Source organism: Mycobacterium sp. ENV421 (assembly GCF_002887815.1).
GTDB lineage: Bacteria > Actinomycetota > Actinomycetes > Mycobacteriales > Mycobacteriaceae > Mycobacterium.
Window position 1 is genome coordinate 1 of record NZ_PDHO01000007.1, and the last position, 57671, is coordinate 57671.

Annotated in this window: 52 protein-coding genes and 1 pseudogene (1 of these 53 running past the window's edge); 28 read left to right on the forward strand and 25 right to left on the reverse strand. The window is 65.1% G+C overall.

The window, feature by feature from the left end; translation table 11 throughout:
• The first annotated feature begins 238 nt into the window (after positions 1-238).
• From CRM90_RS10820 to CRM90_RS10840, 5 genes are all read left to right on the forward strand, one after another.
• The gene (locus CRM90_RS10820; protein WP_233209271.1) at positions 239-2632 is read left to right on the forward strand and encodes an AAA family ATPase; all 2394 of its coding nucleotides are present in this window, start codon (positions 239-241) and stop codon (positions 2630-2632) included.
• Positions 2629-2970 carry a hypothetical protein gene (locus CRM90_RS10825; RefSeq protein WP_102806994.1) on the forward strand — a complete coding sequence of 114 codons (342 nt, stop codon included), beginning with the start codon at positions 2629-2631 and terminating at the stop codon, positions 2968-2970. The genes CRM90_RS10820 and CRM90_RS10825 overlap by 4 nt, the downstream gene beginning before the upstream one ends.
• 62 nt (positions 2971-3032) lie before the next feature.
• Complete coding sequence (locus tag CRM90_RS10830; protein WP_102806995.1) at positions 3033-4820, forward strand: hypothetical protein; 1788 nt, start codon at positions 3033-3035, stop codon at positions 4818-4820.
• A 6-nt stretch (positions 4821-4826) separates the two neighbouring features.
• Positions 4827-5864 (forward strand): DUF6884 domain-containing protein, encoded by a 1038-nt coding sequence (locus tag CRM90_RS10835; RefSeq protein WP_102806996.1) that lies wholly within the window; start codon positions 4827-4829, stop codon positions 5862-5864.
• A gap of 43 nt (positions 5865-5907) precedes the next feature.
• A complete protein-coding gene (locus CRM90_RS10840; RefSeq protein ID WP_102806997.1) occupies positions 5908-6414 on the forward strand; it encodes a hypothetical protein in 507 nt (168 codons plus the stop codon).
• A gap of 363 nt (positions 6415-6777) precedes the next feature.
• On the opposite strand, the gene CRM90_RS31435 is transcribed toward CRM90_RS10840, so the two are convergent.
• Positions 6778-7743 (reverse strand): O-acetyl-ADP-ribose deacetylase, encoded by a 966-nt coding sequence (locus CRM90_RS31435; protein WP_102806999.1) that lies wholly within the window; start codon positions 7741-7743, stop codon positions 6778-6780.
• 568 nt (positions 7744-8311) lie between these two features.
• Between CRM90_RS31435 and proA the strand changes: the two genes are divergently transcribed.
• Both proA and CRM90_RS10860 read left to right on the forward strand, forming a co-directional pair.
• On the forward strand, positions 8312-14593 hold the full coding sequence (proA, locus tag CRM90_RS10855; RefSeq protein WP_233209272.1) for an anti-phage protein ProA: 6282 nt from the start codon (positions 8312-8314) through the stop codon (positions 14591-14593).
• 88 nt (positions 14594-14681) lie between these two features.
• Entirely contained in the window at positions 14682-14966 is a 285-nt protein-coding gene (locus CRM90_RS10860; protein WP_142391354.1) for an NrtR DNA-binding winged helix domain-containing protein, read from the forward strand.
• Between the two features lie 33 nt (positions 14967-14999).
• On the opposite strand, the gene CRM90_RS10865 is transcribed toward CRM90_RS10860, so the two are convergent.
• Together CRM90_RS10865 and CRM90_RS10870 are read right to left on the reverse strand one after the other, a co-directional pair.
• Positions 15000-16112, reverse strand: coding sequence for a plasmid pRiA4b ORF-3 family protein (locus CRM90_RS10865; RefSeq protein ID WP_102807002.1), 1113 nt, complete (start codon positions 16110-16112; stop codon positions 15000-15002).
• 50 nt (positions 16113-16162) lie between these two features.
• A complete protein-coding gene (locus CRM90_RS10870) occupies positions 16163-16411 on the reverse strand; it encodes a type II toxin-antitoxin system Phd/YefM family antitoxin (protein ID WP_102807003.1) in 249 nt (82 codons plus the stop codon).
• Between the two features lie 96 nt (positions 16412-16507).
• Between CRM90_RS10870 and CRM90_RS10875 the strand changes: the two genes are divergently transcribed.
• From CRM90_RS10875 to CRM90_RS10910, 8 genes and pseudogenes are all read left to right on the forward strand, one after another.
• The gene (locus CRM90_RS10875) at positions 16508-16705 is read left to right on the forward strand and encodes an antitoxin Phd (protein ID WP_102807004.1); all 198 of its coding nucleotides are present in this window, start codon (positions 16508-16510) and stop codon (positions 16703-16705) included.
• Entirely contained in the window at positions 16702-17085 is a 384-nt protein-coding gene (locus tag CRM90_RS10880) for a type II toxin-antitoxin system death-on-curing family toxin (protein WP_102807005.1), read from the forward strand. Before CRM90_RS10875 ends, CRM90_RS10880 begins: the two co-directional genes overlap by 4 nt.
• Positions 17086-17220: 135 nt before the next feature.
• Positions 17221-17447: pseudogene (locus CRM90_RS10885) on the forward strand (cytochrome P450); the annotation flags it as partial.
• A gap of 64 nt (positions 17448-17511) precedes the next feature.
• Positions 17512-17937 carry a cupin domain-containing protein gene (locus CRM90_RS10890; protein WP_102807006.1) on the forward strand — a complete coding sequence of 142 codons (426 nt, stop codon included), beginning with the start codon at positions 17512-17514 and terminating at the stop codon, positions 17935-17937.
• A gap of 59 nt (positions 17938-17996) precedes the next feature.
• On the forward strand, positions 17997-18575 hold the full coding sequence (locus CRM90_RS10895) for a hypothetical protein (RefSeq protein WP_502693258.1): 579 nt from the start codon (positions 17997-17999) through the stop codon (positions 18573-18575).
• Positions 18576-18615: 40 nt separating this feature from the next.
• Positions 18616-19539, forward strand: a complete 924-nt coding sequence (locus CRM90_RS10900; protein ID WP_102807007.1) for a hypothetical protein — start codon at positions 18616-18618, stop codon at positions 19537-19539.
• 50 nt (positions 19540-19589) lie between these two features.
• A complete protein-coding gene (locus CRM90_RS10905; protein WP_102807008.1) occupies positions 19590-19853 on the forward strand; it encodes a type II toxin-antitoxin system VapB family antitoxin in 264 nt (87 codons plus the stop codon).
• Positions 19850-20248, forward strand: coding sequence for a type II toxin-antitoxin system VapC family toxin (locus tag CRM90_RS10910; protein WP_102807009.1), 399 nt, complete (start codon positions 19850-19852; stop codon positions 20246-20248). The genes CRM90_RS10905 and CRM90_RS10910 overlap by 4 nt, the downstream gene beginning before the upstream one ends.
• A 14-nt stretch (positions 20249-20262) precedes the next feature.
• Here CRM90_RS10910 and CRM90_RS10915 read toward each other — a convergent pair whose 3' ends face one another.
• Complete coding sequence (locus CRM90_RS10915) at positions 20263-20745, reverse strand: hypothetical protein (RefSeq protein WP_199189857.1); 483 nt, start codon at positions 20743-20745, stop codon at positions 20263-20265.
• A gap of 100 nt (positions 20746-20845) precedes the next feature.
• On the opposite strand from CRM90_RS10915, the gene CRM90_RS10920 reads away from it, so the two are divergent.
• Positions 20846-21655: a glycoside hydrolase family 16 protein gene (locus tag CRM90_RS10920; RefSeq protein WP_233209273.1), complete on the forward strand. Its 810-nt coding sequence runs from the start codon at positions 20846-20848 to the stop codon at positions 21653-21655.
• A gap of 115 nt (positions 21656-21770) precedes the next feature.
• On the opposite strand, the gene CRM90_RS10925 is transcribed toward CRM90_RS10920, so the two are convergent.
• The 3 genes from CRM90_RS10925 to CRM90_RS10935 form a co-directional block, all read right to left on the reverse strand.
• Complete coding sequence (locus CRM90_RS10925; protein ID WP_102807010.1) at positions 21771-23372, reverse strand: hypothetical protein; 1602 nt, start codon at positions 23370-23372, stop codon at positions 21771-21773.
• Positions 23373-23517: 145 nt separating this feature from the next.
• Positions 23518-24375: a DUF559 domain-containing protein gene (locus CRM90_RS10930; protein WP_102807011.1), complete on the reverse strand. Its 858-nt coding sequence runs from the start codon at positions 24373-24375 to the stop codon at positions 23518-23520.
• A 131-nt stretch (positions 24376-24506) separates the two neighbouring features.
• On the reverse strand, positions 24507-25721 hold the full coding sequence (locus CRM90_RS10935) for a TetR/AcrR family transcriptional regulator (RefSeq protein WP_233209274.1): 1215 nt from the start codon (positions 25719-25721) through the stop codon (positions 24507-24509).
• Positions 25722-25856: 135 nt separating this feature from the next.
• Here CRM90_RS10935 and CRM90_RS10940 point away from each other — a divergent pair, with 135 nt between their 5' ends.
• Positions 25857-26735 (forward strand): oxygenase MpaB family protein, encoded by an 879-nt coding sequence (locus CRM90_RS10940; RefSeq protein ID WP_102807013.1) that lies wholly within the window; start codon positions 25857-25859, stop codon positions 26733-26735.
• A gap of 5 nt (positions 26736-26740) precedes the next feature.
• Here the strand turns inward: CRM90_RS10940 and CRM90_RS10945 are convergent, their stop codons facing one another.
• The 11 genes from CRM90_RS10945 to CRM90_RS10995 all read right to left on the reverse strand — a co-directional run bounded on the left by CRM90_RS10945 (position 26741) and on the right by CRM90_RS10995 (position 38193).
• Positions 26741-27520 carry a mannan-binding lectin gene (locus tag CRM90_RS10945; protein ID WP_102807014.1) on the reverse strand — a complete coding sequence of 260 codons (780 nt, stop codon included), beginning with the start codon at positions 27518-27520 and terminating at the stop codon, positions 26741-26743.
• Positions 27521-27525: 5 nt separating this feature from the next.
• Positions 27526-28101 carry an Rv1363c family protein gene (locus CRM90_RS10950; RefSeq protein ID WP_199189869.1) on the reverse strand — a complete coding sequence of 192 codons (576 nt, stop codon included), beginning with the start codon at positions 28099-28101 and terminating at the stop codon, positions 27526-27528.
• Between the two features lie 4 nt (positions 28102-28105).
• Positions 28106-29356: an MlaD family protein gene (locus CRM90_RS10955; RefSeq protein WP_102807016.1), complete on the reverse strand. Its 1251-nt coding sequence runs from the start codon at positions 29354-29356 to the stop codon at positions 28106-28108.
• Positions 29353-30567, reverse strand: a complete 1215-nt coding sequence (locus tag CRM90_RS10960) for an MlaD family protein (protein ID WP_102807017.1) — start codon at positions 30565-30567, stop codon at positions 29353-29355. The genes CRM90_RS10955 and CRM90_RS10960 overlap by 4 nt, the downstream gene beginning before the upstream one ends.
• A complete protein-coding gene (locus tag CRM90_RS10965; protein WP_233209275.1) occupies positions 30564-31679 on the reverse strand; it encodes an MCE family protein in 1116 nt (371 codons plus the stop codon). The genes CRM90_RS10960 and CRM90_RS10965 overlap by 4 nt, the downstream gene beginning before the upstream one ends.
• Positions 31676-32695 carry an MCE family protein gene (locus CRM90_RS10970; RefSeq protein ID WP_102807018.1) on the reverse strand — a complete coding sequence of 340 codons (1020 nt, stop codon included), beginning with the start codon at positions 32693-32695 and terminating at the stop codon, positions 31676-31678. Before CRM90_RS10970 ends, CRM90_RS10965 begins: the two co-directional genes overlap by 4 nt.
• On the reverse strand, positions 32688-33743 hold the full coding sequence (locus tag CRM90_RS10975) for an MCE family protein (RefSeq protein ID WP_102807019.1): 1056 nt from the start codon (positions 33741-33743) through the stop codon (positions 32688-32690). Before CRM90_RS10975 ends, CRM90_RS10970 begins: the two co-directional genes overlap by 8 nt.
• Positions 33740-35113, reverse strand: coding sequence for an MlaD family protein (locus CRM90_RS10980; RefSeq protein ID WP_102807020.1), 1374 nt, complete (start codon positions 35111-35113; stop codon positions 33740-33742). Before CRM90_RS10980 ends, CRM90_RS10975 begins: the two co-directional genes overlap by 4 nt.
• Positions 35114-35968 (reverse strand): ABC transporter permease, encoded by an 855-nt coding sequence (locus CRM90_RS10985; protein WP_102807021.1) that lies wholly within the window; start codon positions 35966-35968, stop codon positions 35114-35116.
• A 1-nt stretch (position 35969) separates the two neighbouring features.
• Positions 35970-36806: an MlaE family ABC transporter permease gene (locus CRM90_RS10990; protein ID WP_102807022.1), complete on the reverse strand. Its 837-nt coding sequence runs from the start codon at positions 36804-36806 to the stop codon at positions 35970-35972.
• A 313-nt stretch (positions 36807-37119) separates the two neighbouring features.
• Positions 37120-38193: a fatty acid desaturase family protein gene (locus CRM90_RS10995; RefSeq protein WP_102807178.1), complete on the reverse strand. Its 1074-nt coding sequence runs from the start codon at positions 38191-38193 to the stop codon at positions 37120-37122.
• 336 nt (positions 38194-38529) lie between these two features.
• Here CRM90_RS10995 and CRM90_RS11000 point away from each other — a divergent pair, with 336 nt between their 5' ends.
• Both CRM90_RS11000 and CRM90_RS11005 read left to right on the forward strand, forming a co-directional pair.
• Positions 38530-39192 (forward strand): GAF and ANTAR domain-containing protein, encoded by a 663-nt coding sequence (locus CRM90_RS11000; RefSeq protein WP_102807179.1) that lies wholly within the window; start codon positions 38530-38532, stop codon positions 39190-39192.
• Positions 39193-39202: 10 nt separating this feature from the next.
• The gene (locus CRM90_RS11005) at positions 39203-39997 is read left to right on the forward strand and encodes a GAF and ANTAR domain-containing protein (RefSeq protein WP_502693259.1); all 795 of its coding nucleotides are present in this window, start codon (positions 39203-39205) and stop codon (positions 39995-39997) included.
• Positions 39998-40001: 4 nt separating this feature from the next.
• Here the strand turns inward: CRM90_RS11005 and CRM90_RS11010 are convergent, their stop codons facing one another.
• On the reverse strand, positions 40002-40817 hold the full coding sequence (locus CRM90_RS11010; protein ID WP_102807023.1) for a GAF and ANTAR domain-containing protein: 816 nt from the start codon (positions 40815-40817) through the stop codon (positions 40002-40004).
• A gap of 68 nt (positions 40818-40885) precedes the next feature.
• Entirely contained in the window at positions 40886-42520 is a 1635-nt protein-coding gene (locus CRM90_RS11015) for a fatty acyl-AMP ligase (RefSeq protein ID WP_102807024.1), read from the reverse strand.
• A 381-nt stretch (positions 42521-42901) separates the two neighbouring features.
• Here CRM90_RS11015 and stpK7 point away from each other — a divergent pair, with 381 nt between their 5' ends.
• Positions 42902-44701 (forward strand): serine/threonine protein kinase StpK7, encoded by a 1800-nt coding sequence (gene stpK7 / locus CRM90_RS11020; protein ID WP_102807181.1) that lies wholly within the window; start codon positions 42902-42904, stop codon positions 44699-44701.
• A gap of 4 nt (positions 44702-44705) precedes the next feature.
• Here the strand turns inward: stpK7 and CRM90_RS11025 are convergent, their stop codons facing one another.
• On the reverse strand, positions 44706-45902 hold the full coding sequence (locus CRM90_RS11025) for an ROK family transcriptional regulator (RefSeq protein ID WP_233209276.1): 1197 nt from the start codon (positions 45900-45902) through the stop codon (positions 44706-44708).
• Between the two features lie 218 nt (positions 45903-46120).
• On the reverse strand, positions 46121-46513 hold the full coding sequence (locus tag CRM90_RS30935) for a hypothetical protein (RefSeq protein WP_233209277.1): 393 nt from the start codon (positions 46511-46513) through the stop codon (positions 46121-46123).
• On the opposite strand from CRM90_RS30935, the gene CRM90_RS11035 reads away from it, so the two are divergent.
• On the forward strand, positions 46494-48434 hold the full coding sequence (locus CRM90_RS11035) for a cadherin-like domain-containing protein (RefSeq protein WP_233209278.1): 1941 nt from the start codon (positions 46494-46496) through the stop codon (positions 48432-48434). The two genes, CRM90_RS30935 and CRM90_RS11035, sit on opposite strands and share 20 nt — an antisense overlap.
• Here CRM90_RS11035 and CRM90_RS11040 read toward each other — a convergent pair.
• Positions 48431-48871: a DUF5709 domain-containing protein gene (locus CRM90_RS11040; RefSeq protein WP_102807027.1), complete on the reverse strand. Its 441-nt coding sequence runs from the start codon at positions 48869-48871 to the stop codon at positions 48431-48433. The two genes, CRM90_RS11035 and CRM90_RS11040, sit on opposite strands and share 4 nt — an antisense overlap.
• A gap of 136 nt (positions 48872-49007) precedes the next feature.
• On the opposite strand from CRM90_RS11040, the gene CRM90_RS11045 reads away from it, so the two are divergent.
• The 4 genes from CRM90_RS11045 (at position 49008) to CRM90_RS11060 (ending at position 52457) form a co-directional block, all read left to right on the forward strand.
• Positions 49008-49508, forward strand: a complete 501-nt coding sequence (locus tag CRM90_RS11045; protein ID WP_102807028.1) for a hypothetical protein — start codon at positions 49008-49010, stop codon at positions 49506-49508.
• A complete protein-coding gene (locus CRM90_RS11050) occupies positions 49505-50047 on the forward strand; it encodes a ferric reductase-like transmembrane domain-containing protein (protein WP_102807029.1) in 543 nt (180 codons plus the stop codon). Before CRM90_RS11045 ends, CRM90_RS11050 begins: the two co-directional genes overlap by 4 nt.
• The gene (locus CRM90_RS11055) at positions 50040-51251 is read left to right on the forward strand and encodes an NADH-ubiquinone oxidoreductase-F iron-sulfur binding region domain-containing protein (RefSeq protein ID WP_233209279.1); all 1212 of its coding nucleotides are present in this window, start codon (positions 50040-50042) and stop codon (positions 51249-51251) included. The genes CRM90_RS11050 and CRM90_RS11055 overlap by 8 nt, the downstream gene beginning before the upstream one ends.
• 705 nt (positions 51252-51956) lie before the next feature.
• A complete protein-coding gene (locus tag CRM90_RS11060) occupies positions 51957-52457 on the forward strand; it encodes a DUF5994 family protein (RefSeq protein ID WP_233209290.1) in 501 nt (166 codons plus the stop codon).
• Between the two features lie 16 nt (positions 52458-52473).
• On the opposite strand, the gene CRM90_RS11065 is transcribed toward CRM90_RS11060, so the two are convergent.
• Entirely contained in the window at positions 52474-53796 is a 1323-nt protein-coding gene (locus tag CRM90_RS11065; protein WP_502693263.1) for an MFS transporter, read from the reverse strand.
• Positions 53797-53912: 116 nt separating this feature from the next.
• Positions 53913-54368, reverse strand: coding sequence for a DUF5994 family protein (locus CRM90_RS11070; RefSeq protein ID WP_102807033.1), 456 nt, complete (start codon positions 54366-54368; stop codon positions 53913-53915).
• A gap of 422 nt (positions 54369-54790) precedes the next feature.
• Between CRM90_RS11070 and CRM90_RS11075 the strand changes: the two genes are divergently transcribed.
• The 3 genes in view from CRM90_RS11075 to CRM90_RS11085 are tightly spaced (each overlapping or abutting the next) and all read left to right on the forward strand, a layout consistent with a single transcriptional unit that may run on beyond the window.
• Entirely contained in the window at positions 54791-55942 is a 1152-nt protein-coding gene (locus tag CRM90_RS11075; protein WP_233209280.1) for a glycosyltransferase, read from the forward strand.
• Positions 55939-56958 (forward strand): glycosyltransferase, encoded by a 1020-nt coding sequence (locus CRM90_RS11080; protein WP_102807034.1) that lies wholly within the window; start codon positions 55939-55941, stop codon positions 56956-56958. Before CRM90_RS11075 ends, CRM90_RS11080 begins: the two co-directional genes overlap by 4 nt.
• A protein-coding gene (locus CRM90_RS11085) for a glycoside hydrolase family 130 protein (RefSeq protein ID WP_102807035.1) crosses the window boundary here: on the forward strand, positions 56955-57671 show its beginning. 765 nt of this gene lie beyond the right edge of the window; only the first 717 of its 1482 coding nucleotides appear in the window; the start codon lies at positions 56955-56957; its stop codon lies off the right edge, out of view. The genes CRM90_RS11080 and CRM90_RS11085 overlap by 4 nt, the downstream gene beginning before the upstream one ends.

Here is a 57671-nt window from a genome sequence, read left to right on the forward strand (position 1 = left end):
CACCGGCCAGTCAGGCCGCGTGACCGAAACTGTCACCTGATCGTGCAGCAGACCCATGGCGTCCAAAACGCCAGGTTTTCACCGTCGTCCACGTCGATGAAGACTACTTCGAATGATGGCGCCCGGTTGGTGGCTAAATCACAGAGTCCTGCGGTGTTGACGTGGAAATAAGGTGCCCTCATCGTCCGCCTTTGGTTAGAGCACCCGCCGTGTCGGTCCGCCGTAGTTCAATAGGGCGGTGGGGGAAACGAGCGAGGAATCAGTCCAAGATGTCATTCTGCAGCTGCTCGACGACGGCGCAGCGCTGCATTCGGACATCAAGAACGCGGTGCTCAACGCGCTTGCAGAGGTCGCCGACGAAGATACAGCCGCCGACACCCAACCCTCACCAACCTTCCTGACCAGCATCTCGGTGGTAGGTTTCCGCGGCATCGGGGGCCAGGCCCAACTCGATCTTTACCCTGCGCCTGGCCTAACTGTGGTCAGCGGACGCAACGGCTCCGGAAAGTCGAGCTTCGCCGAAGCGCTCGAACTCGCTCTCACCGGCACCAGTTACCGCTGGCTCAAGAAGGAAACGTTATGGGCCGAGTCGTGGCGCAATCTGCATCGCCCGCACCCCTGCGCAATCCGGGTTGGGTTCACCGCTGAAGGGCTGGGGCCGATCACGGTCGGGGTCACCTGGGACAAGGGCGCCGAGCTCGGCGCACGGACGTCGTACACGCAGGTGGGCGGGGGCGACCGCACGGAGGGCACCGACAGTCTGGGGTGGGCGCGTCCACTCGAGCTGACCCGCCCCGTTCTGTCCTACGACGAGTTGGGCCGGTTGTTCGATGGCGGCCCGTCGGCGCTCTACGACGCGTTGGCCAAACTGCTCGGACTCGAAGTGCTCGCCGACGCTGAGAAATGGCTTGCAGCAGAGCTCAAGTCATCGAAGGCCGGGCGTGATCGCGCCGATGACGAGCGAAAGCGGCTGCTCGGTGTCCTTGGCGACAACGCCGACGAACGCGCGGAGTTGGCCACGACGCTGCTGAAGAAGCGGGGCGGCGCACCGCTGGACGACGTGCTGGCCCTAGTCACCGGATCAGATACTCAGGGCCATAAGGAGCTTTTGGCGCTGCGGGCCGCCGCGGCGCTCGAAGCACCCACGATCGACGAGATCGATTCTGCGGCAGCCCGACTACGCGCCGCGACTCAGAACCTGACGACTGTCGCTGCATCATTGGCCGACGGCACCCGCCAGCGAGTCCAACTCCTCCAGTCGGCGCTTCGTCTCCATGACCACGAAGGCGACATCGACTGTCCCGTGTGTGGCCACGGCAGACTCGACGGTGAATGGTCAACCGCTGCAAGGGAGTCGGTTGCCAGCACAGAACAGGTCCTCGGCGAGTATCAGGCCGCGACAGCCGAGCTCGCTAGCGCCAGAACTGCGGCGCTCAGGCTGGTCGGCAGTGTCGAGCAGATCGGCGAGGTGCCCGGAGTGGAGCTCTCCGCACTCAAGGACTACAACGAGGCCGTTGCAGCCACCGCCGACAAACCCGATGGCGACGTGGACCTCGCCAACCACCTCGACTCGACTCTGCTGAGTGTCGCGGGCTATGCCGAAGCGCTATGCGCGCAAGCCCAAGAGGCACTTGCGCTTAAGGAGAACGCATGGGCGCCAGTTGCAGCACAGATCGCAGGCTGGGTCTCGCTGGAGCGAGATGCGCGAGAGAACGATGGCGCCGTCAAGACCATGACCGCCGCGAAGAAGTGGCTGAACGAACGTGCTGGACCTTTCCGCAACAAGCGACTGGGGACCATTGCGGCACAAGCTCGCAAGATCTGGGGTCAGCTCCGCCAAGAGAGCAATGTCGACCTAGGCAACATCACCCTGGAAGGCACTGCCACCAAACGCAAGGCGGTGCTCGAGGGTTCCGTCGACGGCGAACCGACCAAGGCGTTGCCGGTGATGAGTCAAGGCGAGCTGCACGCGTTGGCGTTGGCGTTGTTCCTGCCGCGGGCGACCGCAACCAGCAGCCCGTTCCGGTTCATCGTGCTCGACGACCCGATTCAGGCGATGGACCCCGCGAAGATCGACGGCTTCGTCCAAGTTTTGTCGGAGATCGCGCAGACGCATCAAGTGGTCGTGTTCTCACATGACGACCGGCTGGCGTCGACCATCAGGGACACGGGAACGGACGCAAGGCTCATCGAGGTAGTCCGTGAGGCGGGCTCCAAAGTGACCATGCGCGACAACGTCAATCCCGCGCAGCGTCAGGTCAACGACGTCTTCGCCTTGCTGAAGGACGAGGGTCTGCCGAAGGAGATCCGAATGCGGGTGATGCCCGGGCTCTTCCGGCTCGCGGTGGAAGCCGCGGCGAAGCAGGCGTATTACACGAAGCGGGCGCTTGCGGGCGGCAGCCGTGCCGAGTCCGAGAAGGCCTGGGCGGCGGCGATGAAGACCGGCCAGCGGATGGCGTTAGCGGTACACGGCGACTCGAAAGCTGATCTCACCAAGTGGCTCGACGCGATGCCTGAGCGGCGCTACACCCTTTGGGTATGCAATGCCGTGCACGGCGACGGCGTTGACATCACCAAGCCGGAAGCGGAGGAACTCGAACGCACGGTCCATGCGTTGTTGGCGCTGCGATGAAGGCCGTCGAACTGGTGGCACAGGCACAGTCGATCTTGACGACGCGTGCGTCTGGCGGCCTTTCGGCAAGGATGGCCGCGTTCCTGGCTCGCCGCGCACTGGAAGAGATCATCGATGCGCGCTGTACCGAGGTCGATGCCCGAGCACCGAGCGCCAACACGCGCAGCCAGTTGCTCATCCTGAGGGTTCTCGACGATGCCGAGGTCGCTAGCCGCGCAGCGGTTGCGTGGCATCGCCTGAGCAATGCCTGTCATCTCCATGCCTATGAGCTACAGCCGTCAGTGGCCGAAGTTCAGCAGTTGTGTGGGGTTGTGGCGGGTCTCGTGAGCGAGGCGTAGGCGATTAGCGCTGGTGCGCAACGGCGGGTGTAGGTACACACATCTCGAGACGGAGGGGCAGCATGAGTCCGGAAGCGACTGATCAGGCTTGGCTTGAGGACTACGCGCACAACTACCTTTGGGTCGACGACGAGTGGATGGAAGTTGGCGACCGAACATTCACATACTGGCAAGCGCGTCTTGCACAGACGACGACGATCAAGATCCTGCCTGACGGGCGAGCCAAGTGGTGTGTTCGCACGCGGATCGTCAACGATGTCGCCGGCGTGGACGCGGCGACGCGACTGTGCTTCGCGCTCAACTCATATGCCGCTGGGTGGAGCTTCGCCTACGACCGCGAAAGTCGCAGCATCGATGCGATCATCGCCATGTGCGTACCGCTGGAATTCGACACGTGGCAGCTGCGGCTCTCCGAGACGGCAAAGCTCAGCGGATGGATGTCGGATGTCATCGCGGGTCGCCTCGCCGCCGCCGCATCCGGCGTGCCCGCTTATACGTACCCGGCTCACCAATCCTCCGTTCGCGGGACGTTGGACGGGAGTTACTACTACCTCGAGACACTGCGCGGGCGACCAGAGAATGTGTTTGACACGACGCGACGGCTGTATCCGGGATTGGAGCAGGTGGCCGCCGAGTTCGGCCGGATGATCGGTGTAGCCAACGAGCAGGTGGTGGCCGATGACGCCGGAATCCACATCGCAATCGAGGACACCGGAGCAGATCTGCATGCGTGGTTTGCGGAACATCCCATCTTTGGGAACTGCTGGCACACTGCCGTCCGCTTTTCTACCGTCTTATCCGGAGAGACTGCGGCACAGGTCTCGGCGATGGCCTGGCATCTCTTCGCGGACGATGAGTCAACATTGTTGGGCGCATGGCACGCGGACGATGGTGATCTTGTCTTCGCTCAGTGGAGTACGACTTCGGAGCTGAGACATCAGGAGTCTCTGCCCTCGAACCGCGGTCGTTCATCGGCTGAGGTTCACAGCGTCGGTGACCTGTGGGGACTGACGTCCGCGGTCAACGGTGCGATTCACCTCACGCTTGCGGCGGTCCAGCTCGTCGCCCAGTCAACACAACAGATCGACGAGGCAGCACGAACGGCGGCGACTGTCATCGCATCAATCAGCGACGTCGCGCGGTCGGCGTTGGCGGTGACTCCCGCTGAACGGGGAGAGCCCACCGACCGTCGGTTACTGTGGTTGGAACGAAAGTACGTGCTCGCAATCGCAGCTTGGTTCAACCCAATCGGGCCGTCGGTCTGCACTCTCGAGGTTTGTTCGCTACCCGATCGGGACGAGGAGTACCTGCTGTACTTCTTGCGGCATCCCTACTTGCCGGATTACCGCGTGTTAGGCGTGATAACGCCTGGCGATGACTCCGTCTCAGCGACTAAAGAAGGCATCGAGATGTTCTTCCACACCGGGTCGCTGCCTCACACATTGGTGTTTTTCGATGCACGGCATGCGATTTCGTCGGAACTTCCGCACATGTTCCGTGACCAAATCATCAGGGTGAGCCGGGAGCACGGTATCGATTTGTCGGAGAATGCCAAGAAACTCAAGGACGCCGCGGGCAATCCATGGGCGCTCGCGCCGCACGGTGAGCTCCCAGACGCGACACGTCCTCCTACGGACCAATCGCCTGCGAGCGAAGGAGATCCGGAGGCAGCAGTCGACCAATGGTGGGCAGAGGCATCCAAACCGGACAACTTCTTCGGCATCTTCGCTCAGTTACCCGATGCGTGGGATGGCGCGCTCAACTTTCAGCTTTCGGCTGGTGACATTCGATCGTTTGACGCCGGCCCGCTGTTAATTAGGTACTCATCCATCGGCACGATCGAGAAGTAGGCAGTCGTGGTTGCTGCGGGCGGCGATGCTTCGGTAGAGCATTCGGTGAAGGCGGACATCCTGCTGGTCACTTGTGTGAAGACGAAGCAGGAGAAGCCCTGCGCTGCCAAGGATCTCTATACCTCCACGCTATTCAAGAAGCAGCGAGCGTTCGCCGAGAATCTTGGCGTCGCATGGTTCATTCTGTCGGCGGAGCACGGGCTTGTCGCCCCTGACGAATGGCTGGCGCCGTACGAGCGGTACCTCCCCGACACACCCGCCGTGTACCGGACGGCGTGGGCGGGTTGGGTCGCAGAGAGGCTCGATCTGCTCGCTGGTCCTGTTGCGGGGAAGGTCATCGAGATCCACGCGAGTGCGCCTTACCTCAACGTCGTGCGGCCATTGCTTGAGGCTAAAGGCGCGACGGTGGTTGACCCGCTCAAAGGGCTGGCGCAAGGCGAACGCCTCGCCTGGTATTCAGGTGTTGACGACGAGATCGGCTATTCACCGACTGAAGTCGACGATCGATCGTTCGTTGAGCGGCTGCGCGATGCGAGCCTAGCGGTGTCGCCGAGCGAATTCTTGTCGGCCGGCAAGCAGGCATCCAATAGTCCTGGTCTTTACAGCTGGTGGGTCGACGAAGCCGGCGCCGCTGACATCAGCGATGGGTTGGGGCTACCGGTAAGTCCTGGCCTGATTTACGCGGGTCTCGCCGGTGCAACTCGTTGGCCAAGCGGGAAGCGGTCCACGAACACGCTGTGGTTGCGAATCGCCACGATGCACCTCGGTGGCAATCATGAATTCTCGACCTTTCGGCGCACACTCGGTGCGATCTTGGCGGAGGCTAGGGGGTCGAGGCGCGTCGACGAGGGGCACTTGTCGAAATGGATGCTCGAGCATCTTCAGGTCGTGACGGTCGCATTTGACGACCGAGACGAGCTTGGACGGCTTGAAACAAGAGTTCTGGCCACGCTGGATCCACCGCTCAATCTGAAGAGCGTTGCCGCGTCGTCACTGCGCAAGCGGCTCACCGCATTGCGGAAAATGGTGACGAGCGACCAATGACTACCAATGACCAAGAAGTTTTCGACAAGAGGCTGGGTGAGTGATGAGCACTAATGAGTTGCCAATCGGATACCAGCCGTTGGACTGGTCCGACGAGGACGGGGACTACACGCAGTATGACGACTACACGATCGAAGCGGCTTATGACGACAATAACGCCGTTGCGGGCTATTACGTGTCCTGGAGCGAGGACGGGATGCGCGAGGACCTCGGATCTGAGGATATCGGAGGCATTCCCGCTGAACGCTCCTGGGCTGCGGCAGTGGCCGCAGTCGAAGCGTCGCGTCGCGAACGCTACCGGGAGGTAGGGGAGATGTTCTTCGGCGCGGTCGGGGATTGGACCGATGATGACGATCGGCCGCTGGTTCGTGTCGACCAACAACGCCGGATTTTCTGCCGGGACGGCGATAAAGAGTTCGAATTGACGTTAAGCCTCGACGAGTACGATTCGTTCGATAACGCGACGCCTCGCAAAACGCTCGGCCTCCGCACCTTAAACAGCCTCGCGCACAACGGCTATCCCGATGATCTGCTCTGGTGGCCTACGTAACGACGGCGGCCAGGCCGATTCACAGCTATCAATCTTACGAAATCCGAAGTGGAGCAATCACTCAGAACTTGCTGTGTCGTTACGTACTCACAGTTTGCGTGTGTTACGCCTCGGGGTTCCGCAAGCGCGAGGAGGTCATCGGCGACGAGTTTGGCGTCTGGGTCGGCCACTCCGGTACCCAACGAAACGCCTTTGGCTTCCAGTACCTCCTTTGGGTCGCGGGTGTCGCTCAGGTCAGCCCAGACGTCGACATAGAGCGGTCACCGACACAGGTTGCTGCGTGCGCCGAACAAACTGTATGCGGCTGGATTCGGTGAGACCGGAGCAGCCGCACGTACGGCTCGCGGTCCAGTTTCCACGCCGTCACCGCGTGTCCTTGCGTGTTTTGGGCGGGCGGGGATATCGGATGTTGCTACCCCAGCCAAGCTCCCAACCTTCGGTTGCGTCGAAGTATTCGGCGTAAGCGACGGGGAGCTTGCCAGTCAGTTCCACGAGATGCACGAGACCGGCGTACCACGCGACGTAAGCAGGGTCGTCAGCTGTGGGCATGACCTTCGGCAGCGCGTTGAGAATGATGTCGGCGACTGTCTCGGCACTTGTTGTCACCGTGACCTCGCTACCCGCAAACTCGTTGAGGCCGCCCGATGTATAAGTGACGGCGGCCTCATAATCGCGCACGTATTCCCCGCAACCGGGGTCCATGTTGTCGACGGTCGTAATGGTCACCCGCCAGTACATGCCCGACGGACTCATCCCGGGCAGAATGCGGATCCTGTCGTAGCCGCGCTCGTGAAGTGTCCGCACTCCTTGCAGGATGCGAGTTGGGGTTGATATAGCGAGGTGGTTGCGGACTGCTTCGTGAGTGGTCGAGTCGAAAGCGACGAACCTGACCTCTGTGACGTCGGTGTCGGCATCGGCGACAGATTGAATCGCTGTGGCGATAGCCTCATGGCGTGGCCAACCGTATGCGCCGGTGCTGATCAGGGGGAATGCGACGCTTCGCGCACCGAGTTCGTCGGCAACCTGAAGAGCTCGGCGGTAGCAAGACTTGAGAAGCGATCGATCACGTTGGCCTGCGCCATAATTCGGACCCACGGTGTGGATCACCCACCGGGCCGGCAAGTTCCCCGCTCTCGTCCACCCTGCATCGCCGGTGGGCAGACCGTTCGGAAATCGCTCGATGCAGTCCCGGAGGATTACCGGGCCACCTGCACGATGGATCGCACCGTCGACACCGCCGCCCCCTCGCATCGCGGTGTTCGCAGCATTGACAATCGCATCGACGTCTTGCTTTGTGATATCCCCGAGGACTGAGGTGATGACGCGCACGGCATTAGTGTGCCCCGGAGCGCTGATGCGGTCGTGCGGCAGGACCGTCCTTTTTTGCTCGAGCGGATAGTGAACACACAAGCATCGGACAGAGCTTAGGAGGCCGCTGCCCCGGATGTCCGCCGTCCTGGGCCCCACTATCCACGAGAACGGAAGCTAGGACGGGTAGCACAATCCTCTTGCGGAATGCGGGTCGCGGCCTGTTAGGGGGGCACCCTGCAGCCGCAGTGAGCGCCGGGCTGCAGCTTTAGCTTCTCGTCTCAAACTTCTATGACGTTGCTCCAACTTTTGTCGGTGTCCTATGCGAATCTGTGCGGCTCGCTTGCGGCAGGCGCCGAGCCAGGTGAATGGAGACTTCGATGAGTGAAACCGACACGGCGTCCAGTCGGGACGTTCGCAAATTGGCGTTGCCAAGGCTGCCCGTCGACATCCGGGTCCGTGGTTACATAATCAAGCCCTTGCGACCGACTATGCCGCAAGGGCATTCGTTTGCAGCGTCGCGGTCGCTGGGGGACGTCTCAAAAGCTAAAGGGGAAGAGCAGTGAACGCCGTCGATCATCATGCCCTCGTGGGGCAAACGCTCACCACACTGGCCGGCGGCCTGTCGCCGTTTGTCAGTCAGGTGCTCAACCGGTTGCTCCCCCCGGGCACCGACTGGGCAGAACTGCTGCGAGCAAAGGACGGTGCGAACGGTCGTCGAGGCGGCGAATACCAGAGCCGCGACCTTGCCCTCATGCTGCGCGCGATGACCGAGCGACTTGGTGAACTCGGCTATCCCTTCAACAAAGCCATGCCCAGGCAGGCCGAGATCTACGCCAAGGAGCTGCGCGAGGTCCGCAACAAGTGGGCACACACCGGAGAGTTCAGCGATGCCGACACCTACCGCGCCATCGACTCGGCCGAACTACTGCTGCGCGCTATCGGAGCCACCGACGTCGCGGAACGGGTCCACCAGCTCAAGGGCGCGGTAGCGCCCGCCGCACCGGCGGGCAAGCATTCGCTGGCCCCGGCCATCGTGCCCGTGTCCACGCCGTCGCCGCAGTCCGAGGATGCGCCGCGGATCGACATCGCCACCATCAGCGACCTCAGCTACGCGATGGCCCACTGCCGCATCCCGGTCGTCGACCACATCACCGTCGACAACACCGGCGGTGACCGGCAGGGCGCGGTCATCGAAATCGACGTGGTCAGCGCCGACGGTTCCCACGGCGGACCCGCCGAAATCCACCTCGACCTGTTGGCACACCAACCCACCGTGCTGCGGACTGTCGACCTCAAACTTGATCCCGGATCGATGCTGCGCGTCGACGAGCAGCGGCCCGGCGACATCCGCGTGGTGCTTCGCGATAGCACCGGCGCAGTGCTCGTGGACGCGGCCAAAGAGGTCAACATTCTGGCCGCCAACCAGTGGAAGGCCACCCCGCCGCAGCTCGCGTTGGAGATGCTGGCGGCTTACATCCAGCCCAACGCTGCCGTCATCGCCAGCCTGATGCTCGACGTCTCGGACCGATTGAGGGCCTTGACCGACAACCCCTCGATCGACGGGTACCAGAGTGAGAGCCCCGAACGGGTCGACGCGATTGTGCGAGCAGTCTTCGACGCCATGAAGGCGCGCGACATCCGCTACGCCGAGCCGCCGGCCAGTTGGGGAGATATCGGTCAGAAGGTACGGACGCCCGCAGAGGTGCTCGACGGGCGCCTGGGAACCTGCCTGGACACCACCCTCGTGATGGCCGCCGTGCTCGAGCAGTGCGGCATCAACTCGACGATCTGGCTGCTGCGGGGGCATGCGTTCCTGGGTTACTGGCGCATCGACGGAGCCCTTCCGAACGTGTCCACCACAGAGCCGGTCGAAGTCGTCAACCAAGTCGACTTGACCAATATCGGACTCGTCGAGACCACGATGCTGACGCAGTCCGCCGTCGACGCGACGTTCGAAGACGCCCGGCGCTCGCCGCACAACCGGCATCTTGGTGATGACCTGACAAACATCCTCGGCGTGACCGATGTGCAACAGGCCCGGCGCGCACGTATCTACCCGTTGCCCAGCCGTGGCGTCGATTCCGACGGCAACGTTGTTGTCTCGGAATACAAGCCGGGAGCCGGTCCGGTCATCGCGCCGTACACAGCCACCGAGTCGAAGCCTGCCGCACAAGCCGGCGGGGTGCCGCCCCGTATCCGGCAGTGGAAGAACGCGCTGCTGGACCTCAGCCTCCGCAACAAGCTGATCAACTACACCGACCGCGCCGGCTACCGGCTCGACGTCCCCGGGTCCGCGTTGAGCCGTTTCGAAGATGCCATCAACGCTGGCGCCCAGATCTCGCTGCTCGGCTCCGACGAAGTGCCTAACGTCGACATCGCTCGAGGGATCCGCTTCGGCCGCGACCTGCCCGAGCCTGACCGCGAATTGCTGCTTGCCGACAAGCACGGCGCCTACATCGACATCACCGTGGCGTCTTACAAGAGCAAGCTGCGTTACCTCGCCAACAAGGCGAAGACCATTGTCGAAGAGACGGGCGCCAACAATCTTTACCTGGCTTTCGGGATGCTCAGCTGGGAGCTGGCCGACCGACAGCTGAAATCGCCGCTGGTTCTGGTTCCCGTGACACTCAGTACGACCAACCGTGGTGAACGGTATGTCCTGACCATGGACGAGGCGGGCATGTCGACGCCGAATTACTGCCTCGTCGAGAAGCTACGCACATCACTTGGTCTGGAGATCCCGGCGCTGGCCCAGCCGGACGAAGACGCCTCGGGCATCGACCTGACGGGCACGTTCAACGGGGTCCGCCAAGCCATCGCGGATGCCAAGCTCCCGTTCCGCGTTGAAGACACCGTGCACCTGTCGATCCTGCAGTTCGCGAAGTTCCCGCTGTGGAAGGATCTCGACGAATCGTGGAAAGAGCTGTCCCGCAACAGTTTGGTCCGCCATCTCATCGAGAGTCCGCAAAACCCGTTCGTCGACCCTGTCGCCGACCTCGTCGAACCTAATCTCGATGAACTCAGTACGACCGTGCCGGTACCGGCCGACGCGTCGCAGCTGCGCGCCGTCGCCGACGCCGTCGGCGGCCGCACCTTCGTCCTGGAAGGGCCTCCGGGAACAGGCAAGTCCCAGACGATTACAAACCTGCTCGCACATGCGATGGCAACAGGCCGTCGAGTCTTGTTCGTCGCCGAGAAGCGCGCCGCACTAGACGTGGTGAAGAAGCGTTTGGAAAGTGTTGGACTGGGCGAGCTTTCGCTGGACATCCACGATAAGTCCGCCCGTCCGGCGGCAGTGCGGGCACAGATCAAGCATGCGCTCGAGTTGCGGCTCACCCATGATGCCGACTTGTTGAAGACCAAGCTGCAAGTCGCCGAATCGAGCCGGCACAGCCTGGCCCGCTACGCGGACCGGCTGCATGAGCAGAACGCGGTGGGGCAATCGCTGTACACCGCAAGGTCTTCGGAGTTGGCGGCAGATCAGGACGTGACACCGCTTGCGGTGCCGAGAAGCCTTGTGACCAATAGTGATCCCTCTGTCTTCGACAGCGTCGCGCAGGCACTGCGCACCCTGCCCGAAAAGGTTGATGACGCCCGTCCGCGGCCCGACCACCCCTGGGCGTTCGTCGATCGGGTACCGCCGACGGGCCTTGATCCGGCTGGGATTCATGCCGCGGCCGTGGCATGCGACAACGCGCTCGCCGAGTTGCAAGCCGGCGGGATTCCGTTGGATGTGCTCACCAAGTACGACAGTCCTGGTGACGTCGACGCGTGGTCGCGGCTGACGCCGGAACTACGTTATCCGCTGGCCGCTGTGGATGGGCTGCACACGCCGCAGGGGCATGAGCATCTCGCCGGTATCGAGCAGGTGCTGGCGCATTTGCACCGAGCGCGACCCGAATGGCTGTCCACCGTAACGCCGGCGGTCGTGGATCTCGACGTCCCGGCGATCCACGCGGCGGCGGTGGCCGCTGATGAATCCGGGTTTTTCGGCCGCAAGAAGCGCCGGCGGGCCGTCCTCGCTCAGCTGACCGATGTGCTGGCCGTGGATCCGGCGGCGGTAGACCTCAAGACTCTGTCCAAGCTCACCGAACAACTTCAACAGAGTCACGCCATCGTTGCTGATCTCCGCCAACGGGTTTCGGCGCTGCCGATTCCGGTGTTCGACCGCCCCTGGAATCCGTTCGTCGACGCCGATGCCGCGCATCTCTCGGCGACGGTGGCGGCGGTGCGGCGTATCGGGCAGGTCTTATCGGCGCAGCCAACGCAGCCACGTGTTGTGGATCTCCGCGCGTTCTACACTTCGTATCCGGCGGGTGCGTTCGGTCCGGTGCTGCAGGCTTGGTCCACCGCGTGGACGCAGCTGGCGCACAAGACCGGCGCCGACATCTTTCGCGACGGATTCATCGCGCAGTGGTGGGCCGGTCGAGCTGCCCGCAGGCTGGAGTCTGCGGCGACCATCGAGCGATGGGTTGCGTTGCTGCAGCACGTCGAGCCGCTTGTCTTGGCGGACATGCCTCACGCGCGTGCTCAGATTCTCGCCGGCAACGTGGTGGCCGAAGACGCCAGCCTGGCCTTCGACCGTGGGGTGGCTGCCGCATCGATCGGCGAGCGTCTGGATGCCAGTGGGCTCAGCGAGTTCGACGTGGCTGCACATGGTAAAGCGATCCAGCGCTTCACCACCAGCTCCTCGGCGATCCGCGACGAGCTGCGCCGTTCCATTCCCGCCGGGCTGCTCGCCGACCGCAAGTTCGATGCGTACACCGAGAGCGGGCAAGTCGGTCTCCTCAAGCGCCAGTTGGACCGCAAGCGCGGCGGAATGAGTGTGCGCGGTCTGATGGACAACTTCGGCGAGCTGATTACCCAGATCCTGCCGTGCACGTTGATGAGTCCGGACTCGGTGGCACGGTTCTTCCCGGCCCGCCCGGACATCTTCGACATCGTGGTGTTCGACGAGGCCTCCCAAATTCGGGTCGCCGACGCCATCGGCGCGATGGGACGCGCGAAAGCCGTTGTGGTCGTTGGGGACAGCAAGCAGATGCCACCGACCAGCTTCGCCGAAGCCAGCGCATCGCTGGACGACGAAGCCACGGACGGCAACCCCGAGGTCGTCGCCGACGAGGAGTCGATCCTCAGCGAATGCGTGCAATCGCTGGTTCCGCAGCAGTGGCTCTCATGGCACTATCGCAGCCAGGACGAAGCACTGATCACGTTCAGCAACATCCACTACTACAACGGCCGGCTGGCCTCGTTCCCGGCGCCGCTGACATCGGCGTCCGGGCACGGCATCTCGCTGGTTCGAGTCGACGGGCAGTTCCAGCGGTCCGGCAAGGGTAAGACGCTGCGTACCAACCAGGTTGAGGCCGAGCGAATCTTGGCCGACATCAGGCGTCGCTTCGCTGAGTCCCCCGACAAGGCCCCATCGATCGGCGTCATCACCTTCAATGCCCAACAGCGCGACCTGATCGAGAACCTGCTCCGTGACACCGGTGATGAACGGCTATTGCAGGCTCTCGACCATCCGGATGGGCTGTTCGTGAAGAACCTGGAGAACGTTCAGGGCGACGAGCGCGACACCATCTTGTTCTCGGTGGCGTTCAGCAAGAACGACAAGGGATTTGTGCCGCTGAATTTCGGGCCGTTGTCTCGGCCGGGCGGCGAGCGTCGGCTCAACGTCGCGATCACCCGCGCGCGATGCGAGGTGGTCCTCTACGCGAGCTTCGACCCGGCAGATCTGCGAGCGGAGGAGACGACTCAGGTCGGTACCAAGCACCTGCGCACCTACCTCGAGATGGCTCAGCGGGGCGTCGAGACGATCACGCAGGGCGGCCGACGCAATGCCGTGATCGACCGGCACCGCGATGACATTGCGGACGCCCTACGCCGTGAGGACCTGGTGGTCCGATCGGATGTCGGACTGTCCGATTTCCGCGTCGATTTGGTGGTGTCCGATCCGGACGAACCCGAACAGCCCTTGGTGGCGATCCTGCTCGACGGCACCGAGTGGTACGGCCGGCGCACGGTGGCCGACCGTGACGGTCTACCGATTGATGTGTTGTCGAACCTATTGCATTGGCCCGGTGTAGAGCGAATCTGGTTGCCGGAGTGGCTGAGTCAGCGCGAGACCACGATCGCTCGTATCCGCGACGCGGTGGTGGCGGCCAAGCATCGACGCCTGGAGCCACCGGCACCTTCCGTGGAGCCCGGGACGATCTCGGCAACGCCCGAGTCGGCGGAGTTCGTGGCGTTCAAGTCGGCACCTTCAGTCACGCCGGGGGCCAAGGCGGTCACCGTGCGGCGTCATGCTGCCCTCGCCGACTGCAGCCCGTGGATGCCCGTCGTTATCGGCGGCGTCAGTGTGCTCGACGAAATTCACACCAGCTACAACCGGTCGCACGTCGTCAAGATCGTCGAGTCGATCATCGAGACCGAAGGGCCGGTGCACAAAGATCGGTTGGCGAGGCTGGTGGGTGGCGCATTCGGACTGTCGAGGGTCAGCGAAGACCGGAAGCGCGCGATCCAGCGCGTGGTGCCGCAGGAGTTCAACCGTGTCGACGATCTCGACTTCTATTGGCCGACAGGCACTGAACCGCAAGCGTGGCGCGCTGTGCGCGTCCCCGAAACGGGTGAGAGCCGTCCCATCGACGAGGTGAGCCTGGTCGAACTCGGGAACGCGATGGTCGTAGTGGCCGAGCAATCCGGCGGCGCGATGAAGGACGACCTCAAGCGTCAAGCGATGGCGTTGTTCGGTGTCAAGCGGATGGGCGCGGGCGTTGCAGCGCGTCTCGACGCGGCACTGGAACGCGCTGTGGCCGTGGAGAAGTTGAGGGTGTTGCCGTCGGGGGTTGTGGTAGCAGGGTCGGCATAACAATGCTCCACAGCACGAGGTGCTGCCCATCGAGCGATTGTGGGTTGCCCGGGGGTCCGGCTCGGCGGCTGAGACTCGCCTTGCCTCGGTGGACCGGCCCGGCGATCTCGCGTGGGATCACCCGCAGATTGTCCGGCTGGCCAAAACCGACATCCGGCAGCGTTACGAGGCCGAGCCCGACCCGGAACGATTGCTGGGCAACCGATTCACCATGCGGGACCTCCGGCAGGTGCATGAGGCCGTTGCCGGCCGAAAACTTCAGCGCGACAAGTTCCGTCGCACCATGGAGCCGCGCCTCGTGGGAACCAGCGCGATGGAAGAGAACACCGGCACACGCGGGCGCCCGGCGGAGCTGTTTCGCAGGAAGCGGTGACGTGACGTGGTCAGTAGCCCCCAGATGTGCGGATCACGTGTCGTTGGTCCAAATCTCGGCGAGGATTGTGGCGCCGGGCAGCAGCGACAGGCCCGATCGGCCGGTAGCCCATTCGGAGAGGTTTGGGGTAACGATCAGGTCGAGCCCCCTCATGATCCGGGACTGCTGCGCGATCGCCATGCGTACATCCCCCTCGTCGAGGGGTCGCCCGTCGAGCTGCCAGCCGTGGCTGAGCAGCGGATGCACCCGCGCCGCGAGCTCATCCATCCGAAGCGGACCGTGCGTGGCGAGCACCCCGATCGTGGTCTCGGTGATCTCGGTGCTGAAGCTGTCAGGTTCGAACGCTGACCGGAGACGGCGCACCACGGCGAGATCATCACCGGCGGCTTTGGTGGGGCTGAGCACCCCATGCTGCAGCCGGAGGAGGCCGACCTCGCGGAGAAGTTCATGCAGCGCCGCCAGCGCGGGCAGGTTGTCCTCGGTGGAGACGGGCCGATCGAGTGGATACCACTGCGGGCGGTGTGCCTGCATGGCGCGCACCACCGTTCGCGGTAGTCGCCCACCGGGCGTGAGTTTCACCCCGTCGGCGAGGAGGTCGAACAGCAGTCGTACGCTCTCGGGAACCTCACCAACGATTCGCCGCACCCGCTGGTCGGTTACGACAAGGTCGAACGGCCGCAACCGATTACCGATCCAGGCGCGCAGGCGCTCGTGGTCGGGGTGTGCCGGGTCGGCGACGGCGTTGAGCAATTGGGCATACCCGCCGGGTCCGCCGCAGTCTTCGGGCGGGCAGGTGCCATCACCGTCGACGCAGCCCGGCGTCGGACCGCCGCGCCCGAGCACCTCGACGTCGTGGCTCCAGCCGTCGCCAAAGTCATAGAGGTATTCGAATCGGGTCCCGAGATCGGCCAGCCGCGAACCGGTTTCGTCGCGCTGATCATCCGGCCACATGGCCTCGCCGGGGATGACCATCCCATAGGTTGCTTGCGGTGTGACGAATTGGTGCAGGTGCGAGTTGGTCCAGCCGACCGCGGCCTGCAGCAGCTCGTGTAGCTCCGGCAGGGTCGACGTCGCCGGGACGTCGATCACTCGGGCGACCGCCGGTTCGACGTCGCGCAACACCACCTGCAGACGTGTTGTGTTCACCGGTGCGCCTGCGTGCTGACGGACACCTTCGCGGCGAGCCCGGCCACCATCTACACCCCCTGGTCGATCGCGGCGTCAAGGTCCCGACGAAACTGCTCACGGTCGATCCGCACACCGGCTCCGGCGATGCGCACCAAGTCGTCACGGCTGATGAATGTCTTGCGGACAGACTGAATGGGGCGAAGTTCGGCGACCGGCTCCCCGTCGCGGGTGACGATGAGCGTCTCACCCGCAGCCACCGCATCCATGATCCTGTCGCTCTCATTGTGCAGTTCACGCTGCGGGATTGTTCTGGCCATACGGGCAATGTAGCCACACGTGGTACGCGTCGCTACGAGCTCCGCTGAGGCTGCGAACGGTACCAGAAAGAGTACCGAATCTGGTACCTTGACTGCATGCCCGCCTTGAACGTCAACTTCAGTGACGCAGAGATGGAACAGTTGCGCATCGCGGCAGCTGCGGGGGAGCAGTCGCTGCGCGCATTCGTGCACCGCGCCGCCCTCGATGCCGCGAGTGACCACAAGCGTCGCGTGCGGGAAGGTGCGCGGATCGTCGCCGAGCGCAGCGCAGAGCTCAACCGCCGGCTGGCGTGACCGAATATCTGGACCGCGACGATGTCCTCGTCGCCGGTGCTGCGGCTGTGGGGGTCGAACTGAGGGTGGCCGACTATGGCCTACTCGACGCAGCGGTGGCGCGGCCGCAGGCCACCGCCTTCGGCGTTGACGCCTATCCTGACCTTTTCACCAAGGCGGCGGCGCTGTTGCACTCCTTGGCGCGCAACCATGCTTTGGTAGACGGCAACAAGCGCACCGCGTGGGCGGCCGCGTGGACTTTTCTGTACATCAACGGAGTCGAGTTGAACACCGGTTTCGATGTCGACGACGCCGAGGGCTTCATGAATGCTGTTGCCGTCCAAGGCGATCTGCAACTGGTGGACATGGGGGAGGCGCTGCACGCATTCGCAGACGGATGACTGCTGATTCGTAGTATGTAGATGCGGCCGGTTTCGCGCGCCACATAAGCTGACTTATTGACACCCGTCAAGTCCGTGTGTGAGCGAGGATGAATGACCAGTTCAATTGTCGATGACGCCGCCAAGGTGCTGGCGGAGCCAGCCACATTCGACGTCGCACGCGACCCGAACAAACACCTGTCGTTCGGTTATGCGTCCAGTTCTGCCTCGGTGCCGCCCTGGACCGCATGGAAATCAACAGCTTCTTCACCGAGCTGCTACCACGACTGGAGTCCATCGAACTGGCCGGTGAGCCCGAGTTCATCTCAACGATCTTCGTCGGCGGCCTCAAGCACCTGCCGATCCGGTGCTCGCTGCGCTGACGCAATCTGCGTCGCTTACGGTGTGGCCGACTACGCTGACACCACCACAAGTGGAAGGCGGCCCATGCGACTGTTCATCACCGGAGTCGACGCCGACGGCAAGTCCTGCATCGTCAGCAACGACGAGGTCGAAATCAACTCAGTCGCACCCGGTTTCGGCATCGCCATTCCCTACAACACCACTCAGACGCCACCGCCGGCCCGCCCAACGGGCAATGCCGACCTGATCGACCAGTTCCTCGAGCCCGGTCATATCCGCTGGATGGTCGTCGACCAAGGCGCCAACACCGAGACTCCGAAGCACCACACTGACACCCTCGACCTCGAGCTCGTGCTGAGTGGCAGCGTCGACCTCATCCTCGACGACGGTGTGCACCGCATCGAGGCCGGCGACATGGTCGTCATGACCGGCGTCGACCACGCCTGGAAAGCCGGCCCCGACGGCTACCGCATGACCGCAGTCCTCATCGGCACCCCTCCGCCGGCATAAGCCACGTTAGGTCGCCTGACCCCCTAGACAACGCCAGTTGTCAGGCGAAAGAATTGCGTATGCGCATGTGGCCAAGCCTCTTAGCGGCACTCATAGCGGCGGCACTAAACACGCCAATCGCCAACGCCGACAACCCAACCCCGTCGCTCCCGCAGTTCGCCCCGTACGAATCCGACTGGCAGCCCGACTCCAGCGTCTATCCCTACAACCTCTGGCAGAACCGCGTCACCGCCGAGCAAGTGACCGCCATGCGCGACTCCTGCCAATGGCTCAACGCCCAGTACGACCCCCTCATGGCCCAAGTCTTCGGGTTCCAGCACTTCCTCGACAGCCAGCATGACAACTACCAAGCCCCCGGCGTCCAACAAGCCGCGCAGACCGTCGAAGCCAACCTCGACCAGTCCGCGGCCTTCCTCGACCCTCGCGCCCACACCCTCTTCATCGTGAATTACCCTGACCAGAGCGAGTATTCGCCTGTCTACAACGGAGATTCGATGTTCCACCTCTGGTATCAGCTCACCCAGATCAGCGACAACATGAAGCACCAGCTGCCCTCCGGTCAGCTCAACGCCCACATCGCCACCGCCAACGTCTACGGCACCACCATCCGCGACTCGCAGGTCTGCGCAGGCGCGTAACCCCGGCACAATCAACCGTCGTCACCGCTAGCCTCAAGCGGTGATGATCGGTGTTCTGGCTGCCCTGCTGGCGTGCGTCGGCTACGGGGTCTCCTCGGTCCTTCAGGCGTACGGGGCACGCCGATCAGCAGCTGCAGCCCGCGACCGCGGCGCAACCGGACACGTCACCGCCACCGGGGGACCGACCCTGCGCTCAACCCTGCATGCCGCGGTCACCGCAGCGTTCATCGTCGGAATCATCTTGGATGTCGTGGGTTTCGTCGGCAGCGCGGTCTCGGCGCGGCTGATTCCGCTGTTCTTGTCCCAGACGATCATCAGCGCAAACCTGGTCGTCACCGCGGTGCTCGGGATCGCCGTCCTCGGCATCGGGTTACGCACCCGCGACTGGATTGCCATCGTCGCGGTCATCGCCTCACTGTTCGTGCTCGGCCTCGGCTCCGGTGAGCGCGGCCCGGTGAACCACGACCGCCCCATCCACTGGATCGTGCTGGCGGTGTCAGTGCTGATCCTGCTCGGCGGGATCGCGCTCACCCGCATCCTCGGGTCGCGCAGTGCCGTCATGGCCGGACTGATCGCCGGCGTGCTGTTCGGCATGCTCGCGATCGGTGTGCGGGTGCTCGATGGTGTGGAGCCGCTGCAACCGTGGATCGTGCTGACCGACCCGGCGGCGTGGACGGTCGCCATCGCCGGCGTCGGCGGCTTCTATCTGCACACCGTCGCGCTGCAACTCGGCTCGGTGAACGGGGCCACCGCGGCCCTCGTCGTCGGCGAGACGGTGGTGCCCGGAATCGTCGGCGTGGCGTTCCTCGGCGACAGCTCCCGGCCCGGACTCGGCTGGGTAGTGGCGCTCGGCTTCGTCGGGGCCGTCGCCGGCGCCGTGGCGGTCGCGGTGTTCGGCGCGATCGGGCATCAGGCCGAGCCCGAAACCGAAGTCCCGCAAGCACTTGACTCTAAGCAGCAGTGAACCGGATCGGCGCAGTGTAGAGATCTACCATTGCCCGGTAGACTTCTACCATGAGTCTGAACATCAAAAACCCGCAGACGGTTGCGCTGGTCCGGGAACTTGCCCGGCGTACGGGACTCAGTCAGACGAGCGCCGTCGAAGAAGCGGTGCGCGCCAAGCTTGCCCAGGTCACCGCTGGCGAGGGTGGAGATACTCGACGCCAGAAGGTTGATGACTTGCTCGCCGAACTGGATCGGTCGATCACCGCGCATCAGCGCAAATCCATTCGTAAAGACCAAACCGACTTGTACGACGAGAACGGGTTGCCTGCGTGATCGTCGATACCTCGGCGATCGTGGCCATAGCGCTCAACGAGTCGGGGCGCGATCGGTTGGTCGACGCGCTAGTGGGTGCGGCCGAGTCGAAGATCTCCGCAGCCACGCTGGTCGAGGTGGCAGCGGTCCTCATGAGGCATCTGAAACCCGAAGATCTGCGACGTGTGGAGCGCCTCATCGACCAATTGGGCATCGTTACAGTATCTTTCGACGCCGAGCAGGCGGCGAGTGCCACACGCGCCTACCGCGAGTTCGGGCGTGGCAGCGGCCATCGCGCCGGCCTGAACCTCGGTGACTGCTACTCCTACGCCCTTGCCTCGGTCACCGGTGAACCATTGCTGTTCGTCGGCGACGACTTCACCCATACGGACATCGCGTCGGCCGCTCTCGACTGAAACCCGCCACAAAGCTAAGCAGCAGTGAACCGGATCGCCGCCAGCTTGTTCACCTCGACCGCCTCGAGAAATTCCTCGACCGTCGGGATCCGGTCATCGCGGAACTGCAACCCCATCATCCGCTGTGCCCGCTTCACTCCGTACGCCGAAGCGCAGCGATGAAACAGCGACACCGTCTGCTCACGATCCTCGATCAGCTCGCCCCGCATTGGGCGCTCAACACCGTCGTACAGCACCGACGCAGGAGCCCCGCCGCGGAAGTTCAGCTTCCACGCCGAGCCCACCAACGCGTACAGATCACCGTCGATCCAATGCGCAGAAACCGGCAGCACGAACTCCCGCCCGGTCTTACGCCCGTTGAACGACAGCACCATGAATTGCTTACGCAGCCCACCGGCGAGCGGGGTGCGTAACAGATACCGCATGAGCGGGTTGACGGCCCGCATGATCGCGTCCGGCGGAGGCGCCGGCGTGATCGCCGCTGACTGATCTGCCACCGGACAACGGTACGACCGCAACCCGCATAACCGCAGCTCAATACGCATACAGCCGACGGCAAGGTTGCACCTCGCCGAACGAAGCGGCTTGTATGGGGTCATGGATCGTCGCCAGATGCTCATGACCACCGGCCTTGGCCTGCTGGTCGCCGCCACCAAGATGCCGCAGGCCGGCGCCGCACCGACCACACCCGTCCCAGCGGCCCCGGCCCCGCAGAACTACATCTTCCACGACGAATTCGACGGCCCCGCCGGCTCGGCACCCGACCCGTCGAAGTGGACCACCGCGCTGGCCCGCGAATCGATGGAAGACCCCACCTTCTGGGAGCTGCCCCAAAACGTCGGCCAATACCGCGACGACCGCCGCAACGTCTACCTCGACGGCAACTCCAACCTCGTTTTCCACGCAGCCAAAGACGGCCCCACCTACTACAGCGGCAAGATCATCGGGAAGTGGCAGGGCGGCATCGGCCACACCTGGGAAGCCCGCATGAAGATGGACTGCCTGACCCCCGGCTGCTGGCCCGCCTTCTACCTGTCCAACGAGAGCCCCGTCAACGGCGGTGAAGTCGACGTCATGGAGTGGTACGGCAACGGCAAGTGGGCTCCCGGCACCGCCGTGCACGCCAAGCTCAACGGCGGCGAACACGTCAGCCAGACCATCTCCGTCGACAGCGCCTGGCACACCTGGCGCGTGGTGTGGGACGACGCCGGTATGCGGTTCTCCAAGGACGGCGCCGCGCCCTACTTCAACGTGCCGGCCCGTTCACTTCCGGACTGGCAGTTCAACGATCCCGGCTACTCGTTGATGCCGGTGTTCGACCTCGCGGTCGCCGGCTCCGGCGGCGGTGACCCGACCGGCGGCAGCTACCCGGCCAACATGCTGATCGACTACATCCGCGTCTGGTAATCCGACGCCGAGCGTGCGGCTTGTCGGTGAAATCGCGCCGAAAATCAACAACAGCCCCCACTCTCGGCGCGTGGATGATGGCCGCGATGATCTCGGTCATCTACCTCCTTTCCCGCTAGGGCGCAATCAGCGTCCCGGCGTCCGAAGCCGCCTGCAGCAGTTGGGAAATGGTCAGAGCGCCGTAACCCGTCTCCACGGGACCAATCGGCAACCCCAGCCACGGCACCACCGTGGGATCCGGGTCGACGTCGAGGTTGTGGGCCTGCATGCCCGGAAGATGATGCTCGAAGAAATTGCCCAGCGTGTCGACCATGAAGATCAGATCGCCGATCGGGCCGTAGCCATACAACGCCGATGAATTGAACAGCGGGTAAACCGCTTTCGGGTCACCGATCATCACGATCGCGCCGTAGTGCGGTTTGCTTCCGCCAGCGGGCACATAACTCGGCATGAACGGCTGCAGACCCGGCAGATCGGTAGCGAAGTACGCCGCCGGGTCACCGTAGGTCTCGATGTTGACGAACCCGGAGTCGGCGCCGTTGCCCGCGACGATGGTGTTGATACCGGGACTCTCGAAGCCGATGCCGTCCAAACCCGTCTGCTGCGCAACGTATTCGGCTTCCCAGCCGCCCAGTGAGTGGCCGGTGACAAAGATGTCAGACGCGCTGTACCCCTGCTGGGCAGCGTCGGACTGTACCCGTTGCGCGAAGGTCAGCGCGTCGGTGAAAGCCTGCGGAGTGGTGTGGGTGTAGAGGACCTGCAGGTCGGTGACGATCTGCGAGATGGCGATCAGCGGATTGAACAACAGGTTCGTTCCGCCGGTGGTGCCCTGATAGGCGATGATGATCTGATTCTGCGGGGTCACCCACACCTGCGCCCGCTCGCCCGACAGGACGTTGGTGGACGTGACCGGTACCCCGTTGACGGTGAACGGCCGTAACCCGCCCGGGACACCGCCCAGCACGTATTCCGCCGCGGCGGCGTTGAGGAATTGGGCCACCGTCGGCGTCAGCGCCGTCGTGGGGCCGGTGTAGGTCATGGTGGGCGGAACCGGCTGCGTGGTCGGGGTCGCGTCCAGTCCCACCGCGTGCTCGATTCTCCGGAACACCGCAAAAATCAGGTTGTCGAACGGCGCGAAGTCGAGCGGGCTTTGTGGGCCGCCGACCGCGGCGGTGAGGTCGAGCGACTGCAGCACGGTGTTGACGATGTGGCCGGGCAGTGCGATCAGCTTGGCGATCGGGGACAGCGGTGCCGGGGGAGCCGGGGTCGTCGTCGGCGAGGGGGCCGTCCCGGCGAGCGCAGCGCTCGCCGTGGTCTTCCTCGCCGTGGTCGCCACGGCACGGGTGGACGTGGCCGACGCTTCCGTGTCCGGCATGGGCGCGCCGATCGGAATGGTGACCGCGGCCGCGCTCGCTGACCTTGTCGAGTTGTGCTGCGAAGCAGTCGAATCCGGTCGGATCGTCGAGCGGCGGGTCGTCGCCAGGCCGCTGCCATGATGACTGTCGCGGCCGCTGGCCGCCATCCTGGGGCCGCTCGACTGCGACTGACTCGACGACGTCGTCGACGACGGCCCCGCGTGGCCGGTATCGGCCCAGGCTGTAGCTTGCCCGCCGACGGTTCCGATGCCCAACCCGATGCCCACCGCGAGCGTCGCCAGGCCGCAACGGGACGCTGTCCGCTTCCGTTGGCTGGCGCGGCGCTGCGTTTGTACGGTCATCTATCCCCATATTTCGTCACGGTGTCTCTATGTTGCTGACGACGATATGACAACGCGCGATGTCGGTCTCGATTTTCACTGCCGAACGTGCGGGTTGTCGTTGACGGATCGGCCTTGGGTTCAGGGGTACCTCACACGCTCGGCGTCAGAGGGGGCAGCCGGCAGCACGCAACTTCGCCGTGACTCGCTGGATGATCACCTCAGGCCGCCGCAGCATGTCGGCGCTGACCCGAACCACTGCCCAGCCCATCGCCTCCAGGATGGCGATGCGATCGATATCCCAGGACCGCTGCCTGCCGTCGGCCCAGTGCTGTACGCCGTCGTATTCGACTGCGACCCTCCATCTCCGCCAACCCATGTCGACGCGGATCACGACATCGCCGTAGTCGTCGAAGAACTCGATCTGGGTCTCCGGCGCGGGCAGGCCTGCGCCGATCAAGAGTAAACGGAGCTGTGTCTCGCGTGGTGATTCGGCACCGCCGTCGGCCAGCTTCATTGCAGCCCTTAGTCGACGGACCCCGCGTACGCCGGGACTCGCATCGGCGATGGCCAAGACAGAGTTGGGTTTGAGACGAGTGGCATTTATCAACGCGTCGAGCAGTGGGACGGCTTGGTCCGGGCGGAGACTGCGTCCAATATCGAACGCGGCGCGAGCCGCCGTGGTGACTCGCATACCCCGCCTCGTGCACACCTGGTCATCCGCGAGCGCGTACGACCGCGCCACAATGCCCGGCGGTCCATGGCGATCGGCGCGAATGATCTCCGCTGGCGCGGAACCGTCCAGCCACTTGGTGCCATGAACCGCAGCCGCCGATATTCCGGCCAGAACAACGTCGGGGCCGGCGAACAACCACGCTGCCCGCGCTCGTCGTGTTGCCGTCAACGACACCGTTTTGTCCAGGTAGACGTTGCGGTACACAGCCCGATAGCGGGTGCGCAGCTGGTAGTCGGTGACCAGTCCGCTCGCCAACGCCGTCGTCCCGAGGAACGGCTCGTCCTGCACGCCCCCACCTTGCGCGACACGCCTCGCGCATGAATTCGTCCATCCACAGGTGCATCGAGAGTGTGGGGTGTCGTCGACGATGTGGCGAGAAATCGACGACGGCCCACACGCTCGGCGCGGGAACCGCCCAGCTAGCGACGCCTCGCCGGCCTGCCCAGCAGCGTGACCTCCATCAGCCGCCGGATCGTCGCCACCGACTCGGGTCCGGAGTCGCGGGCGAACAGCCGTCGGAAGTCCACCGTCAACGCGAACGCCGCGCCCACCGCGTAGCGCGCGGCACCGATCTTCATCTCCGGCCGCGCCGCCGTCACCAGCCGCGCCCAGGCGTCCGTCGTCGACGACTCGATGGTCTCCAACACCCGAAGGTCGCCCGGCGGAACATTGTGCCGCTCTGTGTAATAGACGTACGGCAGGTCCGGCCACTCCATCACCCGGCCGAGGTATTCGTCGACCACGTCGTCGAGCGCCTCCTCCGGATCGGAGTTGCGCGATAGTGCATCCGCGGTATCACTGGAATGCCGGTCGGCTGCCCGCCGATACGCCAGCGCCAGGATGTCGGCTTTACCCGGGAACGACCGGTACAGTCCCGACGCTTGAATGCCGACCGCCGACGCGATGTCCTCCATGCTCGTGTTGCGGTACCCGTTCTCGTAGAACAACCGCACCGACTCGAACAGCACATGCTCGTACATCCCGGCCGCCGGGCCGACGCTGATCGGCTCGGGCCGAGGCGGGGTACGCCGGCGACTCGCCGGCAGCTCGGCAGCCAGCACATCGGCCGCCATCATCGTCAATACCGACCGAATCTCCCCTGCCGCAAGCTGATTCGAATGATCGGTGATACTGCCGATCACAGAAAGCGCGGCCGACGACAACGTCCACCGCTGCGACCGCGTCAACTTCGGCCGCAGCGACACCAAAGGACGCTGCAGCCGGTGGTTCACCACGCGCAGCTGCTCGGCCAGCAGCACCCGGTCTTCGTCGCGCAGATACCTTGCCTCCCAGCGGTAAAGCGCGCCCGCCGTCCGGTTGGCGATCGTCGCGTCGACCAATGCCGACGTCACCATCTTCAGCGTCTCCGCCGGGTCGCCATCGCCGCGGTCGTCGGCGAACGCTGAGGCGTCGACGAGTAACTGCCCCAGCCCCAGCACGGCGTCACGGAACAGGTCGTACTTGCTGGGGGAGTGGCGATACAGCGCGGCCGGCGTGATGCCGACCCGTGCGGCGATGTCCTCCATGCTGACGGCGTGGTAGCCCTGCGATCCGAATGCGTCGGCCGAAGCGCGCGCTATCTGCGCCTTGCGATCCTTGGGGCGCCGTCGAACAGCCGGTTCGCCATCTGACACGGACTCCACGCTAGTCGCTCCTCGGTCGCGTCACCGGAAATTGATGCATCAGTGAGAACGAGTATTCACTTATTCTTGTCTGCGGTCTGCGCAATGTGAGAGGCTTCATAAAGCTAGACAAGGGGAGATGTCTACATGTCAACGTCATCGCTGACCACCGCCGTGACACGCATCGGGATTCACAAACGCACCGCTCGCTGGAGCGACGAACCTGTCACCGCCGCCAACGCCATGGACTTCTGGTCGTTCGCCGCGGGTGCGGCCAACGTCGTCATGCAGCTGTCGCTGCCCGGTGTCGGCTACGGCGTGGTCGAGTCCAAGGTCGACTCCGGGAATCTGCTGATCCACCCGTGGAAGCGGGCCCGCACCACCTTCACCTACATTGCCGTGGCGATCATCGGCACCGACGACGACAAGCTGCTGTACCGCGAGGCCGTCAACTCCGCGCACCGCCACGTCCAATCCACCGACCAAAGCCCGGTGCGCTACAACGCCTTTGACCGCGACCTGCAGATGTGGGTCGCCGCCTGCCTCTTCGTCGGGCTCGAAGACACCTACCAACTGCTGCGCGGCGAGATGACCCCCGACCAAGCCGAGGGGTTCTACCGCTCCGCCTGGCCGCTGGGCACCACCCTGCAGGTCAGCGAAGACCAGTGGCCGCCCACCCGCGCCGCCTTCGACGACTACTGGAACACCGCCTGCCAGCGGGTCCAGTTCGACGAAACCGTCCGCGCCTACCTGTACGACCTGATCGACCTCAAGATGATCAACCCGTTGCTGCGCTTGCCCTTTCGCGGCCTGCTCAAGTTTCTCACCGCCGGCTTCCTGGCCCCGGTATTCCGTGAGGCACTCGGACTCAACTGGAGCGCTCGCAAGCAACAGCGCTTCGAGCTGCTCTTCCGCTTCGTCGCGCTGATGAACCGCTTCCTGCCGTCGTTCATCCGTCAGCCCGGGCCGCACCTGCTGCTGGCCGACCTGCGCTGGCGCGCCCGCCACGGCGGGCGGCTGGTCTAACGCGGTCACGTTCCGCCGAACTCTGGCCGTAGCACCGAACTCAACGCCGACAGCGGGATGTGCGCCTGTACGGCGCCGCCATCCATCGACCACTGCATGATGCCCGGGGTGTAGTTGATCGGCGAGTCATGGGCCACCGGATAGTCCGGCATGTACAGGATCAGTTCGTTGCCGGACAGCGCCCACGCCTGGTAACCGCCGGAATACACCTTGTCCGGTGCCCACCGATCCACCACGAACGGATAGCTGCCAGCCTCATGGGGTGGCGCCGCCTGATCCAACGCATCCTGAATGAAGGGCGCGCCCAGGGATGCGATCGCCCCGAGGTCCACGCCGGGCTTCAGCACGTCAGCGAGCCCGACCCGCACGCCGCGGGCCATATCCCACGTGAACGTGCGAAAGGCGTTGTTGGGCTTGGGGCCGTCGGCGTGATAGTCCTCGTGGAACACCACACTGAGTACATCGCCCCGCTGCAGGATCTGAAAGTTCTCCTCACCGAAGCTGTCCGCCACCATGTGCACGCCCACCGTGCGCCAGTTGGTGACCAACTGGGTCAGGTAGTCCCGAATCGTCGGGCCGGTGACGGGGTTGTCGACGAGATCGCCGGGCACCGCCACCTTGATATCGCGGACCGCCTTGCGTTCCGACGACACCGAGGTGTGGCAGTACGCGCCGTCCCAGTCCGCCCCGAGGCTCGAGCAGAAGTCCGGTGCCGAGGCGCCGGCCACCGGTGCGACGGCTAGCGCCGCCACGACCGATAGCACAGAAACCACACGAATGCGCATGCTATTCAGGGCAGTTGGACTTTGCTGGCCCGCCACATGCCGTCGACCTTCTCCAGCGTCATCTTGACCCGGCTGCGATCGACTCGCGGATCCGGTGCGGCCTTGTTGGCCACCGTCTGGTCGACGAACATCAGCACCACGACCTGGTCGGGGGTGGCCGACTGCACGGCCGAATCGATCACCACGCCGTGCGCGCTGGCCTTGTTGTCCAGCAACAGTTGCCGCAGCTGCGCACTGGATTGCGAGTACATGTCCTTGAATTCACCAGTGGCACCGTTGAGCACCTCGGCGAAATTCTGGTCGACGTTGTTGGAGTCGATGCTCGTGAGCACCTGCGCGTAGCGCACGGCCGCCGCCTGGCCCTCCCGCGCCGCCACCTCGACGCGGTGCTGCTGCCACGCCTGCCAGCCCAGGAAACCCGAACCACCCAGCAACCCAACGATCAATGCGCCCAATAGCACTCGCCGGATGAGTGGCCACCGGCGCCGCTGGGTCGGCTCCTCGACAACTACGGCCTCAGCCTCGACGTCGGTTTCCACTTCGGTGTCAGGTTCGGCTTCACTCGTCACAGTCATCGCAATCTCCTCAACTCGGCGGTTCGATCGGCAGCACCGGGCCGCCGTACGGGGTCGGAATGGTGTAGCGGCCTTTGGGTGTTGGGTCGGTGGTCGCGCCCAGGTCGGCGCCCGGCGGCGGACCGGCGGTGTCGTCGCCGGCCGGCCGTGGAGCGTTCTTGGCGCCGCGGATCAGCACCGCAGGATCGTCGTCGCGGCAGTAGGTGTACAGGTAGGGCTCGGGGTAATCGGCCGACGATGCGGGCCGCCGTGGCGTGCCGTAGTCGCATGCGTACCGCGGGTAGATGTCGGCGGTCGCCCACAGGCCGTGGTCGTGCATCACGGTGGCCCACGCATCGAGCAGCGACCCGCGGTAGTCCGGGAACAGCGCATTGAGGGCCGGCACCCGCACATACAACAGCTGCGATGCGGTGGCCATGCTGGTCAGCAATCCGACCATGGTGTCGGAGTTGTCGGTGAACAGATTGTCGGTGGCCGACAGGGTTTGGGGCGTCTGATCGACGAGCCGGCGGTAACCGTCGAGCATCTTGGTCACCCCGGTGAACGTGCGGTCGAGGTTGCCGGTGGCCACCTTGATCCCCGCGTTCTTGTCGGCCGCGGTCGTCAGCACAATCCGGCTGGTCCGCAGAATGCTCGTGGTCTGCGGCAGAACCGAATCCAGCGTCGACAGCAGGAACGTGCCGCCGTCGATGATGTCGGCCAGCTTCTGCGGGCCCTGATCGGTCAGGCTCAGCTCTCGTTTGATCAACTCGAGCTTGGCTGGGTCGACCTGCTTCAGCATCCCGTCGGCGTGGGCGAGGACGTCAGCCAAGCTGACCGGCACCGAGGTCTGGTCCTGCGCGACAACGCTGCCGTCGTGCAGGTACGGACCGGCGTCGGAGTTCGGCACGAATTCGATGTACTGCTCACCGGCCGGCGACAGGCCCGACACCTTCACCGGGCTGGCCGACGGGATCCGGACATCCGAGCGCACACTGGCGACCGCGGCGACTCCGTCGGGCGTGATCGCCAGCGATTGCACCCGCCCGATCGGCACCCCGCGCAGCGTGACGTCCTGATTGGGCAGTAGCCCACCGGATTCCGGCAGCTTGATGGTCACCCGGTACGCCGAGTCGAACGGCGTCACCCGCAGCGCACCCACCAACACGTACGCCGCGGCGAGCGCCAGCGTCAGGACCAGACCCGCCGTCGACAACCACAACCGGTGCCGGTACCCGAACCCGACCGTGCGCACGACACGATCGGCAGCCCACTCGATCATGGCGGCGGCTCCGAGGTGGGCGGCCCCGGCGGCGGGCCAGGTGGCGCGACGATCACGCCGCCGGGATCGGTGGGGCTCGGCAGCACGGGCACCTGCGGAACGCCGGGGCCGGACCCGACGACGCGCTGCTGCAATCGCCACAGCGTGTACTTGAACGTGCCCACCATCTGCGCCCAGTCGTAGCGCTTGGGCCCGTGGAATCCGGGGTCGCCGAGGAAGCCGGCATCCGGCATCGACCCGAGAACCAGTCGGTCGATGCTGGCCCGCACCGAAAACGAATTGCTGGCGGTCGCTTTGATGATCGGCGGCATCAGCCGGTTCAGGGCGGCCAGATTCGCGTCGGGAGCCAACACGAGGTCATTCCAGGACCGCGCGATGGTGTTGGCATCGCCGATCACACTGCGCCCGCTGGCGTCGGTGCCCGCGATCGACGGGAACTTCTGCAACTGCTTACTGGTGTCACCGGCTTGCTGGACGACGTCGGCCACGGTGTCGGCATTGGCGGCCAGTGTGTCGGTCGCCGGACCCGCCGCGACCATCACCTCGCTCAGCGCCTGATTCTTGGCGTCGAGTTCCCTGGCCAATTGCGAGGTTTCGGTCAACGCGTCCGAGATCTGGTCGGAGCGCGCCGTCAATTTGGACAGCGTGCCGTTGGTCTTGGCGATGATGTCCCCGAAGGCCTGACCCTGATCGCCGGTCGCCTTGCCCAAACCGTTGATGACGTTGGTCAAGTTGCGCACCGCACCGCCGTTCACCATCACCGCGGCCGAACTGAGCACCGACTCCACGGTCGCCGCCGCCGTCGTGGAATCCAGGCCGATGGTGTCGCCGTCCTTCAACAACGGCGTGGTTGCGGAGGCGTCTGCCGGTGGCTTCAGCGCAATGAACACATCACCCAGCGGGGTGGCCGAACGCAACTCGGCCGTGCTGCCCTGAGGGAGGCGCACCCCGTCCATGATCCGAATCGTCGTGACCGCGGTGTAATTGCGCGCCACCATGGTTTCCATCTGCCCGACGTCGGCGCCGGCGAGTTTCACCTTGGCCTCGGCGGGCAGGTTCAGCGCGTTGGAGAAGACTGCGGTCAGCCGGTACCCACCACTGCCGACGGTCGGTGCGGGCAGCGGCAGGCTGGACAACCCGTTCGACGAGCACGCCGTGGCTCCGAACGCAGATACCAGAACCGCGGCAGTGGTCTGCTTCCAGCGCTTCATTTCTGCCCCATCGCGGCCATACCGTCGAGAACATAGGTCAGCCCGAAGTCAGGGCCGAAGTCCTGCAATGTGCCGGTGCTACAGCCCAGTTGGCGCAGACCCATCAGGTTGCAGATCTCCTTCGTGTACTGGCTGTCGAACAACACCCGATCTGTGAGCACCCGGGCCCGCGCAGCACCGTTGTTCTGGTCGACGACGTTGTACATGTTGTCCAACGTCAGCGGTGCGACGTCGAGGAACTCGGCGAGGTCGCGCTGCCGTTCGACGAGCGTGTTCGCGGTGGTATTGCCATTGTTGACAACAGCTTTGATGTTGTCGCGGTTCTTCTCCAGGAAGTCGCCGACCTGCGCCAGCAGGGTGTTCATGGTCTTGCCGGTGGTGCCGCTGCCGAAGTCCTCGTCGTTGACGATCTGACTCAGCTGACGCACGGTCGAGCCGAAGTCGCGCAGCGTCGCGTCGTTGTCGGCGGCGGCCTGCAACAGCGAGCTCAGGTTGCGCACGATCGTGGTCAGCTGGTCTCGGGTCTGTGCGCCCCCGTCCGCGGACAGCCGCAACGCATTGGACAGCTGGCCCAGTGCATCCTTGATCTTCTGGCCGTTTCCGTCGGCGATCGCCGCTCCCGAGTTGACGACATCGCCCACCGGTCCATTGCCGTTGCCGTCGCCCTTCAGCGAGGTGGAGATCTTGTCCAGCACACCGAGCACCCGGGCGAACTCGACGGGTGTCTTGGTCCGGGGCAGCCCGATGGTGTCGCGGTCCTTGAGCACCGGCCCGCCGCGATACGGCGGGGTGAGCTCGATCTGCCGGTCGGTCAGGATCGATGTCGAGATCGTCACCGCTTGCGCATCCGCGGGGACCTGCACGCCGCGGTCGACGGTGAACTGGACCTCGACGTAGCCGCTCTTGGGGGTGATCGCCGTGACCTTGCCGACCGGCATGCCCAGCACCGCGACCGTGTTGTCGACATAAAGCCCAGCGGCACTGTCGAATTGGGCCGTCAGTGTGATGTGGTCGGTTGTCGACTTGAAATACACCCACGCGACGGTGACCGCCGACGCCACGGCGACCGCGATGACCGTCAGAAGAGCCAGCAGTCTGGCCCGCGCACTCACTTGCAGTCCTTGTAGTACTGGATCATGCCGAACTGCTTGGCCCGCCCGCTGATGGCGCACATCCAGGAGTCGACGGCGATACCGTTGGGTGTGTTGAAGTCAACGGCGTTGCCGGTGCCGCTTGCGTTGGCGAAGCCGCGCAGCGCCACCGGCCCGGCCTGCAGCGTGCTGCGCAGCAGATCGTCATGTTGGGCTAGCAGGTCGGACAGCCGGCGCAGATTCGTGATGGTTTGATCCAACTCGCCACGGTTGGCCACCACCGTGGTGCTCATCGTGTTCACCAGGTTGGTCAGCGCCGCGATCATCGCGTGGAAAGTCGCGCTGCGATCCACGAACCGGCCGATCAGCTCCTGCCCCTGATTGATCATCGCAGCGATGTTGGCGTGCTGGCGCTCCAGTGTGCTGCTGACCATGTCCGTGCTTTTCAGCAAGGCACCCAACTGGTCTCGCCGGTCAGCGATGACCGTCGACAAGGTGTGGATGTTCTGCATGGCCTGCGGCACCACGGCGGGCAGGCCCTGCATCTGGGCGCCCAGGATCCCCAGCGACTTCGCGAACGCATCGGTGTCGACCTGCTCGTAGGTGGTCGTCACGTCGGCCAGGGCGGCCTGCAGATCGTAGGGCACCTCGGTGTGCGACAGGTCGAAGGTGTTGTCGGGCACCGTCCCGCCGTCGACGGGTTCCAGCGCCAGATAGCGCGAACCCAGGATGGTGGCGACCTTGATGACCGCCTTCGAGTTCTTGCCCAGCGCGATATCGTCGCGAACCTCGAGGCCGGCTTCGACGTGATCACCGGCCAGCTTCATGCTGGTGACCTTGCCGACCTGGATGCCGCCGATGGTGATCGGGTTGCCCGCTTGCAGGGCGGCGGCCTGAAGGAACTTCGCGGTGTAATGCCGGTGACCGACATTGGCGGCGTTGGCAATCAGCATCGCCCCGACGATCACGCTGATCACCGCCACGGCGATCAGGCCCAGCCACGTCTTGTTGTAGGTCTCCAGCGGGCGCCTAGCCATTGGCCATGTTCCTGCATCGCGGGGTGTACATCGCCTGGTTCCCAGGTGTCGCGGCGTTGACGATGATCGGCGTGATGTCGTTCAAGCCGGGAAAGAAGCCGGTGCCGTTGAGGTCGCAGGCGTACGCGTTGGCGAAAGCACCTTCGTTGGTGATCCGGGCCAGCCCTTTGAGCATCAGCGGCAGGTTGTCGCCGGTGAACGCCAGCTGCGGCTCGATGTCGACCAGGTGTCCGGTGAAACCGGGCTGGCGAGTGATCATGTCGTTCAGCGACGGGTTGACCGTGTTGGAGATCGCCGAGAGCTGGCGGATCACCCGCGCCATCGCTCCCGTCGAATCCACCAACTCGGGGCGGCGAGCATTGAAGTCCGACACGACCTTGCTGGTCTGGGAGAGCACCTGATCGAGGCTGGTGTTCTGCTTGGCCAGGCTCGCCATCACGGTGTTCAACTGAGTGATCACATCGCCCAGCGTCTGATCGCGGCCGGCGAAGGTGTCGGTCAGCGTGGAGGTTTGGCTGACCAGGTTCACGATCGAGGAGTTGTCGCCCTGCAGCGACTGGATGACGCCCTTGGTCAGATTGTCGGCGTCGCGGGGGTTCAGCACACTGAACAGTGGCTCGTAGCCGTTGAGCAGCGTGCCGACGTCGAAGGACGGGTCGGTGCGTTCGACCGGGATCGTGGCGTGCGGTGCGAGCGGGCCCGGGCTGCCGATCTTTCCGAGCGACAGACCGAGGTAGCGCTGCCCGACGATGTTCTGATACGTCACCGAGGCGACGGTGTTGCCGAACAGGTGCTGCTCGTTCTGCACGACGAACGACACCTTGGCCAATGTGCCCGCCAATTCGATCTTTTCGACCCGGCCGACGCGTACGCCCGCCATCCGGACGTCATCGCCTTCACGCAGTCCGTACACATCGGTGAACATCGCGGCGTACGGGGTGGTGGGACCGGCCACGTCGCGGCGCAGCGTGACATACACCAGCCAGGTCAGCGTCACCGCCACCACCATGAACAGTGACAGCCCGATCAGCGGGGCGCGGAACTTCATCGGGACCCTCCGGCTTCGGCGGGCAGCGGCGGCGCAGCCGGGGCCGCCGGCGGTGGCGGAGCGTCATCGGGATTGGCGGCCAGCGGCACCGGCGGAAAGGGCGGGGCCCACCACGGCGTCGGGGGATTCGGGTCGGCCAGGTTCGGATTCGGATTCACCAGCGGGGGGCCGACCGCGACGAGATTGCCATCCGGACCGACGACGGTGCCCGGCGTCGGGGCCAGATCCTTGGGCGGCTGGTAATTCTGCGGCAGCAGCATCTCGGGCAGGTCCGGCCGCACCACGATCTTCGGTGCCGTATAGCAGCTCGGTCCCAGTAGCTGGCCATAGCGGGGGCAGTCGGCGCGGGTGTAGTCATAGCTGGGCGTCAGCGACAGGTTGATCCGCATGTTGCCGGTGTCCAGTTCGGGCATCCATACCTCGTCGAAAAACTTGCGGGACAGCGCATTCAGCTTGGTGAACGCCGGCACGAACTTGCCCGCATTCATCGCCAGGCTGCCCACCACCGGGGTGAGGTCGTGGCTGATACCGGTCAGCTGGTCGATGTGATTGTCGAGCGCGGTATGCGTGGTGCCCAGAGTGTGCGCGCCGCCGGTCATCAAAGCGGTCAGCGCTGAACGCTTTTCGGCCAGCACCTGCATGGGCCGGACCGCCTGGTGCAGCGCATCGACCAGATCGGGGGCGGTGACGGCCAGCCCACGGGTGGCATCGATCAGTGCCGAGACCGTCGACGGCCCATCATCGGTGCTGACCACCGAATTCAGCTGATCCAGTAGCCGATTCAGCTGGGCGCCTCCCGCGAGCAGCTTGCCGCGCCGGTTCTCGGTGGCGGCGTTGACCGCGGCCAGGATGCCGACACTGCGATCCTCGCGTCCGCGTCCCGTGGCGGCCAGCACGTCGCGCAACTTGCTGATGGTGGTCTGGAAGAGCACGGTCGGCAACTGGGTGTCCTCGGGAATATGCTCGCCGGCGCGGATTGCCGGCCCGGCCCCCTCGGCCACGAGTTGTACCGATGACACCGCGAACACGTTGGACGGGACCACCCGCGCGGTCACCGTCGCCGGGATGGAGCCGGCGTATTCGGGGTGCAAGTCGATGTGGACGTAGTTGGGATGGCCGTTGGCGGCGGGGATCACGCTGTCGACCGAGCCGACCAGGACACCGTGATATTTCACATCCGACTTCTGCGGCAGCCCGTCGCCGACGTTGAGCAGGTCGGCGACCACCCGGACGTAGTTGTCCAGCTTGCCGTTCGACTTGAGCAGCAGCAGCGTCGTCACGAGGGCGGCGACCACCACGACAGCCAGCCCGCAGACCAGCAGCTGACGGTCGGTGGGGCCGCGCCCGTCGGTGTCAAAGGAATTCGCCATCTAACCGCCGAACCTCGCGCCGGCGTCGACGCTCCACAGCGCCATCGTCATCAGCATGTTCACCACGATCGTCACCGTGATGGCGGCGCGCATCGCGTGCCCGGCGGCGATGCCGACGCCCTCAGGTCCGCCACTGGCGTAAAAGCCGTAGTAGCACTGGATGGTCGAGGCGATCCAGACGAACACGACCGCCTTCAGCAGTGAGTAGAGGATGTCCGTGCCGGACAGCATCAGCGTGAAGTAATGCAGGTACGCGCCGTTGGATCCGCCGCTGATCACCTCGACCACGATCTGGGTGGTCAGGTAGCTCACCGCCAAACACAAGACGTAGAGCGGGATCACGGCCACGACGGACGCCATCAGCCGCGTGGTGACGAGGTAGGGGATGGGACGGATCGCCAGCGAGTCCAGCGCGTCGATCTCCTCGGCGATCCGCATGGATCCCAGCTGCGCGGTGAACCGGCAGCCACCCTGTGTCGCGAAGGCCAGCGACGCGGCGATCGGCGCCAATTCGCGGGTGTTCACCAGCGACGAGATGATCCCGGTCGCGGGGCCCAGCCCGAGTAGATTCAAGAAGTTGTAGCCTTCGATTCCGACGATCGCGCCGACGGTGACCCCCAACACCAACGCGACGCCTGCTGTACCGCCACCGACGACCAATGACCCGTTGCCCCAGGCGATATCGGATAGCAGCCGGGCGAACTCGGTGCGGTAGTGGCGCAACACGATCGGTACCGCCGCGACCGCGCGGATGAAGAACACCAGCATGTGGCCCAACCGCACGACCGGCGAGGTGAGCGTCCGGACGAACCGGGCCCACGGGACCCGGAACGGGCTGTAGGTCGATGCGGTCACGTCACAGCCCCACTCGCGGGAACAGCATGTTGTACAGCTGGCTGATCGCGACGTTGACGATCATCAGGATCAGAATCGATTCGACGACAGCGGCATTCACCGAGTTGGCCACCCCGGTGGGGCCGCCTTTCGTGGACAGCCCCTTCTGACTGGACACGATCGCGACGATAGCGCCGAACACCACAGCCTTGAGTAACGCCAGCACCATGTCGCCGGGGGTGGTGAACGAGGCGAAGGTGGCCACGAAGCTGCCGGGCGCACCGTTCTGGAAGTAGACGTTGAACAGATAGCTCGCCAGGAACCCGACGAAGCACACCACCCCGGTGAGGGCGACGCCGATCATGATCGCGGCGGCGAACCGCGGGACGACGAGACGGCGGATCACCGAGACACCCATGACCTCCATGGCGTCGATCTCTTCCCGCATCGTCCGCGAACCGAGGTCGGCGGTGATGGCCGAGCCGACCGCAGCGGCCATCAGGATCGCCGCGACCAGCGACGCGGCCTGCCGGATCACGGCCAGGCCGCTGGCCGCGCCCGCCAGTGAGGTGGCACCCACCTGGCCTGCGAGTAGGGCGAACTGGATGGACAGCGTCACCCCGACCGGCAGCGCCACCAGCACGGTCGGCACCACGGCGGTGCCCGCCATGAAAGCGCCTTGGCGGACGAACTCCTGCAACGGGAACCGACCGGTGACCAGGTCGAGGAACAAGTATTGAAGGGTTCTCACCCCGAGGACGAACTGATCACCGACGGTAGTCAGCGACGCGAGCGGATGTCGCTTCACATAGCCGACGGTCCACCCGCCGACGACATCCACCGCCTTGGGGTTGGCCACCGGGTCCGAGGATGGCAATTCCCCGGCCGTCGTCACGATTGTGCCCGCATCATCGCCAGTCCCAAATCTGCTTGACCGTAAGCTATTTGACGGCCGCGATCGAATCCGCGAGCGATGGTCCCACACAATAAGCCATCACCGCGCGAAGTTCGAAGTCCGCGACGTCAACCTCCCCAACCTGTCGTCACGGTAGGACCCAGCCGGTCCTGGCGTCAAGAAATTGGAGAATATTCATTAACATAATCCCACCTATGGCGCCCCTAAGTGAACGTCAGGTCGCGATGAGGCGCAGCGATGCGAGGGATTGCGTGGCTTATGCGGCGCGGTCTGGCAGCGCCAACTTCAGGATGGTCCGCTGGGTCTGAAGGAACTGACGAAGCAGCGGACCCGTGGTGTACGGCAGACCGTATTCGTCGCACAGTGGGCGAACCAGTCGGGCGATCTGGGCGTAGCGATTGCTCGGCAGATCGGGAAACAGATGATGTTCGATCTGGTAGCACAGGTTCCCGCTGAGGAAGGCGAGTACCCGCCCGGCCTTGAAGTTGGCGCTGCCCAGCATCTGGCGCAGGTACCACTCGCCCTTGCTCTCCTGCTGGACGACATCGGGCGTGAACGTCGAAACCCCGTCGGGAAAATGCCCGCAGAAGATCACCGCGTAGGCCCAGATGTTGCGCACGATGTTGGCGGCGACGTTCGCCGACAACGCCCGTCGCCAACGAGATCCGTTGAGAGCCGGGATTGCAACGTAGTCCTTGATGACCTGACGCATCACCTTGGCCTTCAGGGCGCTCGTGTGGCCTTGGCGTTGCTCGGCGTTGGTTGCACGTTCATGTTCCGAGTGCAGACCGTGCAGAGCGATACCCCACTCGAAGATGACGGCCAACAGCGCGTTGCGAAACGGCTGCATCAGGTTGCGCGGGCGCCATGCGACGTCGCGGGTCACCCGCATGATGCCGAAGCCCAGGTCGTCGTCGACTCCGACCACGTTGGCGAACACGTGGTGTCGGTAGTTGTGCGAGTACTGCCATTGTGACGAGAGCCCGGCCATGTCCCACTCCCAGGTAGTGGAGTGGATTTCGGGATCGTTCATCCAATCCCACTGCCCGTGAACAACGTTGTGGCTGATCTCCATGTTCTCGATGCTCTTGGCCAAGGCCAGTGACGCCACCCCCAGCAGCCACCCACGCCGTGATCGGCTGCCGAAAATCAGCAGCCGGGCGCCGGCGTCCAGCGCTCTCTGGAACATGATTGTCCGGCGGATATAGGCGGCGTCGCGCTCGCCGCGAGAATCCTCGATCTCGCTGCGGATCGCGTCGAGTGCGGCCGCCAGGTTATCGATGTCGTGCTGGCTCAGATGCGCATAGTCAGCGACGTCTGTGATGGCGATGGAGAGTCCCCGAGTAATCGACCGGTGTCCGTTGAGCGACAACGGTATTGAAGGAAGTGCCCGTCCGTGAGCGGATGCTCGCGGCGCCGCACAGGTGGGACGCCGATTCGGGCCGGCTGCAGGTGCCAGCAGCTCCAGCCTACCCGTCTGGTGGGCTGCTGCCGGCCGGCGTCGCAGCCGCTCAGCTTCGGCAAATCCGAACAATAGGGTCCCGAGTAGGGAAGGGTGGAGGGGTGGCCGCAAAACTGTTACCCACGGAGCCGACACTTCAAGCCGGGTCCGGCTAGCGTGACCATCCAGGACGAGCTCATTGCGGCCGTCGACGGCCAGCGTGGAGTGAAGGCCGCCGACCGGCTCTGCGAAGCGTGCGTGCTGCTGCTCGACATCGATGCAGCCGCGATCTCACTTGTTTTCGACGGTACGAACGCGGGAACGCTGGGCTCCAGTGGAACGTCGGCAAGGGCGTACGACGAATTGCAGTTCACCTACGGTGAGGGGCCGTGCCTGGACGCGGTCAGCCAGCAGGCCCCGGTGGTGGTGGTGGATCTTGCCCACCCCGGGGAAGCACGCTGGCCCAGTTACGGACGAGCCATGCTGAAGCATCGGATCCGGGGCGTTTTTGCCATGCCGGTACTGGCAGCCGGTGAATACGTCGGTGCGCTCGACCTCTTCCGGGCGCAGCCGGGTGACTTGGCCGGCGAACAGCTTGCCGGCGCGGCAGCCGCCGCGGAGCTGGCCGGGATTCCGGTGCTGGATCTGCTCGTCGGCGATCTTGAGGCGGCCGTCGATGATCCCAACAGCAATGCCTGGGCGGAACTGTGCACCTTGAGCCGTGTCGAGGTCAGCCAGGCAACCGGAATGCTGGTGGCGCAATTAGAGATAGATCCGACCGAGGCGCTGGTGCGGCTGCGTGCGTACGCCTATGCCAGTGGTCGCACCGCCACCGAAGTCGCCCGCGACATCATCGACCGGCGGCTGAGACTGGAGACGGACCGATGAACGACAACAGATGCGCACGCACACCCAGGCCGGGAGGCAAGCCATGGTGAGCGATGACCTTCGCGAAACTCGGGTACTGAGCGCAGTGGTATCACTTGTCGACAGTCTGCTCGACGATTTCGACGTGGTGGACCTGCTGACGGAACTGACCGAACGCTGTGCCGAACTGCTCGACATCGCGTCGGCGGGCTTCCTGCTCGCCGATCCGCTGCGCCGACTTCACCTGGTGGCCGCCACCTCGGAGGAGACGCGGGATCTCGAGCTGTTTCAGCTGCAGGCCGAGCAGGGACCCTGCATCGACTGCTACCGGACCGGCGAGCCGGTCGTGGTGCCCGACATCGCTACCGAGATCGACCGGTGGCCGCGGTTCGCCCCGGCTGCGGCGGAAGCCGGCTTCGCGGCGGTGCATGCCCTGCCGATGCGCGCGGCCGGGGAGGTGCTCGGAGCACTGAATTTGTTCGATACCCGGCCCGGCGGACTCAGCGAGGCGGATCGACTGGTCGCTCAGACCCTCGCCCACATCGCGTGTGTTGCTGTCCTGCAAGAACATCCGCCTACCCTCGCCACCGTGGTCTCGCCGCTGCGGTCGGCCCTGATCGGTCGCGTCATCGTCGAGCAGGCCAAGGGGTTCGTCAGCGAGGTGCTCGGTGTCTCGATGGATGAGGCATTTCGGTTGATCCGGGCTCACAGCCGGATGCGCGGCGAGCATCTCACCGACGTTGCGCGGCGGCTGATGAGGGACCGATACACCCGGCCGGAGTTGGTCAGGGCACTCACGGAATTGGCCCGCCAAGGCCCGCGTTGAGCAGTTATTGCTGACGTGCCCGGGCCCGCCGGACCGCCTCGTCCACGAGTTGCTCGGCGACGTCAGCCAATTTGACGTGCTCCCGCTGGCTGATGCGGGTGAGACGGTCGAAGGCCTCTTGTGCGGTGCCGCCGGAGCGGCTGCGGATGATGCCGATCGCCTGGTCGATCACTGCCCGGCTGCGCAACGCCTGTTGAAGTTGCGTCGTGCGCAGTCGGGTGCTGGCCAGCAGCTGCGCGTTGTACACCGATACCGCTGCGGGACCGGCGAATTGGGTCCCCAGTTGGACGGCGTGTTCGGTGAATGCGTCCCGGCCGTAGGCGTAGGAGTTGATCGCGCCGATGACCCGGTCACCGACGGTTAGCGGCAGTGCCAGTACCGAGTGCACACCCATGCGGGCCACCGACCCACCGAAATGCGGCCAGCGGCGGTCGCTACCCAGCGAACCGCTGACCGCGGGCCGTCCGGACCGAATGCACGTGATGCATGGCCCCTCGCCGAGCTTGTCGTATTGCAGGGTGTCGATGGTCTGAATGAACTCCGCAGTCACCGACCACGCCTGAATGTGTAAGTCGTCGCCTGAATCCGGGTGGTGGGGCGCGATCGCCGTGACGCCGGCACCGTCGGCGCCCGGTATCGCCTGGACTGCGAATTGTGCTACCTGGCCGAGCATTTCGTCGACGCTGGCGGCGTCCGCGACAATCCCCGCCAAACCGCCGAGCCCAGCGTTCAGATCAAGTTCATCAGATTGGAGCTGGGCCGGGGAGAGCGCTGGTTCCGGGGGCGGTTTGCGGCCCGGCTGCGCGTCGTAGTCGTCCATCGACCCCCCTCACGGGTGCCACTGGGCGGAGACAGCCCGATCTCCGCGCGATCAATGTACCCCTGCCGTCAGGTCACCAATGCCAGGGCATGGGCGCGCCGCAACTTGCCGGACGGGGTCTTGGGGATGACTCCCGGGGCGAGTACCACCACGTTGCGTGGCCTGGCGTTGACCTCCACCACCACTTCGTGGATCACCTGGTGTTCGATCCGGCGGACTTCGTCGTGGTCATCGAAGTCTTTGCATTCCACCGCCACTGCAAACGATTCGCGGGAATGCCCCGCATCGAGCCGGACGGCCACCGCGCAGCCCGGGCGCACTCCGTCGACGCGGGCCGCGGCGCGTTCGATGTCGGTCGGGTAAATGTTGCGCCCGGCCATGATGATGACGTCTTTGAGCCGGCCGCAGACGACGATCTCGTCATTCTCGGTGAGGTAGCCCAGGTCGCCGGTGTCGTACCAACCTTGATCGTCCTGCGCCGAGATGAACCCGGCGACCGTGGTGTATCCCGGCGTGACCGGCTCGCCACGCAGGTGGATGACGCCGACTCCGCGGGCGGGTAGCAGTGCGCCGTCCTCGTCGAGGATGCGGGCCTCAAGTCCGTTCAGCGGGGGACCGAGTGTCACCAGGCGCCTGGTGTTGCCGCGGGTTGCGGGTACAGCACGGTGGAGCACTGCCAGGAGGTCCGCGTCGATCTCGTCGACGGTCATGCCCACGCCGCACGTGGAGAACGACGCGGCGACGGTGGTCTCGGCCATGCCGTAGGCGGGCAATATCGCCTCGGGTCGCAGCCCGTGCGGTGCACCGGCAGCGCACAAGTCCTCGACGTCTGCCGGATCGACCTGCTCGGCACCCGACAGCGCCCACCGCAGCGACGACAGATCGAACTGGCCGGGGGAAGCGAGGCTGCGCAGCCTTTTTGCCAACAGCTTGTAGGCGAAGTTGGGGGCCGCTGTCATCGTGCCCCGATATTTGTCAATGAGCTTGACCCACAACAGGTTATCGCGGAGGAAGTCCATCGGGGTCATCTTGATGAGCTCGACGCCGAAGTACATCGGCACGGTCAGGAAACCGGTCATACCCATGTCGTGGAAGCAGGGCAACCAGCTGACGATCACGTCGGACTCGACGTCGACCTCGGCGCCGACGAACATCGCCTCGGCGTTGGAGACGACATTGGCGTGCGTGATCTGGACCGCCTTGGGTGAGCCGGTCGAGCCCGAGGTCAGTTGCATCAGGGCCAGGTCGTCGTCCTGGGTGTCCACGGCACGCACCGGGGTGGCCTTCAGCAGCTCGCTCGCGACCACCACCCGGATTCCCCGTTCGGTGAGCAGCGGCGCGGCCGGCAGAAACGGCTCGCCGACGACGACAGCCTTGGCGTCGATCGTCTCGAGTACCGCCAGCGTCTCCTCGGCCCAGCGCAGCAGGTCGGTGCGCGGCGTCGGCTGGTGCAGCATCGTGACGCTTGCGCCTCGAATCCAGATGCCCTGGGCGGTCGGCGCGATGTCGACGGGATAGCCGGCGAGCACCGCGACGGCGTCGCCGTGGCCGACACCAGCGGCTGCCAAGCCGCCGGCAATCCGGCTGGCGCGTGCGTGCACCTCGGCCCAGCTGTGGCGCACCGGGGCGTCGGGCTCGCCCGTGACCATCCCTTTCATGCTCCATTGGGCGTTACTGAGCATGGTGTCGGTGAACTGGCTCAACGGAGCCTTCCTTCTGCACGCCGCGCCTCAGGTGCGTCGCGCGATGTTGTGGCCGCAGGATGACTGCCGCGAGTAGTCGTGTGAAGCAGCGCTCGTTCGACGCCGTTTGATCGGCCACGCGCCCGCGCTGGGCGCCAGATCGTGCGGTCGGATCACGTCGGCCCGGGGGCACCGGTGCGGCGGGGCGTTCAGATCGCCGCCGTGACGTTTTCCGCGAGGCTGGTGGGTCAGCCACCATGACCGTACCGTGCGATGGCGCTGGTAGGGGACGACTCGCAGGCGAAATGACCAGCTGTGCCTTCCACTCGCTGACTCGCGGCGTCCATGGCAAAGGTGAGGTAGCTTCAATCGACGGTCGGGGGAGCTGCCAAGGAGTAGATGGTGGAGTCGACACCATTTGGGCACTATCAGCTGCAGGAGCTGATAGGTCGCGGCGGTATGGGTGAGGTTTACCGGGCCTTCGACACCAAGACCGATCGGGTGGTCGCCCTCAAGGTGCTTCCGCACCGGCTGGCGCAGGACGAGACGTTCCAGCAACGATTCAGACGCGAGGCGCAAGCAGCTGCCGCCCTCAACGAGCCGCACGTCGTCCCCATCCACGGATACGGCGAGATCGACGGTCGCCTCTACCTGGATATGCGACTCATCGAAGGCCAGACGTTGGGCTCGATCCTGTCCGACACCGGCAAGCCGTTGGACCCTGCGCTCGCGGTCAGCATCGTCGAGCAGGTCGCTTCGGCTCTGGACGCCGCCCACGCCACCGGCCTCATTCACCGGGACGTCAAGCCGTCCAACATTCTGATCACCGGCCGCGACTTCGCCTACCTGATCGACTTCGGGCTGGCCCGCACCGCCAGTGAGGCGGGGTTGACGACGGCCGGCAGCACGCTGGGGACGCTGGCGTACATGGCTCCGGAGCGGTTCAGCGGAAGTCAGGCCGATCACCGATCCGATGTCTACGCCCTGGCATGCGTGCTCTACGAATGCCTCACCGGCGACCGGCCGTACCCGGATGACAGCTTGGAACAGCAGATCGCCGGGCACATGACCACGCCGGCGCCGCGACCGTCCGACAAGAATCCCAAGCTGGCCGCATTCGACGCAGTGATCGCCAAAGGCATGGCGAAGAAAGCCGCCCAGCGCTATGCCGGCGCCGGGGAGCTGGCAGCCGCCGCACGGCAGGCCCTGACCGCACGGGTTCGTAGGACCGGGAGTTCCGGACGGCACGTGTTGGCGGCGCCGCGGCCACACCGGCGACGCGCATTCGCCGCGGCTGGGGCCGCCGTCCTGCTGGTTGCCGCTGCCGGCGTGGGTGCCTGGCAATGGCAGGGATCAGACAATCGGTCCAGCAGCGCAACAAGTTTGGCGGGGACCGCATCCAGCTCGCAGCCGCTACCGCAGGCCGACGGCGCGGTGCCGTCCATCGCGGCGATGGTGCCTGCCAGGATCCGGGACTCGGGCCGGCTCGTCGTCGGCGTGAATATCCCTTATGCGCCAAACGAATTCATCGACGCCGACGGCAAAGTGGTCGGGTTCGACGTCGACTTGATGAATGCCGTGGCCCGTACCCTCGGCCTGACACCGGAATATCGCGAGACCGCGTTCGAGGCCATCATCCCGTCGGTGCGCGCGGGCGATTTCGACCTCGGCATGTCGTCGTTCACCGACACCAAGGAGCGCGAAGCCGCAGCAGATTTCGTCACCTACTTCCGGGCCGGCACCCTGTGGGCGCAGCGGCCCGGCGCCCCGATCGACCCCGACAACGCGTGCGGCCTCAGGGTCGGGGTGGCCTATCCGTCGCTGCAGGAGTCCGAGGAGCTGCCGGCCAAGAGCACGGCATGCGTGGCGGCCGGAAAGCCCCCGATCAAGAAGGTCATCTACACCCGCCAAGACGATCTCAACACCGCGCTGATGGCCGGGGAAGTCGATGCGATGTCGGCCGATTCGCCCGTCACCGGGTTCACGATCAAGACCAGCGGCGGGCAACTCGAGGCCGCCGGCGCGGTGTTCGACTCCGCCCCCTACGGCTGGCCGGTGGCCAAGGACTCCGGTCTCGCCGAGCCGCTGCGGCAGGCGCTGCAGCACCTGATCGAGACCGGTGAGTACCGCACCATCGCCACGATCTGGGGTGTCGAGAAGGGATTGATCGACAAGCCGTCGATCAACGCCGCGGTGCGCTGACGGGTTACGCCGTCGTGTGCAGCATCCCCGCGATGTCGGGGTCGAGCTGTTGCAGCGCAACGATTACCGCGATCGGGGCGTCACGGCCGATATCGGAGCGAACCGTGGTGGTGCGGCCTTGGCGCTCCGGCGGACGGAGCTCGTCGATACGGGCGATCAAGCCGTCGGCCAGTTCGTCGAATTCGACGATCAGTCCGGCCACAATGATCAGCTCCGGATCGAGCAGCGCCTCGATCAGTGCGGCGGTATGGGCCACGCGGTCGATGACGTCGCGAATGATGTCCTGGGACTGCTGATTTCGTGCCGTCTCCTGACGCACGGCCTCGATGTCGACCTGGTCGTAGGTCTTGCCGACCGTCTGTGGCGCGGCAGCCTGCATCGCGTACATCGACATGTCGGCTTCCACGCACCCGATTCGGCCGCAGCGGCATGGCGTCGAACTGCCGTAGACCGGTACGTGCCCGATCGCACCGGCGATGCCGCTCGAGCCGGCATAAGGGCGTCCGTCGATGATCAGCCCGACGCCGAGCCTGCCGCCGTGATCCAGGACCACCGCCGTGCGTGCTTCTCGTGCCGCACCCGCGATCGTCTCGGCCAGCGTGATCGCCTTGGTGGTGTCCTGAACGGCGACGGGCATGCCGAGATCACGTGAAAGCAGCTTGCCCAGTTCGACATTCGTCCAGCCGAGTTCGTGGGATGCGACGACCAGTCCGGTGGTGTCGTCGACCAGTCCCGGAATGCAGACGCCGACAACGGAGGCGCGCTTACCGTCGGGTTCGCTCATCAGCTTCTTGGCGATGCGGGTGATCGAACGGATGACCACCGCGGGTTCTCGGTCTCCTGTGGGGGTTTCTTCTTCCTTCGAGATGTTCCCGGTGGCGTCGGCCAGGATGATCCGCGCGCGGATCCCGTCGATTCGGATGCCCAGCACCCGGCGCGCCTCCGGATTGCAGTCGAGCAGGATGCGCGGCCGACCGCGAGAACTGACGCCCTCGATGCGGGACTCCAGCTCGACGAGAGTGCCGTCGTCGATCAGGTCCGCGACGAGCGTGGTGACCGATGGGCGCGGCAGACCGAGCCGGTCGGCCAGGTCAGCCCTGGCCAGCGGGCCAGACGTGCGCAGCAGGTGAACGACGCGTTGGCGCTGCAGGAGGCGCGCAACCTGCCTGCTCTGCTTCGTCGATTCCGACTGTTTCAGCACACCCTCCTTGACGCCGCCCGTGCCGGGCTGCTATTAAATTCGTCACATCAACTAAATCGTATTAAGTACGTCACACCAATTAAACCGGGGAGTCCTCCAATGACTGCTGATCGTCGGCCTGCCAAACCGCAGCCACTGTCCCTTCACGATGCGGCCAAGGTCGGCGCGTACGGCGGCATTGCCGTCGCCGCCTGGTTGGCCGGGGCGGTCGCAGCCGGTCACGGGGTTGCGGCGGCCGACTCAACCGGGAGCTCCTCGGGTGCATCCTCGTCCGCTTCCTCCGCCGGTGGCTCGTCGTCCGGTGGATCGTCCTCGGCCCACGCCGGGCCGCGTGCCACCGGTACCGCCAAGGCTAGAGGCAGCCGCCTCTCGAAGCCCTCCGCCACGACGAAGTCGAGTGAGTCGGCGGGTTCCTCGACGGCTGCGAGCGCGGCGGCCAAGCTGGCGACGCCGAACGTCATCCCATCGGCGAGCTCAACCAGCTCGAAGCCGGTCCAGAAGAGTGGCAGCCTGCGCACCGCGCAGGCGTCGTCCGCGTCGTCGGTGCCGGCATCGGTCAGCACACCGGCGTTGGCCCCTAATCCGGCCGGATTGCTCAACGGCATCGTCACCTCGCTGCTCAACCCGTTCCTCAAGCCGCCGCCCACCAACAGCGGTCCCATCGTGCCGGTCATCTGGACGGCGCTGGGTTCGGTACGACGCGACCTGTTCAACCAGGCGCCGACAATCGGAACCCCCACCACCACGGTCCAGACCGGGCAGACCGTCACCGGCAACATCGGCGCCACCGACATCGAAGGCGACGCGCTGAAGTACACCATTACCCAGGGGCCCAAGTACGGCACGCTGACGATCGACCAGGCCACCGGCAACTTCAGCTACACGCCGGACGACATCAACTACACTGCCGCGCAAACTGATTCGTTCACCATTTCGGTGACCGACGGCAAGTTCAACGTCCTGATGCCGTTCAGCTCCCGCACCGCATCGGCCTCAAGCAACCTGACCGTGCTCAGTCCCGAGGCTCAACGTGTCATCCTCAACTTGCCCGCCACCATCACCAACCCGACGATTCCGCGGTTCGCGCCCGACGGAAAGACGTTGATGTTCTCGGCCACGCCGGTCGCCGGCGGTCGTACCGAGATCTACTCGATCGACGCCGGCGACACTGACGGGTCGACCGTCACCTGCATCACCTGCGGTGTCACGCCCACCGAAGGCAATCTGGGCAAGAGCACCTACACCAGCGACGGCTCCGGGCGGTTCGTGGTGGAAGCCCCCGGTCACTGGGACGTGTACCAGCCCGCCACCGACACCGCACCGGCCGCGCTGATCCCGATCATCACGCCACCGTCGGGATCCACCGCGATCGACAAGCAACGCGAGATGCGGATCTCGCCCGACGGCAAGTACGTGCTGTTCAGCCAAATCCAGCTGGGCACAGGCAATCTCATCACCGCGATTCCGGTCGTCGGCAAGCTGAATCTGACCACCAACGCGGTCACCGGCGCCCCGGAGTACCACATCGACGACGCACGGGTGGTTTACCCGGTCGGCGAAGGCAAGCAGTGGACGCCCGACGGTAAGGGCGTGATCATCCTCGGAGGCCGGTACGAGTCGGGCAACGTCGACGACATCGTCGTCGACCTGGCCACCGGGAACGTCACGCGTCTGACCGGCAACCTCGACTACGACGAGGACGTCGACATGTCGCCCAACCAGCAGTGGATCGCGATCTGCAGCACCCGCGGACTCGACGCCCTCACCCCGATGACTCGGATCGACCGGCCGGCGCTGCTGCCCGCCGACATCCAGGGTGCGGTGTACACCGCCTATGCCGGCGGGCTCAAGACCCCCGACTATCCCAATGGCACCGGCATCAACGTGTCCAACCAGGAATGGCTGGTCGCCGTCGAAGACGATCTCAAGGGCGAGAACGGGATCCCGCTGTTCGTCACCGGCGACGGCTACACCGCGCGCAGCATGCCCAGCTGGAACGCCGACGGAACCTCAGTGGCCTTCTGGGAGCGCAGCATCACCGACCCGTCGGACACCCGACTTGTCGTCACCAACCTGAAGTACACGACCAGCGTCGGTGCCGTACAGGGTGATCTCGCGACGCCGAATGCGGACTGGGCACCGGCGCTGAGCACGTACAAAGCCGGACCGGCACCGCTGCCGCCGGTCGGGGCGTACACGAGTCAGTACGGCGGCACCGCCTACGTCTCCGAGGCGCCGGATTCCACCACCGCCGGCAATACGATCCGCACCGTGACGTACACCAATTACGTCAACTCCGAAGGCATGATCCTCAACGGCACCGAGTCGACGAGCGCCGGGGCCAGCCAGTCGTCGATCGTCTACAAAGCCAACATCACCGTCACCGGTGAACACACCGGCTCGCTGACGGCCGACGCCACCATCAACAAGCTGACCCGATCGATCACCGGCACGATCTCGTCGACACTCGACGGCAACACCCAGGTGCTGCTCGACCCGACGAAGGTCATCGATGACCAGTTGAGCGCTTAATCCTCGTCGATGACGTGCATGGCGGCCTCCTCCGCGGAGGCCGCCCCGCCGTCGATACCGACGTCTTCGGCCACGAGCTCGGACTCGTCGTCCTCACCGAAGCCCGCATCGGGTGCCACCAAACGACCCGACCGAACCCGGCCGACCTCGTCGTCCTCCGGATAGTCGGAGTCGTCCGCAGCGGAGCCATTGAGCTCGTCGAGCACATTGTTCAGCCGGGACACCGGATCGGGTTCCTCCTCGGCCAGCAACTCGTCGAGCGTCTCCGGGCCGGGATGGTCGAAGTTCGTACGGGCGACCGGCCGCTCCGGAGGGGAGATGCCCTCGTCGAGGATGTCGTCGACGCCGCGGTCGACCAACGTGTCCTCGGGCTGGAGCTGGTTGTCGTCCTCGACGCTGTATTCGCCGCTGTCAGTGGTGTCGTCCCAGGTGCTCACAGCTCCAGAATGTCACGATGCCGGAACAGGGCCACGGGGACTTTCGTCACCAGCCGCTCGACGGCCGTCACCGCCCCCGCGCGGACCCGTATTCACTTCTTTGAGCTCATAAAGAATCGATTGCCACCATCAACGCATGGACTCACCTCGTTCCGGATTTCGCCGGGCCGCCGTGACCTCGTGGGCGTTGGCCGGCATCGGCATCGCCGGAGTAGCGGGCGCATCGGCGTTGGCCTACGGCGACACCGTCAAGCCCGTCGTTGCCGAGCTTCCGCCGGCCGACCCGGTGGCGACCGACCCAGCCGTGGACCTGCCCCCGGCACCGCCCGTCGTGGAACCGGCCCCGGCGCCGGTGCCCGTGGCGGACACTCCGGCGCCCCCTCCGAGCCCGGAGCCGACGGTCGCACCGGCCCCCGCGCAGACCTACACCCCGCAACCGGCCTACACCCCGCAGCCGACCTACACCCAGAAGCCGGCCTACACGCCAAAGGCGACTGTTCAGGAGCAGGCACCGGCACCGAGCACCAAGTCGCAGCCCGCGTTTCCGATCCGGCAGAGCCATGTCCCGGCCGGTGGCGGGGGCACCTCGGGCGGCAACAGCTTCTCCCCGCACGTCACGGTGTCACGTGGGTCATGACGAACGAAGCGCTGTGGGCGTTGGGCCGTGGCAACGGCGTCGTTGCGTTGGTGTTCATGACCGTGTCGGTGGCATTGGGTATCGCCGCCCGGTCCGGACGCCCGCTGCTGGTGCTACCCAGATTCGCCGTCTCTGACGTCCATCGCTTCGCCGCCCTGTCGTCGACGCTGCTGGTGGCGTTGCACATCGGGCTGCTGTTCCTCGACCCCTACGCCAAGCTGAAACTCATCGACATCGTCGTGCCCTTCCTCGGCGCCTACCGGCCACTGTGGCAGGGCCTGGGCACCGTCGCCGTCGACGTGCTTGCCGTCGTTGTGATCACCGGTCTGCTCCGTCACCGCATCGGTCCGCGGGCCTTCCGATTGGTGCACTGGGCGACTTATTCGTTGTGGCCCGTCTCGATGGCTCATGCGCTGGGCAACGGCACCGACACCGGACGCGCGTGGTTCCTCGCGATCGCAGGCGGCTGCGCGGTCGTCGTGGCTGCGGCGCTGATCTGGCGGCTGCGCGCCAACTTCGATGAGTATGCCGATGCGTAGCGCACCGCGGCTGCTGTCCGCTGCCGGACCGACTCTCGCTGAACACCTCGACCGTTTCGGCCCAGCACCGAGAATCTCCGGCAGCCAACTCATTTCGCTTCTCAACGACGCCGGTCTGTCCGGGCGGGGCGGCGCCGGCTTCCCCACCGGCCGCAAACTCGCCGCGGTCACCGGCCCGGACCCCGTGGTGGTCGCCAACGGCGCCGAGGGAGAACCGTTGAGCCGCAAGGACGCGCTGCTGCTGATACGGGCGCCCCACCTGGTGATCGACGGCCTGCACATCGCCGCCGCCGCGATCGGCGCCCACACCGGCTACCTGTACGTCCACGCCGACGCCGTGGCATCTGTGCGCGCGGCCCTCACCGAGAGACGAGCTGCCGGGCTCGACCCACACCGTGTCGAGCTGACCGTGGTGGAGGCACCCGACACCTTCGTCGCGGGGGAGGAATCCGCTGCGATCCGGCACATCGAGGGCGGCCCCGCGTTGCCGCGCGACCGCACCGTCCCCGTCGCGATCTCGGGGGTGCGTAAACGCCCCACCCTGGTCAACAACGTCGAGACGTTGGCGCACATGGCACTGATCGCCCGCCACGGGGCCCACTGGTTCCGGTCGATCGGAGACCCGGCCGACCCGGGCTCCATGCTCGTCACCCTCTCCGGCGCGCTGGACGGTGAGGGTGTTGTCGAGGTGCCGACGGGCGTGCCGATCACGGACCTGATCGACACCAGAGCGGTGTCGGCGATTCTCGTTGGTGGCTATCACGGGAGTTGGCTGCCCGCTGAGACTTTCGCGGGACTGAGGCTCTCGCGCACGGGCTTGAAATCGCTGGGTGCATCGCCCGGCGCCGGGATCGTTCACGCGCTGGGCGTGACCGAGTGTGGGTTGGTCCGCACCGCCGAGATCGCCGGCTACCTCGCCGACGAGAGTGCGCGCCAGTGCGGTCCGTGTCGCAACGGCTTACCCCGGTTGTCCGAACTGATCGACGAACTGGCCTACGGGCGCGCCAGTGACCATCTGGTCAAAGAGATTCGGCGTATCACCCGGCTTGTGGACGGCCGAGGGGCGTGTCGGCACCCTGACGGGACCGCGCGTATGGTCCGCAGCGCGTTGCGCGCGTTCGCGGCCGATATCGAGCAGCACCGCCTGGGCCGGTGCGAGAGCGTGGTCCCGGCGGCGCCGATATCGAAAATGCCGATGGCATAGCCGGGCATCCTCTGCCCGAGCAGTGATCCCGTCCGCCGCGTCGCTGGCTAGAAGTGTTGTCCGCGCGCAGGATCCGATGGGGTTGCCGCGTCGTGCGAATGAGTTTCAGCGAGCCTTGACGTTAGCCACGGTTTGAGCCGGCCCGCCGTCGGACTTGGAGCGCTTGTCGGCCCGTTTTTCTTTGAGAGACTTGCCGGATTTCTTGGACATACCCTGTCGGGGGGATTTGTCGGACATCGTCGGCCCTTCAATAGGGGGCCTGTTGATGGTCCCGGTCCCTCGGACTCTACGCCCGAATCCCCGGCACAGGCCCGACAAGCCAATTTCCGGCCTTCTCGACCGGCAAATTTTCCTGTCCCGCAGGATATTTCACGCGGTCAGCGAGCGACAACGCGATCACCGCTCGCTACTGTCGACACCAGCCTTACTGCCAATGCGGCATCGATCGACGGTCCACGAACCCTGGGGTGTAGTGTCAGATGCAGATCCGTTCTGCATTGGCGGGGCCGTTAGGCTCGGGCTACGTCCATGGGTCGACCCTGCTAACTCGTGAGGAATTTCCCACATGGAAAACTCCGACCTTTTCTCTCATCCCGTCGACACGACGGATGTTGCGTACGAGACGGTCAATGCGCCTGTCCCGCACCCGATTTTCTCTGGGCTCACCGAGTCCGACTCACCACAGTCTGCGTCCTCGTGAACGGCATGTCCGGGAGTCGGCGCCTTGCCAGCCCGGTGCGCATCACCCTGAAACCGACCCTCGGTGGCGACATCGACGGCGCCTGGTGGCCGCATTCCTTCGCGCTTGCCCGCGAATTGCCGGAACTGATCGAGGCATTGCACCCGGTCCTGGGTGAGATCGTCGATATCAAGATCAACTGGTCTTCGTCGTCCGGCACCCCGGTTCTGAAGACGCTCACGTCGGGAGCGGTGTCGATGCACGGCTGGAACGATCGCCAGCATCGGCTGATGATTGTCTCCGGCCGTACCGGCTGCGCACGGCTGCTCGTGGTGCCCAGCTCGACGTCGGTGAACCTGGGGCGTCTGGTGATACGGCGCGCCGCCGCGATGGATCCCGGCGCCGAGCATGACAGCTCGATGTGCGATATCGCGGACGCCGTGATCCGTGCGGCAGAGTCAGAGTGCTCCCTGTGGTCGGCCCAGCTCCTCGAGGCGGCCGCAAAGGTCGAAGCCTCCGCGCCCTGACTGTGTCGGCTGTCGGCTAGCACGCCATGTGGGCCAAGCGCTGCCGCGCGACAGAGGGTTCGGTTGGCTCGATTGACTCAGGGGTGCCCAGGCCGCGTCCGGCGGTCTCGGTCAGAAGCAACACGCTGATCAGGCTGACCACGGTGAAGCCGGCCATCATCGCGGTGATCGACCAGCTGCCGTACGACGACAGCAGCATGGGGGAGAGCACCGGGGGCAGCGCGCCCCCGATGATGCCGCCGACGTTGTAGGACAGGCCGGCGCCGCTGTAGCGGTAGCGGACCGCGAAGATCTCCGGAATGAATGCGGCCAAGGGGCCCATCATGATTCCGATGATGCCGTAGGTACCGATAATGGCGATGCCGTAGCGGACGGGGTCGCCGGATTGGATGAGCGGGAACAGGATCAGCGTCCAGGGCAACGCCAGCGCCGCACCGAATCCGAGGATGCGTCGGCGGCCGTAGGTGTCGCTGAGGATTGCCGACGCGGCGACGAACACCAGCGAGCACACCCCGCCTGCGACACCCACCAGCAGGATCAGGTCCTCGTCGTAGTGCAGATGGGTCGCGGCGTAGTTCGGGAAGTAGGTGCCCACCTGGAACGCCAGCATGAACAGGCCCATCACCGCGCCGGCCGCCAGCACCACCTCGCGGCCTTGGTGCCGCATTGCCTCGGCGAGCGGAACCCCGCTGGGTCCCTCAGCCGCCGACTCGGCGAAGACCGGGCTCTCCTCGACGTGTAGCCGGATGTAGAGCGCGACCGCCACCAGCACCGCACTGATCAGGAAAGGGATGCGCCAACCCCATTGCAGGAAGGCCATTTCCGCGTCGCCGAAGGCGCCGTGCACACCGAGGAACACCAGATTGCCCAACACCAGCGCGGTACCGAGACCCAACTGGGTGAACATGCAGTAATACCCACGCTTGTGTTGCGGTGCCTGCTCGGCGCTCATCAGCGCGGCGCCGGCCCACTCACCGCCGACGGCGAAACCTTGCAGCAGTCGCATGCTGATCAACAGCAGGGGCGCGGCCGCACCGATGACGGCGGTGCTGGGGATGAGGCCCACGCCGACGCTGGATGCGCCCATGATCACCAGCGTGAACACCAAGGTGTTCTTGCGGCCGATGCGATCGCCGAAGTGACCGAACACTGCTGCCCCGATCGGCCGGGAGAGAAACGCCGCCGCGAAGGTGCCCAGTGAGGCGATTGTCGCCATCAGTGGGCTCAGACTGGGGAAGAACACGTGCGGGAACACCAGTGCGGCGGCGGTGCCGTAGATGAAGAAGTCGTAGTACTCGATCGCCGAGCCGACGTAGCTGGCGAGCGCGACCCGGCGCATACCCGTTTCCATGACGCAATCGTCGCCAGTGGCGTGCGCCACAGGTATCCACCGGCCAGAGGATCTTCGCAGTTGACCGTGGTGTCCACCGATCGGTGGACACCACGAACCCTCGCCTAGCCGTCGAGGGCCGCCGCCAGCAGTTCATCGCTGGTCGAGGCATTATCGGGAGCCGCGGCCGTCATCATCACGGCGTGCGCCCGATCGGCATCTGTTCCGACAGGTACGACGAGCAGGACCAGCTTCCCGCCGCCAATCCCCTGGACTTCAACCGTGTTGTTCGGTTGGCGGTTGTAGCCGTCGAGTCGGACGACTCGGCCGCCGATCAGTATCTTGCCGCGGGCCTTCACCCACTCCGTCATCTTGTAGAGGACATAGCTGATGGGGCCGAGGCGAACTGACAACACCGCGAGCAGGTCGGGGACTTCCGCCTCGAGGTCGTCGCTATGCGGCCACCACGCCCCGTCAACGCGACCCGTCTGAGGACCCTTCGGCTTCAGTCTCAAGCGAGGTGTCGCCTGTGGTGGCGGTTCTTTCCAGCCAACTGATGTGCGGACTTCTGGTTGCGTCATTGGACGCTCCTGTCTGCGGCCATGAAACCCACCAAGATTGGGGGAGGTGACGCGATGGGTGAACGCGTCCGAAGCATCGCCGTACCGGCAGCCTACTCGCATCGGTACCGACATACGTCCTGACCGACAAATCCGGGCAATCGGTTGGAAACCGTTCGTTATCAACGGAAATCGATGTGGACTCGCGCGACGCGGCTGCATGATGAGTGGCGCTTCCCGTGCTGTCCGATTCTTTCGCCGGCCGTCGTTGGCGCTCACGGCCTGGTCGCGGGGTGTAGGGTAGGTGGTGTTGGGAATCCAGCCAGTCCGGAATGACTCAGCCGTCCGCCGCTGACTCGCCGAGCATTCGCTCACGCCGGGCACGTCGGTGACAACCGCAAGACGGGATCACCTTGAACCTTCACTCTGTCCTTCCAACAAATGTGCCTATTGGCTTTCGCCGCCAAGGCTTTTCCGGCATCCCGAGGGTCGGAATTCTGAGTACCTACCCGCCGACGTTGTGCGGATTGGCCACCTTCAGCGCAGCGCTGGCCGACGGGCTTCGCGCGAACGGTGCCGCCGTCGACGTCGTGCGGATCGCCGATGGAGCGCCAAGCAGCGATGTCCAGGTCATCGGAGAGTTGATCAACGGTGTACCGGCGTCGGTGTCCGCGGGCGTGCAGCTGCTGAACAGATCCGACGTGGTGGTCATCCAGCACGAGTACGGGATCTATGGCGGGGCTGACGGCGAAGATGTTGTTGACATCATCCGTGGGATACAGGTTCCGACGATCGTTGTTGCCCATACCGTGCTCAAAGATCCCACGCCGCAACAACGTTGGGTACTGGAGACGATAGTGGCCCAAGCCGATCAGGTGGTCGTGATGACCACCGCTGCGCGCGACCGTCTTTGTCTGGGCTACGAAGTCGACAGCCGGAAGATCATCACGATTCCGCACGGGGCCACCGTGGTGGCCAGGGCTCATGTCAAACGCGCCGGTCGTCCCACGCTCTTGACCTGGGGCCTGTTGGGGCCGGGCAAGGGCATCGAGCGAGTGATCGATGCGATGGCCACGCTCAGCGAACTCCCTGGCCGCCCCCTCTATCTGATCGCCGGTCGCACACATCCGAAGGTTCTCGCCGCGGAGGGCGACGCCTACCTTGATGCACTGCGGGAACGGGCCAAGTGCCGCGGCGTCGCGGACTCGGTGAAATTCGACGTCGCTTACCGGGACAATCAGGCGCTTGGCGCGATCATTCAGTCAGCGTCGGCGGTGGTCTTGCCTTACGACTCCACCGAACAAGTCACCTCGGGCGTACTGGTTGACGCCATCGCCAACGGACGCCCCGTCGTAGCGACCGCGTTCCCTCATGCGGCCGAACTGCTCGGCGACGGCACCGGAATCGTCGTGCCGCACGGTGACACGGATGCACTCACATCCGCCCTGCTTTCAGTGCTGACGCAGCCGCGGATGGCCGGGCAGATGGCGGCAAGGGCACGTCTGTTGGCTCCGACAATGGCGTGGCCGGTGGTTGCCAAGGACTATCTGGTTCTCGCTCAACGTCTTCGCTCCAGGATGTCGGCTCTCGTATGAGCGAGCTGCCGATTCCGAACTTCGACCAACTGCTTCGGATGACGGACCATCGCGGGACCTTTGAGCACGCGTGTCTTGACGAACCGCGGCCCGAGCACGGCTATTGCACTGACGACATGGCCCGCGTGCTCGTCGTCGCCGCCCGTGAGGCCGGTGCCTCCGGTGAGGTCAATCGCCTGGCCGGCGTTGCCGTGCGGTTTCTGAATGACGCCCAAGCCCTCGGTGGTGCCTGCCGGAATCGAATGGACGCTGCCGGTAAGTGGTTGGACGAGCCGAGCCTGGATGATGCCTGGGGTAGATGCATCTGGGGCCTCGGCACCGCAGTAGCGCACAGCGACGTCGTATGGGTGCGAAAGTCAGCGCTGGTTCAGTTCGAACGCGCCGCGCAAGGACGCTCGAAGTGGCCGCGCGCGATGGCATACGCCGCTTTGGGTGCCGTTGAAGTTCTAACGGTCCATCCTGACCATCGCGCTGCCCGCAAACTGGTCACCGACTACGCGGTCTCAATTGCCAAGCCGAACGGGGATCCCGACTGGCCGTGGCCCGAGCCACGTCTGAGCTACGCCAATGCGGTTCTGGCCGAGGCGATCATTGGCGTGGGCGTGGCGCTGGAGGCACCGAAACTGTGGCAGCAGGGCCTCGATCTGTTGGCATGGCTTCTGGATATCGAAACCGTCAACGGTCACCTGTCGCCCACTCCGGTCGCGGGGCGCGGCCCGGGTGACCCTCAACCGGCTTTCGATCAACAGCCGATCGAGGTGGCAGCTCTGGCCGACGCGTGCGCTCGTGCCGCTGCCGTCGACGCCGCCGCGCAATGGAACGACGAAGTGCGAAAGGCCGTGGCGTGGTTCACCGGTGCCAATGACTCCGGCCAGCTGATGTGGGATCCGGCCACCGGCGGTGGATATGACGGGCTGCAGGCCGCCGGGGTCAACCTCAATCAAGGCGCTGAGTCGACGCTGGCAGCGATCTCGACGATGCAGCACGGCCGGCGAATATCGTTGCTGCAGAGATGACGTCGATGGAAGTTGATCTCGCCAAGCGTGTCCCACTCCGGCTGACGCACGATAGATCACGGGTCGTCACCCGCCTTTTCGTGCCTGGCCAGGAAGGCTTCGAGCAGCAGGATTCGCGGGCGGGAGCGGTGCTTGCGCGCATCCTCGCGCTGGGTGAAGACGACGTTATGCGCTCGCTGGATGACGTGATCAGCCGATTCGACAGTCGGCATCGCGATCTGGGCGGCACGTTCCGGCGGCACGCGCGCGAACTTGCCGACCGGCTGCGGCCAGATGCGCGAGTGTCCGATGCCCGGATGTTGTTACTGGGCGCCACTTTCACCAGCGAGTACGCGATCGAGGGTGCGGCGCTGTGCAATCCGAGCATCGTTGCACACCCTGACCAGACCGGGACGACCACAGGTGAGCTACGAATTCTGCTGAGTGTGCGAGGTATTGGTGAAGGCCACCGGTCGTCGATCGGATTTCGGACGGGTGTGGTTGATGCGACCGGATGCCCCCGCATCGACCCTGCAGGTGCGTTCGCTACGCTCGGCGCGACGGCGCCGGGCGGCTTGGACGCCGCAGTCTTCCGCAGCGAGCTCCACCAGTTCGGCGATGACGGGGAAGCGGCCAACTACGTCCTGGAACCACTCGGTGAGTGCTTTACCCGTACCGACCTGGAGGAGAGGCTGGTCCAACTGCAGTCTCACTCGAGCACCCGTGGACGCGTG

Excerpts from the sequence above, each read along its gene's own strand:
- CRM90_RS10825 (WP_102806994.1), top strand. The coding sequence starts at position 2,629 with ATGAAGGCCGTCGAACTGGTGGCACAGGCACAGTCGATCTTGACGACG.
- CRM90_RS10830 (WP_102806995.1), top strand. The coding sequence starts at position 3,033 with ATGAGTCCGGAAGCGACTGATCAGGCTTGGCTTGAGGACTACGCGCAC.
- CRM90_RS10840 (WP_102806997.1), top strand. The coding sequence starts at position 5,908 with ATGAGCACTAATGAGTTGCCAATCGGATACCAGCCGTTGGACTGGTCC.
- CRM90_RS10870 (WP_102807003.1), bottom strand. The coding sequence starts at position 16,411 with ATGGCCAGAACAATCCCGCAGCGTGAACTGCACAATGAGAGCGACAGG.
- CRM90_RS10875 (WP_102807004.1), top strand. The coding sequence starts at position 16,508 with ATGCCCGCCTTGAACGTCAACTTCAGTGACGCAGAGATGGAACAGTTG.
- CRM90_RS10890 (WP_102807006.1), top strand. The coding sequence starts at position 17,512 with ATGCGACTGTTCATCACCGGAGTCGACGCCGACGGCAAGTCCTGCATC.
- CRM90_RS10895 (WP_502693258.1), top strand. The coding sequence starts at position 17,997 with ATGCGCATGTGGCCAAGCCTCTTAGCGGCACTCATAGCGGCGGCACTA.
- CRM90_RS10905 (WP_102807008.1), top strand. The coding sequence starts at position 19,590 with ATGAGTCTGAACATCAAAAACCCGCAGACGGTTGCGCTGGTCCGGGAA.
- CRM90_RS10920 (WP_233209273.1), top strand. The coding sequence starts at position 20,846 with ATGGATCGTCGCCAGATGCTCATGACCACCGGCCTTGGCCTGCTGGTC.
- CRM90_RS10925 (WP_102807010.1), bottom strand. The coding sequence starts at position 23,372 with ATGACCGTACAAACGCAGCGCCGCGCCAGCCAACGGAAGCGGACAGCG.
- CRM90_RS10940 (WP_102807013.1), top strand. The coding sequence starts at position 25,857 with ATGTCAACGTCATCGCTGACCACCGCCGTGACACGCATCGGGATTCAC.
- CRM90_RS10945 (WP_102807014.1), bottom strand. The coding sequence starts at position 27,520 with ATGCGCATTCGTGTGGTTTCTGTGCTATCGGTCGTGGCGGCGCTAGCC.
- CRM90_RS10955 (WP_102807016.1), bottom strand. The coding sequence starts at position 29,356 with ATGATCGAGTGGGCTGCCGATCGTGTCGTGCGCACGGTCGGGTTCGGG.
- CRM90_RS10960 (WP_102807017.1), bottom strand. The coding sequence starts at position 30,567 with ATGAAGCGCTGGAAGCAGACCACTGCCGCGGTTCTGGTATCTGCGTTC.
- CRM90_RS10970 (WP_102807018.1), bottom strand. The coding sequence starts at position 32,695 with ATGGCTAGGCGCCCGCTGGAGACCTACAACAAGACGTGGCTGGGCCTG.
- CRM90_RS10975 (WP_102807019.1), bottom strand. The coding sequence starts at position 33,743 with ATGAAGTTCCGCGCCCCGCTGATCGGGCTGTCACTGTTCATGGTGGTG.
- CRM90_RS10980 (WP_102807020.1), bottom strand. The coding sequence starts at position 35,113 with ATGGCGAATTCCTTTGACACCGACGGGCGCGGCCCCACCGACCGTCAG.
- CRM90_RS11005 (WP_502693259.1), top strand. The coding sequence starts at position 39,203 with ATGCGCACGCACACCCAGGCCGGGAGGCAAGCCATGGTGAGCGATGAC.
- CRM90_RS11010 (WP_102807023.1), bottom strand. The coding sequence starts at position 40,817 with ATGGACGACTACGACGCGCAGCCGGGCCGCAAACCGCCCCCGGAACCA.
- CRM90_RS11045 (WP_102807028.1), top strand. The coding sequence starts at position 49,008 with ATGGACTCACCTCGTTCCGGATTTCGCCGGGCCGCCGTGACCTCGTGG.
- CRM90_RS11050 (WP_102807029.1), top strand. The coding sequence starts at position 49,505 with ATGACGAACGAAGCGCTGTGGGCGTTGGGCCGTGGCAACGGCGTCGTT.
- CRM90_RS11055 (WP_233209279.1), top strand. The coding sequence starts at position 50,040 with ATGCGTAGCGCACCGCGGCTGCTGTCCGCTGCCGGACCGACTCTCGCT.
- CRM90_RS11060 (WP_233209290.1), top strand. The coding sequence starts at position 51,957 with ATGTCCGGGAGTCGGCGCCTTGCCAGCCCGGTGCGCATCACCCTGAAA.
- CRM90_RS11065 (WP_502693263.1), bottom strand. The coding sequence starts at position 53,796 with ATGCGCCGGGTCGCGCTCGCCAGCTACGTCGGCTCGGCGATCGAGTAC.
- CRM90_RS11070 (WP_102807033.1), bottom strand. The coding sequence starts at position 54,368 with ATGACGCAACCAGAAGTCCGCACATCAGTTGGCTGGAAAGAACCGCCA.
- CRM90_RS11080 (WP_102807034.1), top strand. The coding sequence starts at position 55,939 with ATGAGCGAGCTGCCGATTCCGAACTTCGACCAACTGCTTCGGATGACG.